The sequence below is a fragment of the Citrobacter sp. EC_71 genome (genome assembly GCF_019584005.1).
GTDB lineage: Bacteria > Pseudomonadota > Gammaproteobacteria > Enterobacterales > Enterobacteriaceae > Citrobacter > Citrobacter werkmanii.
Genome location: NZ_VDAY01000027.1, coordinates 1 through 46,926 on the forward strand (window position 1 = coordinate 1; position 46,926 = coordinate 46,926).

Sequence of the window (46,926 nt, forward strand, 5' to 3'; positions counted from 1 at the left end):
TGATCGGCATCGCTCAGTCCGGTTGGTGATTTTGGTTGGTTTGGCGATTGATCAGATCGCACAATCCGGGCTGAGTTCCCTTTCAGTGATCTACTATTCCGCGCAGCTATTTAATGCACCACAGTAAAGCAAAACAACAGACATGTGTCCTGTTATGGTGCACAAATTGCACCATCATAGTTTGGCGTGTCGCCCGTTAATGCGATTAAAGTAAAAGGCCCAGGCTCTGATGCTGTCCCGGGCCGAAATAACGAATAATTATAGCTGTACAGCGCTTATTTCAACCGACCTAAATATTTACCTTCTTTCATGGCGTTAATTTTTCCATTTTTATAGACGATGACGGAAATCAAACCCGCACTGTAGGATTGTGCATCCGCATTGTTTTCATCGTTTGCCGCAGGGCTGCCATTAATATATGCAATACCATCAGCACCACGTTTAAAGTCCACGCCCAGTTTATTCACATGCACGGGTGTGGTTTTGCTGGCGTGCACCGGGGCATTAGCATCGCTGACCTGAGTTTTGTGTTCATGCTGTAATTGCTGACGGTATGCTTCGCTAATAGCATAAGCAGGCGCAGCAAATGAAGCCACCAGCGCAGCGATAATAATCAATTTCTTCATGAGTTAAACCTTAGTATTTTTCGTGTTTGTGGTGATGGTCGGAATGGGTGCCATCAGAGCTATACAGATTTTGCGCATTTTCCAGGGCCTGTTTTTCAGCCGCGGCATTGGTTGTCGCCTGACGGTTTTGTTCGGCGATGTAGCAGGCATCGCGGCTGATCCCTTTGCTTTCGCATGCACTCATGCGTGAAGCCTCGCTGGTACATCCAGCCAGGATCCCGCCCATCACAGCTATCATGATTAACTTTTTCATTATTTATACCAGGTTTTTACTCAAGATATCCTCGTGGCATATTTAAGGCCTTACCACGAGAGTTGCTATCACTACTTTTAAAGTTTAATGAATATCGGCAATAGGATATTTAATGTCAATTTTAATTTTTTCAGACAAATACCTAAAGGATGTAAAATAAAAACAAATGATTAATTTTTATTTTTTTCACCTGAAAGTTAACATTCAAAACAAGCCAAAATAGTTACCAGTTGTCTTTATACCACTTGAGAATAAATACCCCGCGCATCGCGATACAACAAACCCTGTATTATCAATAAATTATGAAGCCAGAAAACGACAGCCCAGAACAATAAATCATTAAGGCATGGCGATATTACCTCATGCAAAAAACAATAGCTATCAGGCTAATCAAATGAGAGGTTTATTTTTAGTAACGGCAAAAGAAATACCAGGTTAAATAATCGTTGCGGCCAGGCGAAACATAAAACCACTATAAAAATGCAATCTCATGTTTTAGATCAATATTCATCCCCGCAAAACATAAAAAAAGCCTGCATGTCTGCAGGCTTGTGTTTGACACGCAGTAGCATCAGAACTTGTAGGTCACACCTACCGAGAAGATGCCAGACCAGGACTTATCGACCATCGGGCTATCCTTCACTTCATCACTCAAACGCACATAACGGCCAGTGCCGTATACGTTCCAGTTGCCAAGGAAGTTATAGCTCGCGGTCAACTCCAGGTATGGATCCCACCCATCGTCAGCGCTGTAGCTTTTCAGACCACTGCGGCGAGACTCGTGATTGGACACGCCATAATAATAGTCGTTGTAGTTTTCGCTGCTGTACTGCACACCGATACCCGGCGTCAAAGTCAGCGCACCGTTAGTGTAACGGTAGAGCCATGCCAGATCCCAGATAAAGCCGTTGCTGTTATCCAGGGTATCACCCGCCAGAGCGGTACGCAGGAAACCATACTGGGTGTTATGTACATACGAGAGGCCAGCCATCAGGCTGCTTTTACGCTTGTCGAGTTGGCGCAAAGCATGGCTGTCGCTGTCACCCGGCTTGAAGTGGGTCGGATCATAGTATGCCATGATGGAGAGCTTATCTGCCGCGTCATTCCACAGATAGTAGCCGCCACCCAGACCGTGGAACCAGACGTTATCGCCTTCATAGGTGACAACCGGAACGGGATAAACATCGCGGTCATACTGTTTGTACGGGCTGTTAATCACGCCGACACCTGCACCAACAGTCCACTGGCTTTCCGCCTGTGCGGTGCTAACTGCGGTTGCGGCAAGGACGCCAAGTGCCAGAAGTTTGAGTTTGGTCACAATCCATAATTCCTTATTCAAATGTGTAGCGGTCAAAGTGTAATCGCCAATACGCTTCAGCCCAACTATTTTACGTATTAGTCCAGGAATGTAACCCCCTAATTTCTCAACGAGTGATGACATTTTGCTTGCAGGACAGTGAACACCGCATGAAATCTGCCCCATTTCTTTACATAAGGTGTGCTTTTTTTGCTGATGAGTTATTGATATGCCGTTGAAATTCATTTGCGCATCCATGCAAGTTTTGCAAATGCCATCTACGCTTAATTTTAGAAGGTGTATCACCGAATACGTTGATCTCCTGACCATCAAAATGGCATGAGAGTTGCTTATTTCTTCAGCAGCGACGTCGTTCAGTTTACCTCTTCAGGGGCCTCTACTATTCATATGAACGGCTCTTAACATGTGCTAAAAAACGAAAGGACGGCATACCATGAATATATTCGATCACTATCGCCAGCGTTATGAAGCTGCCAAGGACGAAGAGTTCACGCTGCAGGAGTTTCTTACCACTTGTCGGCAAGATCGCAGTGCTTATGCCAACGCGGCAGAGCGGCTATTAATGGCTATTGGTGAACCTGTCATGGTTGACACTGCCCACGAACCTCGTCTTTCTCGACTCTTTTCGAATCGGGTAATTGCACGCTATCCCGCTTTCGAAGAGTTTTACGGCATGGAAGACGCCATTGAGCAGATTGTTTCTTATTTGAAACATGCAGCTCAAGGTCTGGAAGAGAAGAAACAGATTCTGTATCTGTTGGGGCCTGTGGGAGGGGGGAAATCATCTCTCGCTGAACGACTCAAGTCGCTGATGCAGAGAGTTCCGATTTATGTCCTGAGCGCCAATGGCGAACGTAGCCCGGTTAACGATCATCCGTTGTGCTTGTTTAATCCACAGGAAGACGCGCAGATCCTGGAAAAAGAGTATGGGATCCCGCGTCGCTATCTCGGAACGATCATGTCGCCATGGGCGGCGAAACGTCTGCACGAGTTTGGCGGGGACATCACGAAATTCCGCGTCGTCAAAGTCTGGCCGTCTATTCTGGAGCAGATCGCTATCGCCAAAACGGAACCTGGTGATGAAAACAACCAGGATATCTCTGCGCTGGTCGGGAAAGTGGATATTCGTAAACTCGAACACCATGCTCAGAACGATCCTGATGCCTACGGTTACTCGGGTGCGTTGTGCCGCGCTAACCAGGGGATTATGGAGTTCGTAGAGATGTTTAAAGCACCGATTAAAGTGCTGCATCCTCTGCTGACCGCCACCCAGGAAGGAAACTACAACGGGACAGAAGGTATCTCTGCCCTGCCGTTTAACGGAATTATTCTTGCCCACTCGAACGAGTCCGAATGGGTGACGTTCCGCAATAACAAAAACAATGAGGCGTTCCTTGACCGTGTTTACATTGTCAAAGTGCCTTATTGCTTGCGGATCTCCGAAGAGATCAAAATCTACGAGAAATTGCTTAACCACAGTGAGCTGACCCATGCGCCTTGCGCACCTGGCACGCTGGAAACGCTCTCTCGCTTCACCATTCTTTCTCGCCTGAAAGAACCAGAGAACTCGAGCATTTACTCGAAGATGCGCGTTTACGATGGCGAAAGTCTGAAAGATACCGATCCAAAAGCGAAATCCTATCAGGAGTATCGGGATTACGCCGGGGTCGATGAGGGTATGAACGGTCTGTCCACGCGTTTCGCGTTTAAGATCCTCTCTCGCGTCTTTAACTTTGATCATGCCGAAGTCGCGGCAAACCCGGTGCATCTGTTCTACGTCCTGGAACAACAAATCGAGCGTGAGCAGTTCCCGCAGGAAATGGCAGAACGTTATCTTGAGTTCCTGAAAGGCTATCTGATCCCTAAATATGCTGAATTTATTGGCAAAGAGATTCAGACGGCTTATCTCGAATCCTATTCCGAATACGGACAGAACATATTCGACCGTTATGTCACCTACGCGGATTTCTGGATTCAGGATCAGGAGTATCGTGACCCGGATACCGGTCAACTGTTCGATCGCGAGTCGCTGAACGCAGAGCTGGAGAAAATTGAGAAGCCAGCGGGTATCAGTAACCCGAAAGACTTCCGTAACGAGATCGTCAACTTTGTTCTGCGCGCCAGAGCGAATAACAGCGGTCGCAATCCAAATTGGACCAGTTACGAAAAACTGCGCACGGTGATTGAGAAGAAAATGTTCTCTAATACCGAGGAGCTGCTGCCGGTTATTTCGTTCAACGCCAAAACCTCGACTGACGAGCAGAAAAAGCACGACGATTTTGTCGACCGTATGATGGAAAAAGGCTACACGCGTAAGCAGGTACGTTTACTGTGCGAATGGTATTTGCGCGTACGTAAATCGTCTTAACATAAGTGCCCGGTAGCGCATGCGCTTACCGGGCCTACAATACTCATCAGTAGGCCAGATATGCTCTGCGCATCCAGGTTACTGATGTAGCATAAAGTTGGCAAATGCAGTACGGGGGGCTTATGACCTGGTTTATTGACCGGCGTCTTAACGGCAAAAACAAGAGCACGGTAAACCGCCAGCGCTTCTTACGCCGTTATAAATCGCAAATTAAACAGTCGATCTCCGAGGCCATTAACAAGCGTTCGGTGACTGATGTGGATAGCGGCGAATCTGTCTCTATTCCTACCGATGATATTAGCGAACCGATGTTCCATCAGGGGCGCGGTGGTCTGCGCCATCGCGTGCATCCGGGTAACGACCATTTTGTGCAGAATGACCGTATTGAACGTCCACAGGGCGGAGGCGGCGGTTCGGGAAGCGGACAAGGCCAGGCGAGTCAGGATGGCGAGGGTCAGGATGAATTCGTCTTCCAGATTTCTAAAGATGAATATCTCGATCTGCTTTTCGAAGATTTAGCTCTGCCAAATCTTAAACAGAATCAGCAGCGTCAGCTAACGGAGTACAAAACGCACCGGGCTGGTTTTACCTCTAACGGTGTGCCAGCCAACATCAGCGTGGTGCGCTCCCTGCAAAATTCACTGGCGCGCCGCACGGCAATGACGGCAGGTAAGCGTCGCGAACTGCATGCGCTCGAAGCGGATCTGGAGACCATCACAAAAAGTGAACCCGCTCAGTTGTTGGAAGAAGAACGGTTACGCAAAGAAATTGCCGAACTACGGGCAAAAATCGAACGTGTGCCATTTATCGACACCTTTGACTTACGCTACAAGAATTATGAAAAACGGCCCGATCCTTCCAGTCAGGCGGTGATGTTCTGTCTGATGGACGTCTCCGGTTCGATGGATCAGTCGACCAAAGATATGGCAAAGCGTTTTTATATTCTGCTGTATCTGTTCTTAAGCCGCACCTATAAGAACGTGGAAGTGGTTTATATTCGCCACCACACCCAGGCGAAAGAGGTAGATGAGCATGAGTTCTTCTACTCTCAGGAAACCGGGGGAACCATTGTCTCCAGCGCGCTGAAGTTAATGGATGAAGTGGTGAAAGAGCGCTACGACCCTGCCCAGTGGAATATCTATGCCGCACAGGCGTCGGATGGTGATAACTGGGCGGATGACTCACCGTTGTGTCATGAAATTCTGGCGAAAAAACTGCTGCCGGTAGTGCGATATTACAGCTATATCGAAATTACCCGCCGCGCGCACCAGACCTTGTGGCGTGAATACGAACATCTGCAATCAACGTTTGAAAACTTTGCGATGCAGCATATCCGCGATCAGGATGACATTTATCCGGTATTCCGCGAACTGTTTCATAAGCAAAGTACCACCAGCAATAATTAAGCGACCACTTTCGGCCGAGGCTTCGGCTTCGGCTGATTACATTACCCTGTATCATGATCGTGACATTTTGCAATGGTTTATCCCGCCGCTTCGTTAGAGTGAATGTGGAGCATGTGGTAATATCGCATCTCTAACCTATGGGCTGTAATTCATTATGAAGTTGCATCATAAAGCGCTCAGGCTCTTTATCTCAGTCAGCGTTATTGTTTTGACATCTTCTTTTTTGGTTTATGAACTCATTGCCAGCGATAAGGCAATGAATGCCTATATGCGCTATATCAATGAGAAAGCCGACTCCTCCTTTCTCTATGACAAGTACACCAATCAGAGTATTGCAGCCCATCTGATGCGCACCTTTTCATCCCCTAAGGAACCCGCATCGGTCGAACAACAAAAAGCGTTCTGCGATGCTTTCGATAGCGTTAACGGTACACATGGGCTCAATCTCACAGCGCATAATTATCTGCCATTACACGGTACGTTGCAGACCACCTCTACGAAATGTAACGGGCAACTTGAAGACGTATTCCTGTTACCCTCTTTTGACCGGGCGGTGAACGTCAATCGCCTGCAAAAGGATTATGGGCAGGGATTAGGGACGCTGGAGTATAAATTTCGCTACTACGTCGATCTGAAAAATAACTACGTCTATTTCTATGACCTGATCGATTCACGGAAATTTGCGATACACAACTGGACATTTTTGCAAAAAGGCTCGCTGGGAATCGATCAGAATGATATTGACGGTATTTTCACTGGTCGTACGGTGATCTCCAGTATTTATGAGGATAACCTGACCGAGAAAAAGGTGATGAGCTTTTTAACGCCGGTCTACTATGCCGGTAAGCTAAAAGGCGTGGTGATGGTGGATATTAACAAAGAAAATTTAAAAAATATCTTTTATACCAGCGATCGCCCTCTCGTCTGGCGTTTTCTTAACGTGACGCTCTCGGATATCAGCTCAGGAAAAGAGATTATTGTTCACCAAAGTGAGACCCATTTATTCCGCTACGTTCACTACGAGAAGGACATCCCTGGCGGCATACGCGTCACGTTATCTCTTGATTTTATGTACTTTATCGTCTCATCATGGAAAATATTCGCCTTTTATCTTCTGGCAACGATATTGCTGCTGAATATGGTCAGAACTCATTTTCGGTTGTATCACAACGTCACGCGGGAAAATATCAGCGATGCGATGACCGGACTCTATAACCGTAAAATTTTGACGCCGATGCTCGAACAGCGTTTGCAGCAGTTGGTCAACACGGGAACCCTCGTGACCTTTATCGCCATTGATTGCGATAAGCTTAAAGTGATTAATGACACATTGGGGCATAAGGAAGGCGATCGCATTATCACCCTTCTGGCTAAAGCCATTCAAACCTCGATTCGCAAAAGCGACTATGCTATCCGACTCGGCGGGGATGAATTTTGCATTATCCTCATCGATCATCCCAGTGAATTAACGCACCGCGTGTTGGAACGGATTCGCTACAACTTACAAATTATTGCGCAAGATATATCAATCAGCTTCTCTGCCGGGATTTATAATATGCAGCCAAACGACACCATTGATGATGCTTACAAAGCATCGGATGCCCAACTCTATCTGAACAAACAGAAAAAGCGCACCGATGCGTAATCATTTTTCAGCCAGGATTTTCATTGTTGTACCAGGAGCAAGTCATGACGGAAGTGAACAAAGGTAACGCAACGCATCAGCGTTTAATTTCGTTATTATCAGAACAAGGCGCGACGTATCGCGTGGTTAGCCATGAAGCCGTCGGCAAATGTGAAGCGGTCTCTGAAATTCGCGGTACTGCACTGGGCCAGGGCGCAAAAGCGCTGGTCTGTAAAGTAAAGGGTAACGGCGTTAATCAGCATGTTCTGGCGATTCTCTCTGCCGACCAGCAGGCCGACCTGAGCCTGTTGGCCGGCCATATCGGCGGGTTGAGAGCGTCGCTCGCCAGCCCGGCGGAAGTCGATGAACTGACGGGTTGCGTATTTGGCGCCATCCCACCATTTAGTTTCCATCCGAATCTCAAACTGGTCGCCGATCCGCTGTTGTTTGAACGTTTTACTGAAATTGCGTTCAATGCCGGAATGCTGGAAAAATCCGTGATCATGGATACTGCTGATTACCTGCGAATTGCACAACCGGAATTAATTTCGTTCCGCCGCGTTCAATCACAGCCGAGTTAGCAGTAAAAAACGTCACATCGTGCATTAGCTCAAAAAAAATCATTATCATTAAATAAAGCCTGTTCCGTCACGCGTTTACGCGTACAGTAAGCAGGCTTATTTTTTCTTTTGGCAAGGAAACTACGATGTTTGATGTCACTCTGCTGATCCTCCTCGGACTGGCAGCTCTGGGCTTTGTCAGCCACAACACCACTGTCGCTGTTTCAATTCTGGTGCTGATCATCGTCCGTGTAACCCCTCTGAATACGTTCTTTCCGTGGATTGAAAAACAGGGCCTGACCGTCGGGATTATTATTCTGACTATCGGCGTAATGGCCCCGATCGCTAGCGGAACGCTACCGCCCTCCACGCTCATTCACTCCTTTGTAAACTGGAAATCCCTGGTCGCGATTGCCGTCGGCGTGGTTGTCTCCTGGCTTGGCGGGCGCGGCGTCACGTTGATGGGCAGCCAGCCCCAGCTTGTTGCCGGTTTACTGGTCGGTACGGTGCTGGGCGTGGCGCTGTTTCGTGGCGTACCAGTGGGGCCGCTTATTGCGGCAGGTCTGGTCTCATTGATCGTTGGGAAGCAGTAGCAAGTCAGCTCAGATAACGGCCTGGAGTCTGCCCTAGGCCTTTTTTGAACATCGTGATAAATGCGGTGGTTGAATCATAACCGAGCATTTGCGCGACCTGCTGCACGTTATGACCATCGATCAGCGCCTGCAGCGCCAGAATCAACTGCAGCTGATGACGCCAGCGGCGAAAGCTCAATCCCGTTTCTTTGACGACCAGCCGGGCAAGGTTGCGCTCACTCATCGCAAATACGCTGGCCCACTGCCCCAGCGTCTGCCATTGGGCGGGCTCTCGCGCCATCGTCGCGACCATTCTGCGGATTTTCGGATGATCGGAAACCGGCAACTGCAGTTGCTCCTGCGGCTGCTGCGGGAGTTCATCAAACAACACCTGCGTCAGTCGCTGAGTTGACGGTTCCAGCCGCTGGCCGTCCGTTTTCGACGCCAGCGCCAGAATAAGCTCCCGACACAAGGGAGATATCTTTAGCGTACAACAGCGCTCAGGCATCACGACGGCATGAGGTTCAATAAACAAGAAGCACAATTGTGCGCCTACGGTTACATGGTTACTGTGCGGAATTTCACCGGGGATCCACACCGCATATTGGGGAGGCACCATCCACATGGCATTTTCGACCTCGCAGGTAATCGCGCCATGCAAAGCCAGAATCAACTGCCCCTTACGATGCTGATGCAGCGGACTAAAGAGTTCATCTTCCCGGGCCTGAATGCAGAACGCCACCGCGGCATCATGGTGAAGGTCAGGTTCATACCCATCCAATCTTAGTCCCAACATAAGAATGTCCGATTTTAGCGATAAACTGTCATTTTAGCTTGATTCACTCATGGAATAAAAACGCTAAGGTATCGCCTCGCCTGACAATATGAGAAAAAAATGATAAATACGCCTTCCTCCCGCGGTAAAAACGCTGCTTTGCTGATCGCGGGTATCCTGATGATTGCCACCACGCTGCGCGTTACCTTTACCGGCGCGGCCCCACTGTTAGATGCCATTCGCGCCGACTACGGACTGAGTACTGCCCAGACGGGACTGTTGACTACCCTTCCTCTGCTGGCCTTCGCGCTGGTATCACCTCTGGCCGCAGCCGTTGCGCGCCGCTGGGGCATCGAACGCAGCCTGTTTGCTGCTATGCTGCTGATTTGCGCCGGTATTACAATACGCTCGCTGCCCTCACCGGGATTGCTGTTTAGCGGCACCGCCATCATCGGGTGCGGAATCGCCTTGGGTAATGTCCTGTTGCCGGGGCTAATTAAGCGTGATTATGCCCAGCATGTGGCAAAACTGACTGGCGCATACTCGCTGACCATGGGCGCAGCGGCGGCGCTGGGTTCAGCCATGGTTGTTCCGCTGGCGTTAAATGGATTTGGCTGGCGCGGCGCACTGATGGTGTTGATGGTTTTTCCGCTGCTGGCGCTGGTTATCTGGTTACCCCAATGCCGTCAGACGACCAATGCCAGCCTGAGTAACTCACGCGCATTACATTCCCGTGCAATCTGGCGCTCCAGCCTCGCCTGGCAGGTGACCCTGTTTCTGGGAATCAACTCACTTATCTATTACGTGATCATCGGCTGGTTGCCCGCCATTTTAATCAGCCACGGTTACAGCGAGGCGCAGGCCGGTTCATTGCACGGTTTACTGCAACTGGCGACCGCCGCGCCAGGGTTATTGATTCCCCTCGTCCTGAACAGATTCAAGGATCAGCGAGCCATCGCCGCCCTGGTTTCGGTAATGTGTGCCGTTGGCGCGGCGGGATTCGCCATAATGCCCGACCAGGCTTTGCTGTGGACCATTCTGTTTGGCTTTGGCTCAGGTGCGACCATGATCCTCGGCTTGACCTTCATTGGCCTGCGCGCAAGCTCTGCACATCAGGCCGCGGCGTTGTCCGGAATGGCGCAGTCTGTCGGGTATTTACTGGCCGCCTGCGGGCCACCGTTGATGGGTAAAATTCACGACCTCAACGGTAGCTGGCTGATTCCATTAGCGGGTGTCGCCGGGTTAGCGGTGCTGATGGCCGTGTTTGGTCTGTGCGCAGGGCGCGATCGGGAGATCGCGAACGCATAATGTAGCGGGCAGGTTAGCTAACCTCCTGCCCTACATTTTATCCCCGCGCGGCGCGGAGCATCGCCTGGACTAACGGCACGGGTTTACCCGCCAGCGCGCCACGTTCATGCTGAAAGAGTGTGCCAACAAAAAAAGGATGTGTTACCAGTTCAATGGCGCGAATATCTCCGGCATCATCCCAACCGGTCACCCGGAGATCGCCGCTCTCAAGCTCGGCGGCAAAAGCGTCCGACACACCATAGTTGCAGTGATACCCCTCAGAGATAGCATCGCGTCCATAGGCTTTCGCAATCAGCGTATTGGCCCGGAGCTCAATATCATCCGTTTTTTCTACCAACGAGCAGGTCAACGGCGCGATCACCATTCGCCCAGTGGTATCCGTTTCGGCATGCGCGGCATCGCTCCAGCCCAGCACGTTACGGGCATACTCCAGTATGGCGTGTTGGAAACCACCGCAGGTGCCTAAAAATGGAATGCTGTTTTCGCGTGCGTAGCGTATCGCAATCAGCGCACCTTCTGGGTGTCGATAGGGGCTGCCTGGCACGACCCAGATGGCATCGTAGCCAATCAGATCTTCGCTGCTATTGATATCAGAAGTGGTTAGCCAGTCATAATCAGCCACCAACTCCAGCACGGCAGCAGCATCATCAATAGCAAGGGGAATAGCCTGGTGCGCCACAATATCGGGGTTGTAATCGCCCACCAGCGCAATGCGAAGCGTATCTTTGATCGGGGAAATGTCCATTAAAGTTTCCTTATGTCCAGACAATGAGGGACAACATAAGGAGCCTCAGCCTACCGACTTTTCATCGGTATCACAATCCCTTAAATTGGGAGTCCAGGCTGGCAAAATGCTATAATGGTCACGTTTTAGGATCTTATTTAACCGTAATAAAAATGATGCTAAATAGCAAAGCGGCAGCTTAACAGAGCGGATGAAGAGATGAATATTCAGTGTAAACGCGTGTATGACCCGGCAGAAGCAAGCGATGGTTATCGCGTCCTGGTCGACCGGTTGTGGCCACGTGGGATAAAAAAGACTGATCTTGCTTTCAATGAATGGAATAAAGCGCTGACGCCGTCATCAGATTTACGTAAAGCATTTCACGCAGAACTGATTGATTTTGCGCACTTCTCTCAGCAGTACCGTACCGAACTGGCCCAACAGCAGCAGGAAGGAAAGCGTCTCGCAGAGATTGCCCGGCAGCAAACCTTAACGCTACTGTATGCGGCGAAGAATACTCAGCAAAACCACGCGCTGGTACTGGCTGAATGGCTACGTCAATACTAACAGCGGATCACTTCCCCGCTGCCGGATGGTCTCTACGCCAGAGTTCCCATTCATCGATCGTTTCCCCTCCGGGGAGTTTGCAGTCAGACCTTACCCCTTGCGGAGTCTGTATCGCAATCAGCGAGCCGCCCTTTTGTTCGCAATACACCGATGCCGGATTCGCCATGCCAATTTTCGGTGGCATTGGCGCTTCTGGTTGCGGGGTACTACACCCTGCCAGCACCAGAATGCCGGGCAAAACAACAAACGCCAGTTTCATATCTACTCCTGTTAAAAATCTTATTCTGGCAGGTTACCCCGACTTTCCATCTATCTCCATGTTTTCCTGCTAACTATCCATTTTATGTTTACATTCTGAGCTGGATAGCTTGTTTCATCTTACACCTTGATGTTCTATCATGCGGACAACGCCAGCCTTGTCATTACTCAGGAGTATTTACACCTCATGTCGGACATGATCCTCGCCAGAGTCTCACAATCCTTAGCCACGGAGCAGTCTGTTGAGAGTCTGGTTCGGCAACTTCTGGAGATGCTGGAGGTGGTGACAGAGATGGAATCAACCTATTTAACCAAAGTCGATTTAGATGCTCGCCTGCAGCATATTTTGTACGCGCGCAATAGCAAACAAATGCAGATCCCGGAAGGGCTATCCGTCCCGTGGGATGAGACGCTATGCAAACGCGCCATCGAGGATAACTGCCTGTACAGCGACAACGTGCCCGCACGCTGGCCGGAATGCAGCGCAGCCCGCGCGCTGGAAATCACCACGTTTCTGAGCACGCCTGTTCATCTTCCGGATGGAACGTTTTACGGTACGCTCTGCGCCACCAGTCGCCGCCAGCAGGCATTGAGCGAGCGAGGTGAACAGGTGCTGCATCTGTTTGCAGGACTGATCGCCCAGTCTATTCAAAAAGAGTCGCTGGTCGCTCAGTTACGCGAAGCCAACGCCGCGCTGATTGCTCATTCCTACACCGATGCGCTGACCGGGTTACCGAACCGGCGCTCGATTTTTGAAAATGTTGAAACCCTATTTTCGCTTGCCCGACATCTTCGGCAGAAGGTCGTCGTTGCCTATATTGATTTGGATGATTTTAAACTGATTAATGACCGTTTTGGTCATGAGGTTGGCGACCAGTTCCTGATCCAGATAGGACAGCGTCTGCTCCACGAATGCGGCGACAATGATATCCTCGGTCGACTGGGCGGTGACGAATTTTTAGTCGTTAGCCTGTCGCCGGAAAGTGAAAGCGATCGATGCGAGCGCCTGCAAAAGGTGAAAAATCAGCTGCAACAGCGAATTTGTGGCGACTATCACTTGGGCAGCGTCCATCTGTTTTATCCTGGAGCCAGTCTGGGCGTGGTGGAAATTGATCCGCATGAGACCGATGTAAACTGTGCGCTTCACATGGCAGACAGCGCAATGTACAAAGATAAAAAGCGGCAGGATAAAACCACTTTTGTCGTACATTAAGCCCTGCTATGCTGGCTCGTCTTTAAATAACTCTGGCAGATAATCCTATGCGACTCGGTATTATTTTTCCCGTCATCATTTTTATTTCCGCTGTCGTTTTCTTATCCTGGTTTTTTGTTGGCGGTTACGCTGCGCCGGGTGCATAACGATGAAAAAAACAACGCTCATTATGATTTGCGTGGCTATCATCGTGGTTCTGGGTACGGAACTAGGCTGGTGGTAACCAATAAAAAGGCCACACTTCAGTGGCCTTTCATCTCTGTATATATAGTTAGCTTTTGATCTTTCTGTAGATAAACAACACCACGATCGCGCCGATAACCGCTACGACGAAACTACCGAAGTTGAAGCCATCAACTTTACCAAAGCCAAAGAAGGTGCTGATCCAGCCGCCAACCACCGCACCAACAACCCCTAAGATAATGGTCATAAAGAATCCGCCGCCATCTTTACCCGGCATAATCCATTTTGCCAAAATCCCCGCGATAAGACCGAAAATTACCCATGAAAGAATGCCCATTATTTTCCTCACTTATGCTTTTAGGTTAACGATTGACTCGTTGTATAAAAGCATAGCATAGCGCTGAAAAATTAAAATTTGTGATCGGTATCACCTATATTTTTCATCTTTTTCCGATGTTTCATGGAGTTAGCCCAGCGTCAAAACGGTGATATTTTTGACGCTTCTCGTCAATAGTGACGAATCGACAGTCATTCCTCTCTGCTCCTTGGGCAACACCCCTGCCAATGCTGGGTTTTCATCTTTGGCATGCTTTATGCTTTAACAGCCCGTCACTACGACACATCGTAGCCCGTGATATCTATTCACGTGGCTTCGTCTACAATTCGCGCTATTTCAGCATTTAACAGGTCTGTTATTGATGAAAAAAATCACCAGTGTATGCCCATACTGTGGGGCCGGGTGCAAGCTCAAGCTTGTTGTTGAAAATAACAAAATCATCCGCGCCGAAGCCGCTGAGGGTGTAACGAACCAAAATCAGTTATGCCTGAAAGGCTATTATGGTTGGGACTTTCTGAACGACACCCGCCTTCTGACTCCCCGTCTGACTCGCCCGATGATCCGTTATGAAAAAGGGGGAAAATTCACTCCCGTTAGTTGGGATGAAGCCATTCGTTACACCGCTAAACGCTTATCTGAAATAAAAAATACCTATGGTCCTCGCGCCATCATGACGACAGGCTCCTCCCGGGGAACAGGGAATGAAACCAACTACGTGATGCAAAAATTCGCCCGTGGGGTGCTCAATACCAATAATGTCGACTGCTGTGCCCGTGTCTGTCACGGTCCTTCCGTTGCCGGTTTACAGGAAACGCTGGGCAATGGCGCAATGAGCAACTCCATCAGCGAGATTGAAAACTCAAAATGCCTGCTTATCTTTGGTTATAACTGCGCGGACTCACACCCCATTGTGGCCCGTCGGGTGATTAAAGCTCGCCAGAACGGCGCGAAAATCATTGTTTGCGACCCTCGCCGTATTGAAACCGCCCGTATCGCCGATCAGCATTTGCAGTTAAAAAATGGTTGCAACATGGCGTTGGTCAACGCCTTTGGTCATGTGCTTATTGAAGAGCAGCTTTACGATCGCGAGTACGTGCATAAGCATGCCGAAGGTCTGGAAACATACTGGGAAACCGTTAAGGACTACGCCCCCGAAGCCGTAGAACATTTAACCGGCGTCCCTGCACAACAGGTTCGTCAGGCGATGCGTACATTTGCGGCAGCACCATCGGCAACCGTGATGTGGGGGATGGGCGTCACGCAGTTTGGCCAGGCCGTTGATGTTGTCCGTGGGCTGTCGAGCCTGGCCTTACTGACCGGGAATCTGGGACGTCCAAACGTCGGTGTTGGCCCGTTACGCGGGCAAAATAACGTGCAGGGCGCATGTGATATGGGCGTGCTGCCTAACCAGTTTCCGGGGTATCAGGACGTGACCGATTTTGCCGTCAGGGAGAAATTCGCCACCGCCTGGGGGATTGACGTTAATCAGATGGATGACAAGGTCGGAACGCGCATCACCGAAGTACCGCATCTGGCGATTGAGGGCAAAATCAAAGCCTACTACATCATGGGAGAGGATCCGCTGCAAACCGAGGCTGATTTGGGGCTGGTCCGGGAAGGATTTAACGCGCTCGATTTTATCGTCGTGCAGGATATTTTCATGACCAAAACGGCAGAAATGGCCGACGTCCTGTTGCCGGCAACATCATGGGGCGAACACGGTGGTGTCTTTACCTGCGCCGATCGTGGCTTCCAACGTTTCGAGAAAGCGATTGAACCCAGCGGGGATGTAAAACGTGACTGGGAAATTATCAGTCTGTTGGCCAGCGAAATGGGCTACCCGATGCAGTATCAAAATAACCAACAAATCTGGGATGAAATGCGCGAACTGTGCCCGCTGTTCTATGGCGTAACCTATGAGAAAATGGGTGAAATGGGCCATGTTCAGTGGCCTTGTCCTGATCTCGATCACCCAGGAACACCGTATCTTTATGCACACAGCCAGTTTGATACCGCGAATGGCAAAGGCAAACTGTTTGCCGCGCCGTGGCGCGCTCCTGCTGAAGTCCCTGACGAGACCTATCCGCTGGTGTTGTGTACCGTGCGCGAAGTTGGGCACTACTCCTGCCGCTCGATGACCGGCAACTGCGCGGCATTACAGGCGCTGGCAGATGAGCCAGGATATGTTCAAATCAACACCGATGATGCAGAAAAACTGGGCATCCGTCATCGTGACCTGGTGTGGGTAAGCTCGCGCCGAGGCAAGGTCATCAGCCGTGCGGATGTCTCCGAGCGTATTAATGCCGGAACAGTGTATATGACCTATCAATGGTGGATTGGCGCGTGTAACGAGTTAACACAGGATAACCTTGATCCGATCTCGAAAACGCCGGAAACCAAATATTGTGCTGTCAAAATTGAGCACATTACCGATCAAGGATGGGCGGAGAAGTATGCCGCACAAACGTACAGCGAAATGAAATCACGCTTATGTGAGGCCATTGCGTAAAGTATCGCCCTGACCGCCTGAGTCTGGCCATCCAGACTCAGGCTTTATCCAACTACTTCGCCAGTTGCGGTTCACTGAAACGAATAGCGGCAGACTCGTGCTGTTTATCCCGTTGCATAAAACCGAGGTTCATCAGAAACAATCCCGCCATAAACGGCAGTTCGTACAATTCTTCAATCAAATCGCCGTAACTGGCATTATGCAAAAAGACAGGCGCCAGCAGGCGATGATGCTCCACTGTATCGGATATCAAAAATGCGCAGACGGTGATCGCAAGTAGCCACAGCGGTAGCGGTTCATTGCGTAAGCGCCGGGCAATATCCTGGCGTAAGTTCTTCGACAGCAGGACCGGCAGAATAATCATCGCAATTAACACGACTGAGATAGCTCTGAACAGCAGTTTAGGATGTTCCGGGAAGTAGTCACGGCCCCAACTAGTGCTTCGGCCCAGCAATACCAACCACCATACTGCCGCCCAAAGCCAAAATTGCTTCTCGCCTGCAGGACGCGATAAAGGCCGGATGTAGCAGAGAGTAAATACTGCACCAAACAATAACCATAGCGCCTGGCCATTTTCAATCCATGTGACGACCGCGCCATTGAGCAGAGGAAGATGCCAGTTCGCAGTGAACGGGATTGCTACGAGGACAAGTCCAAGAATGAATGCGGATAATGTAAGTCGGGTATTCAATTTCATAAGCGCAAAGTTCTGTATTGTGACTATTTCACGATCATAACCCCTATGAATGATCAACTATTAGCAAACGATGCGAATTTCTTAAGGTATTCTTAAGAAATCTTTTTCCGGACCGCGAACTATTCGACTCAAATAAAAAAACCGCCCTGCGCTATCAAAACGCCGTGCGGTTTTCAATTTAAAAATCAATCAGTTCAAACGGTAGCAGAAGTTAAAGCCCTACCACCCGCAAACTTCATGCTCATTTTCGGTATCATATGAACGGACGGTGTTGACCAGGTCTTTGACCACTTCTGCCGCGACATCCGGAACCAATAATGTCATCGGCGCTTCGGTCTCGTAATCGACAGACACACCATTGCTGTTATTGGTTACTGTGACGGTGTAGGTTGCTTTGCCCATGATTTACTCCTTGCCAGTGCGCACGACTTTTCGTTGATTTGCACTCTCCATCAACACTTCCGGGGAAACGAAAAAATCGATATTAAAGTAAGTGTCGTCGGTCATCACTTCGATGTTATGCCATTTTTCCGGCGGGAAAACGCCAAACTGACCGGCTTCAATAACCATCACCTCTACAGGCTCCAGGCTGTGTTCATCTGCGTAGCCGAGATATTTAACCGCCCCCTGCATAACTGACAGTCGAGGATAAACCCCGGCACGGGTGCCTTTATCAAGGTGGCGTTCGAAAATTCCGGCAGGTGCAGTTTCTTTGTTCCAGAACGGAGTTGAGCGTGTATGGATATGATTCTGTGGAATTTGAAGCATTTTTCTTCCCTTTTCCAGTCGACAACCAGCGAGTCTTATTCAACCGCTGCTGTGCACAGAGTACGCTTCAAAATATACATTTAAAATACCATTTATTGGTTATAACCAGCAGCTGATATGCGTGGGGAAGAAAAGCTAAAAATTGAAGCCCGCCATATTCAGCGGGCCAATGATTACGACTGAAGCGTCGCCAGACGGGCAGCAAAACCAACGAAAATCAGACCGATAAGAGAGTTACCCACCTTAGCCAACTTCTTCTTGGTACGAATGTACTGGGTCACAAACGCGCCGGAAAAAATAAGGAAACTCAGGTAGAAAAAGCTTACTATCTCAAGCGTTATAGCCAGAATAAAGAATGACAGCCCTGAGTGCGGCGCATTGACATCAATGAACTGCACGAAGAACGAAACATAAAACAGGATTGCTTTCGGATTAGTCAGGCTCAGAATTAAGGCGCGCTTAAAAATGGCGCCAAACGGGACTTCCTCAGCCGCGGCGTCGCTCGCCTTCGATTTCAGTGTTGCGTACAGGATCTTCGCACCGAGATACAGCAGATAAAAAGCGCCGAGATAACGAACGATATTAAACAAAACAGGCGTGGTTTTGATCAAGGCGGCAACACCGGCATAGGCCAAAAACATCAACACAGCATCACCGATAAACACACCGCTTGCGGCGAGATAACCGCCCTTCACTCCCCGACCAACGCTATTCTTCAACACAAATATCGTATTTGGCCCCGGAACCAGCACGATAAAAATAGCTCCCACCAGATATGTCCAGTAATTCAGAACTCCATACTCTGCAAACACGTTAACCTCTTCCTGAAAAAACACATGCACTTGCTGCAAGACAATATGCTAACGAATGCGCAGGGGGATGGAAAGAGAAGGTTGTTAATTAAAATACCCGCCACGGACGGCGGGTATGTACAGATAAACTTAGTCCGGATTAATGGTGCAGCATCTCATCCACCACCTCTTCACCTTTCAACTGATAAGGATAGTAGGTAGGCCAGTTCTCCATCTCTTCGAGCAAGGCTGCCTGCGAGGTATTTCCCATAAAAATATGGAAGTGGCTTGACTTGCGCGGAGCAATTATATGATCGCTGAACTGGACGTATTTAGGCGCTTTGCTATCAGCAGTTTTACACTCAAACAAATAACGTACACCTTTCTTGCCTGATTTGTAGTGCAAGATTTTATATCCGGCATAGTCGTATTTGCATGATGTAACCTGATTACCGGTATGAAATTCCATCACACCGTTTTCAATACCGATGGTGTCTACGTTAGTTGCATAGCCTTGACGGTAATAATCTTTAATCTGTTCTGCCGTTTTGCTTTTATCTTTCTCCGCTTTCTTTTTGAATACCGGATCAAGCTCGCCACTGACCAGGTACGGATAGACAGATTGCCACATGCCATCCCAGTCGGTTAGCGCTCTGTTCTGTACCTGATTATCATCAAACACGCCTTCCGACGCCTTTTTTTCTGTTTCACTCATTGGAACACCATGGGAATGGTGACCGTGAGCCAAAACCTGACCACTGGCTAAAAGCATCCCCAGAGCGATTGCCAGTTTTTTAAAATGAATAGCCAAAATTTCACCCTCAAATCATTTGCGAGTGAAATGTTATAATATAACACCACAATTTAATCAATATCGTTACTGACCAGAACGGGTAAAATTACGGCGTAAGCAGCGTCCGCGTGCAGATCTGATCAAGCAGCGCCTGCTGGTGGCTGATAATCAGCATGCCTAATGGTCGACGCTGGCATTCTTCGAGCAGCAGTACCCAGATATCTCTTTGAATGGAAGGATCGAGCTGGGCGGTAATCTCATCGGCAATAAGAAAACGGGTACGTGGGTCCAGCGCACGAAGTATGGCGATTCGCGCCAGTTCACCACCAGAAAGCTGTCCAGGGCGACGGGTTAACCATTCCGGTTTGATATGCAGGCGGGTAAGGATTTCCGCGCCAGGCCGCCAGGCGTCATGAACCGCATCGCCGGTGCTACGCCGTGGGTTAAAGGTTAATTCCGGATGCTGTGGTACCAGTTGCACCGGGCAATATTGATGCATCGGTAGCGGCTGGTCATCGATAAGAATGTCGCCCGAGGTCGGCTTTTGCCAGCCCGCCAGCACACGTCCCAACGTCGTTTTGCCGGTTCCGCTGGGCGCACAAATCCCAATACGTTCACCGGGGTGCAAGGAGAAAGAAAGGTTTTGCCACAGCACCTTCCCTCCCTGACGAATCACGACATCACGACAGCACAGCATCCCGCACTCCAAACAATTGATTTCTCTCAGGCAGAGCCTGCCATTGACGTTGCAGATGCTCGCTAATTTCCCCGCGCAACAGCTGTTCACGACTAACGTTATCCGACACGCTTCCCTGGTGCAGCGCGACGATGCGATCCGCATGGCGGGCCGCCAGCGTGAGATCGTGCGTCACCCATAAAACACCAGCCCCCTGTTCACATAAACCACGCAACTGCTCAAGCAGTTGATTAGCCAATGGCGCATCAAGCCAGGCGGTAATTTCGTCAGCCAGAATATAGCGGGCCTGACTCAGCGACGCGTGACAGGCCAGAACACGTTTCGCCATACCGCCCGAAAGCTGACGCGGGAAAGCATCTAATACGCTGGTTTCCAGTTGACTACGCTGGAGCAATTTTTCTATTTTTCCGGCATTCCAGGTTTGGCCGGAGAGCTGACTTGCTCTACGTAAATGCTTTTCAATTGAGAGCAGCGGATTCAGCGCCTGAACGCCTTGCGGGACATAGCTGAAGGTATTGCCCCGACATTCGCGGATGTCTTGACTGTTCAGCATTTTGCCATCAAGGGTTATTGCACCGTGCAGGCGCAAATTTTCCGGTAAAAGATCGAGCAGACATTGCAGGAGCAAACTTTTCCCTTCACCACTTCCCCCAACTAATGCCACCATCTGACCGGGCGCAACGTCGAAAGAGATATCCTGCAACAGCGGAGACCATTTTCTCGCGCCGAACCAACGATAACGCGCCACGTCCAGCGAGACCTGTTTCAAACTCAACATATGTCACCTCGCAACCACAAACGATGCACTGCCCTCGCGAGCTGATCGAATAACATCACCAGGCTGAATAACATCAGCCCCGGAAACAACACTAACCACCAGTCGCCATGACTGATGAACCGCAGAGCATCCGCCAGCAGTAGACCCAACGAGGGTTCATGCGGCGCCAGTCCAAAGCCAAGGAAACTCAACGCCGCGCTGTGCAGCACCGCATGGGGGAACATCAGCAATGTTCCCGTGAGCCACTGGGGTAACAGCGCCGGTAGATAGTGATGTCGCCAGCAGTAAAAATGACCATGTCCCAGACGCCACGTCAGCGTCAGATAATCGCTATGGGCAACGCGCTCGGCCTCAGCACGCAGAATCAATGCGAGGCGCGGCCAGTGGGTTAGCGCCACCGCCATGATCACCCCACTTTTCCCACCGCCCAGAGTAAAACAAATCAAAATAAGCAGCAGCAGATGCGGCATCGACAGCATGGCATCAGTTATCAGACGCATAAGCACGTCCAGACGAGGATGCAGGCGAGAAACCGCCGCCATCATTAATGCAATGAAGCCGCTGCACAAGGCCGCGCCAATACCAATTTGCAGACTGGTTAATGCCCCCTGAAAGCAACGCACCCACAGATCGCGACCGAGGTTATCGGTACCGAACCAGTACAGTGCATCGGGGGGCAGATGACGGGCAAGTAAATTCACGCTCAACGGGTTGTCCAGCGTGGCTGCGCCATACACCGCAATGAATAGCAGGCAGCTGAAAGAGAGCACCAGACGAATAAGCGTCGGCGTCGGATTATAGAGCATCGGGTCGCTCCAGAGCACGGTTCAACACATGAACAAACCAGGTCGAAAGTGAATTGCCAATGAAAACCAGCACGGTGCTAAATAAAACGATCCCCATGAGTAACGGTAGATCGCCCCGCAATCCGGCATCAATGGTCGCCTGCCCAAGCCCGGGATAAGCAAAAACCTTTTCTGCCAGCAGTGCGCCCCCCAACAGTTCTCCCAGCGAGGCGAACTGCAGGCACAGCGCGGGCGTGATAGCGTGGCGCAGAACCTGATGGCGCAACAGTGACCAACCTTTGTCACCCTGAGAGCGCGCAAAACGGACAAATTCGCTCTTCATGACGCTGGCGATACTTTCCCGCGTATGAAGCGTAATCTGCCCCAGCCCCAGCAAACTTAGCGCACAAACGGGAAGCACCAGATGGCGCAGACGCTCGGTTAGTGTCGCCATATCGCTGTTGTTGCCCGGCTCCCACGCACAGCATACCGGGAATACCGGCCAACGAACGGCAAATAACGCCAGCAGCAGCATGCCAATCCAGAAGGTCGGCAACGAGGACAGCAGATAACTGAGACGACAAATTGCTTTATCCGGCCAGCGATTAAGGTAGCGTCCGGCGACAAATCCCATTGCCGTCCCCACTATACCGGAGAGCAGCCATGCGCCGCTAAGCAGCGCAAACGAGGTAGCAAAGCGCTCCTTGATCACGCTGGCAACCGGCGCATTAAACAACATCGAGTAGCCGAGATCGCCCTGCAATACCCGTATAAACCAGTTACCAAAACGCTCCCACAGTGGCTGGTCCAATCCCCAGCGAGCGGCGATACGCGCATATTGTTCCGGCGGCACGTGCAGGAGATCGTTGCCGATATAGGCGCGAATCGGATCGACCGGAGAAAAGCTGAGCAGCACAAAAGTGCCAGCCGCAACCAGCACTAATAACACTATCAGCCGGAGAAAATGGCCCACTACAGACTTCATCAACGACAGGTCCAGGTCCATTCATCCAGATTATTGAGCAATGACCAGCTCCCGTGAATTTCCGGTGCGCCTTTGCCTAAGTCAATACATGGATTTGCCAGGTAAGTGTGCTGAATATTCAATAACCATGCCCATGCGGCATCGCCCTGTACACCAGCGCCTTGCTTGCCATCCCACTCAACCTGTTGCCAGAAAGGCAGCGCTTTTTGCCAGTCCGGTGCATCAATAGCCTGTTTGAGATGCTCTTCAACGACAGAATTACTGTAGTAACCGGGATTGTAATACTCCACGCCAGCAGCCTGATTGCTGTAATGATGGAACAGTTCCATGGGATCCAGGCTTCCCCAACCAAACAGCGTCGGGTTGGCATGCATATGACGCTCAACGGTTTCCCAGCTTCCGGATTGCAATGATACCTGGATACCCACAGGCTCCAGCATCGCACGGACTGCTTCGGCTAAATCCCGGCGGGTACTGTCACCGCTGGCATACCATAAAGTCAGGCGCGCCTCTTTGCCCTCTTTCACTCGTACACCGTCTTTCCCCACTTTCCAGCCAGCTTCTTCCAGAATCATTCGTGCTTTTTCGCTGTCGCCATCTTTGAACGCGACTGACGGCCCCTGCCACGGCAGGCCCTGAACCGCGCTATAGGCGGGGATCGCATGACCTTCCATAACCTGATCGGCGAGCTGCTTACGATCAATAGCGTAATTGATGGCGCGTCTGATCGCGACATCGGCTGTGATATCGTTACCAATTGGATAACCATTGGCGTCTTTTTTACCTGCAGGAATCATCGGGAACACAATGCCCCGATTCTCCACGCTGTTACGCACCCACAGTTTCAAATTCTGCTGCTGAGGGGCGACCGCCATCGAAGGCGCAATACGTACTAATCCCAATTGCCCACTGCGCGCTGCGGCATAAGCGTTATCTTCATCAAGGAAAACAAACACCAGCTTGCTGAAATCATTTTTCTTACCGGCATACCAGGGGTTAGCCTCCACAATCAGTTGCTGCCCGGGTTGGAAACTCACCAACCGATAAGGACCTGCACCAATCGGATGTTTGGCGAATGTTTTTTCGTTATATAGCTTTGCCGGAACAATGCCTAAAGATCCCAGCACATTCACAAAGGTGCTCTGCGGGTTACTCAGTGTCACTTCTACCGTGCGGTTATCTTTCAAACTGGCATGAGCGAAGTTCCCCATGTCAATTTTCCCACCGCTTTTTGCTGCTTTGTTATAGGTGAACACAACATCTTCAGCGGTTAGCGGCGAACCATCAGAAAATTTAAGGTCAGGTTTTAGCGTCAGCGTCCAGGTTTTGCCATCAGCGCTGGTCACCACCTTCTCCGTCAGCAGGTTTCCCCAGCTCATATCTGCATTTTGTTTTAATAACGGTGCATGCAAAAGCAAATAGCTGCCATGACTCCAGCCCAACATCGGGTCAAACCCTTCCGTTGGCTCTGGTCCAATCGCCAGTTTTAACGTCTGACCTGCGTCCGCATTCTGCGCGGCGAGGAGTGGTGAGGTTAATGCGAGAGTCAATGCACACGTCAGGAGTGCCAGCTTGCCTTTGATCATTATTTTATCCAGATTTGCGTTATGTATATGCCGCTTAACGATGCCTTGTCGTTAAGCAGTCTCCTGGGAAAGGGATTATGGCGAAGAGAATTGGCGAAAAAAATGATGCGGCGCAGAAAAGTATGACGATTTTCTAAAATTATCATACTTTTTTCTGATACTCCGTTATGAGTACGATATGAACCCCAGAAAAAGTTTAAAATTTAGCGATTTATTCATTAACATATTAATTTATATCTAATAATTCCACATAGAGACTATTGTAATCCCTACCATTCCCTTGCGCTAAATTAATGACAATTTATGTATATTTATTCAAGAAAAACACCAGAAGTGACAAGTTATGTAAATTTGTAATGATAATTATTTGTATTATCATTTCCATCAATTATCTTACTGCCTTTGAATTTTAACAAAGGAAGTTTGACTATGCGTTTAAAACCTGTTGCCTCTGTCGTTCTGTCCTGTCTGGGTTTCACCAGCCCCCTGGTTTTTGCTGAAGATGTCATGGTCGTCACCGCCTCCGGTTACGAAAAGAAAATTACCAACGCAGCCGCCAGTGTTTCCGTAATTTCACAGCAAGAGTTACAAACCAATAAATATAATGACTTAGGTGAAGCCCTGCGTTCAGTAGAGGGCGTGGATGTTGAAAGCAGCACCGGTAAAACCGGTGGTCTGGAGATCAGCATCCGTGGTATGCCTGCGAGCTATACCCTGATACTGATTGACGGTATTCGTCAAAACGGCAGCAGCGATGTAACGCCAAACGGCTTCTCTGCCATGAATACCAGCTTTATGCCACCGCTGGCGGCAATCGATCATATCGAAGTGATCCGCGGCCCAATGTCGACGCTGTATGGCTCCGACGCAATCGGTGGCGTGGTGAATATCATTACCAAAAAAAGTACCGATAAATGGAGCACCTCCATCAATACCGGCGTTAACCTGCAAGAAAGTAATAAATGGGGTAACAGCACGGTCGCCAACTTCTGGTCCAGCGGTCCGTTAATCGCAGGCGTGCTGGATATGCAGGTTCGCGGAAGCACAACGCAGCGCCAGGGTTCAAGCGTCACCTCTTTGAGCGATACTGCCTCTACTCGCGTACCCTATCCTACTGAATCTGAGAACTATAATATCGGCACCCGACTGGACTGGAAAGCTAATGAGAACAATACATTGTGGTTAGATCTCGACTCTGCCAGACAGCGCTATGACAATGACGATGGACAGTTGGGCAACCTGACGGGAGGTTATGATAAAACGCTGCGCTATGAGCGTAACAAAGTGACTCTCGGCCACGATACCGCCTTAACGTTCGGCACCTGGAAATCATCCCTCGGCTGGAATGAGACCGAGAACAAAGGCCGACAACTGGTCTCCTCCGCACTCACGCCGGAAAACGCTGGCCGCGCCGGTGATGCGCGTGAACTGAAAAACACTAACGTCATTCTGGACTCAGTGCTGCTGACGCCATTAGGTGACTCACACCTGTTAACCCTTGGTGGGGAATACTGGGATGCGCGAATGAAAGACGGTGTTGTACTGGCCAATACCGGCGAGACGTTCCACCAAAAAACGTGGGCAGCCTACGCGGAAGATGAATGGCATATACTCGACTCATTGGCGTTAACCGCAGGTACCCGTTATGAGCATAATGATGTGTTTGGCGGCCACCTGAGTCCTCGCGCCTATATGGTTTGGGATGTCTCCGATGAGTGGACGCTCAAAGGCGGTGTCACGACAGGTTATAAAGCGCCATCACTCAGCCAGTTGCATAACGGCATTAGCGGCGTAACTGCGCAAGGAACTGTTAATACTGTCGGTAACCCTGACCTCAAGCCGGAAGAAAGTATCAGCTACGAAACCGGGCTATATTATGAAAACGAGGCCGGACTGAACGCCAACGTTACCGGCTTCTATACCGAATATAAAAATAAAATTGTCTCGTATTCTATCGATGATAATACCAACAGCTATACCAACAGCGGTAAGGCAAGGACCGATGGTATTGAATTCGCCAGCACCTTCCCTGTCTGGTCGGACGTACTGAGTTTATCCCTCAACTACACCTACACACAGAGCAAACAAAAAGATGGTGATAATAAAGGCGCGCCGTTGAGCTACACCCCCAAGCATATGGCTAACGCTCGCCTGAACTGGCAGGCTACAGAAGATATGAACGCCTGGTTGAGCGCCCGTTATCGCGGTAAGGCGCCACGCTTTACCGAAAATTACGAGAACCTCAGCGCGGTACAAAAGGCGGTGTATGACGACAAAGGTGCGGATTTAAAAGCCTGGACCGTTCTCGATATGGGAATGTCTTATAAGTTGACCAAAGACCTGACGCTAAATACGGCAGTCAATAACGTACTGGATAAAGACTTCAGCGAAGTTAAACTGTACCAGGTGGGCCGTAATAGCACCTATGCAGGTGATTACTATCAGACTGCGCAATCCACCACTGGATACGTAAATCCAGGCCGTAATTATTGGGTTTCTTTAAACTATCAGTTCTAATTTTAAAATGTTTTATTGGCAGGGCTATCTCTGATAGCTCTGTTCAAATACGTAACTGTTCGAGACCTCACTTATATAGTATTGATGTTTCCGAGAAAAACACATTAACTCCCATATATTTTATCCACTTTAATGCTGACATTGATAAAATGTAAGCTGATATCGCAAGCAATCACTAATGTTCTACAAAGTCGAAACAGAAAATTCATTACTCATTTATCTAACTAAATAATAGATAAACAGTCAGCATAATAGTGCCAGACATAAGTGCTGGTCGGATATGTACCAGCAGCATTAAAGAAGAACATTTGCTCTCTATCCCACACTATAAAATGGTAAAAATAAAAAAGTTAATGATTGCAATTATTGCGGCAACAGCTCTATCCGGTTGCGCTCAGCAAACCTTTAAAATCAACAACGGCATTGCAGAAAAACCCTCTCAGGAAACCAGACAGAATTTTTTCATTAATGGTATTGGCCAGTCACAAACCATCGATGCAGCTTCTGTATGCGGCGGTGCAGACAAAGTTGTTCGTACAGAAGTTCAGGAGTCTGGTATGGATGTTTTCTTGCGCATCATCACGATTGGCATCTATACTCCTCGGGAAGCCAGAGTATATTGTTCTAAATGATATTTTAAGCAGGTGTTTTCAGGAATACCTGCTTAACTTTACTGATGGTTAATAATATTGATCATTACTGAGAAATGGCATTAGCAACACAACAAACACCGTAATAAAACATAAGAACAATTAAACAATTAGTACAGAAATATCCCTTCCAGTATCAGTAAGTACGTTGCCAAAACAATAGCTCCGGCGATACCGCCTACAAACAGAACTGCAGCAATAGCTAATTGATCGCGGTTTGAGTACTGAACTCTAGTGCGCGCAGCCAACTTTTTCTTATGTACTACCGTCACTTCGCGACTTGAAGTGTGTCCCTTAGTAAAGGTTATATCTGTCATACTGTTATCCGTTTGCTGTATGTGAGAACGCAAATAACCGCTACACAACTAAGGATATGCTCTTTGAATAACACAGTCTGAGATTCATCTCACGATAAAGAAAAAACAGGTTTTCTACGACCAATTCCTCCCCATTCTCACTTCTATCAACAAGATACCTTCCATTTTATTCGACAAAAACCTTCACTTTGGGTTTTGAAAGCAGAATAAGAATAAACTCAGTAAAAGTGACCGGTTTATAAAAGTAGTAGCCTTGCAGGAAAACAATGTTGTTTTTGTTGAGATAATCAAGCTGCGCCTTCGTTTCAACACCTTCAGCAACAATGCTTAATGACAGCTTACGTGCCAGGTCGAGGACACAATCTAAAATTCGGGTTGAATCAGGCAGGTCATTTACCCGTCCCACAAAACTCTGATCGATTTTGATATAGTCAATGTGCAGATCATGCAAGTAAGAAAGTCCAGAATAGCCTGTACCAAAATCATCTAACGCAATGACAAAACCATTTTCATGAAGCGTATTGAGCCTCTGCACAAGATCATCATCCACATGCAGCGGTTCTCGTTCAGTCACCTCAATCACCAAATTTAAATCATTACGGCTGAAACTGTCTCTGTAGCGCAGGCACTCCTCCACAAACGTAGGGGAAGTGATATGGGATGCGCTGAAGTTAATTCCGACATGGAAGCCGGATGACAATTTGCTGGCGATGGAGTGCATATTCGCAGCGACCTGCCTCATCAAGCTTTGAGTCAGCGGCACTATCAGACCTGATTTTTCGGCAACTGGAATAAAAGAGGCCGGAGAGATATACCCAACCCTTGGGTGCTTCCATCTGGCCAGCACCTCGACACCGCGTAACGTTCCATCGCGACCATTTACGATTGGTTGATAAAAAGGCACTATCTCCCCTTTATCTATCGCTCTGCGCAACGTTTCTTCAGGGGTATCATCCTTATTCAAATATTTATCGATGGCATAAGCCACAGCGACCGAGATCAGCAGGATGAAAATCAGAATTCCCAGACCATTAGTGACGAGCCTTTTTAAGCTAAATAATGGAGGCTGTTCGAAAATAATGCTGAAGGGATACTTTGCAGAATTCACTTGACCAGACTGCTGCGCACTCGCCTTGAAGACTTTCACTTCCGTCGATGAACCAAGCACTTTGTCGCCTACCCGCAATGAATAGGTCAGTCCTTTTAATGGGACATTCAATGCGCCCCTGATATGCACCCCACTTATCGTGATAATGATACTACTTGTTTGAAAATGAGTTTGATAAAGTAAAACGGGTATCTCATTCACGGTATTTTGTGCAGAGGCCAACAGCAAATTCGTATCAGGTATCACGGGTATCTGTTTCAACAAGATCCGATTACCTGGCAGTGAGGTACACCAAACCTTCCCTTGTCGGATAATAATCAGCGTTCGTAAATGGGGCCGAAGCGCAGCTTCAGTTCCGAGCTGGTATTGGCTCTCCAGGTCGCATTTTTTTTCAGCGATGCGCTTAGCGGTACCCGTTGCCTGAAAAGCTTCATTAAGTATGTTGTCCATATTTTTCGCGGCATATCGTGCCCCACCAAGAGCTTCCATTGATGAGGAATACCAAAGCTGCATATTGAGAATAAAAACACCGATTACGAACAGACATATCGCAGCAAGTATCGGTAACAGTGCTTTGCGCATTCTTATATCCTGTGGCGAAAAATGAACACGTTAAAACGGACGTTGACTGAATCATGTTTGTCTCTACAGAGCATGGTCGACAGCAACATAAATCGCCATGAAGCCAATCACTTTTTCTAAATCTCATCATAACGCATTGATTAATAGTAAATAATCATTGTGCATTTTCAGAGCAATAGCAGTATTGCCCCACATTTAATTTGCTATGATGAGAAGGCATAATCAGGAGGAGAGCAAATGAAAATCTTTATTACTGACAATGACGGAAATCTGATCCCCATTGATGGGAAAAGCGTTGTCATCGAATTGAATAATGGCAAAACGATTGAAATCGCCGAGGAATACGGCAGAGACGACATTCCGGAAGGGATCAATCTCTGGGGAGGAAGGGAACCGTCTCCTTCCCTCCCATTTGAGGAAATCAAGGCCAGAACAGAAAGCCTCGGCGTTTACCCCATTGCAGCCAATGCTCTACATGTTTTCCCGTATAAAATTTCGTCGAAAAATTGAATCCTGACAAACTCGCAATGACCCCTATCAACTATGCGATCGTTTTACCCGAAATAGAAATAACAAAATCCTAATCTCTTAATGAAGATAAGGATTTGTTAAGCTCAATACGATACGGTTGTGGTGGCGCATCATTCGAGGAAAAATAATGAGCAGATTCTCAAGAATTCAGATTCACTTGCACTGGCTAACTCTGGTGTTAATCGCGATAACCTATGCCACAATGGAATTTCGCGGTTGGTTTCCCAAAGGCAGTGCCTCCTATCTGTTGATGAAAGAAACACACTATAATGCAGGTGTATTTGTCTGGTGTTTAATGATAATACGTGTAATTCTCAAACATAAGTATGACGATCCAGCTATCACACCTACGCCCCCCCAGTGGCAGAGGATATCAGCCAAATTAATTCATATCATGCTCTATGTCTCTTTTCTGGCGCTACCGTTATTAGGTGTCTTGACGATGGCTTACGGTGGAAAGAGTTGGTTTTTTTTAGGTTTAAACATCCCCTCTTTCGTTCATAGCAATGATGAAATAAAGGCCGTCGTGAAAGCTATTCATGAAACTCTGGCAAATGTAGGCTATTTCTTGATTGCAGCCCATGCTGGTGCGGCATTATTTCATCACGCCATACAGAAGGACAATACACTTTTAAGAATGATGCCTGAACATAAACATCTGAAATGACAAGATTAGAAACATAGGCACTAAAAAACGTAGAAAGTATTAGTTTATTTATTATTCACTATAATGCTTATATTTCTTTCTACCCCCTCATAACATAATCATCCCCGGGGGACGTCAATTCATATTGACGTCGCCCCTTGTATATCAGATAAACACACAGTATAAGCACTGTGTGTTTATACAGATAAAGGCAAGTAACAATTATGAATTGGTTTGTCAGTGCCAAATAAAAACGCTTAGAAACAATATTGTTGATGATGACCAGGGTATTTTTATAATGTGCTACCATTTTAAACCTCAATTAATCAAACTAAATCATCTCGGTAAGAATCGATGGTTTAATTTTTTTAAACTGTATGGCAGGAATGATTTTGTTTCTTTTTCACGAAGGTTAAAAGTAACACTTATCGGGAAATAATATTAAATTGTAGACATACACAATACCGATAAAGGTAAAACTGACGTCTACTATGAGCGAAGAGCGGTAATTAAAGATTTCGAACACGACATAAATTATCACTCTGCTCGGTTCTGTTTATCAGTCATGATCAATTAACAGTCAGTCGCAATGCTAATTCTTGCGGATAGGGATCAAAGTAATTCTGCGTCAGTAGATAATCGTCCGGGTATTCCGCCAGATAATGTTTCAGCAACGTCATCGGGGCCAGGATGGGTAGTAGTCCTGCGCGGTAATGAAGGATCACCTCGCGCAACTCGCCGCGCTGACGCATTGTTAACTGATTACGGAAGTACCCCTGAATGTGCATAAGCACGTTTGTGTGGTTTTTACGTGAGGCTGGTTTCTTCAGAATTGTCATTAAATTATCCCGGTAGACCGCAAAGAAAGCCTCCAGATCCTCCCATTCATGCAGTGATGCGACAAATGGGCCAATTTGCCTATATCCGGCCTGATGGTGAGCCAGCAATTGCAATTTATAACGGCTATGAAAATCCAGTAGAGCCCGCCGCGTCAGGCCATTTTTGCGCAGCATATTGAGCTCTTGTAGTGCGAAAACCCTTTCGACGAAGTTTTCGCGTAGGACCGGATCGTGCAGTCGCCCGTCTTCTTCTACCGGTAGCCACGGATATTTCTCCATCAGCGCGGCGGTAAACAGTCCCACCCCGTCTTTACGCCCGCGATTGCCTTTATCGTCATATAAGCGCACACGTTCCATTCCACAGCTGGGGGATTTTGCACAGACGATAAAACCGGACAGTGTGTCCAGCCCTGCCAGATACCGCTGGCACAAGTCAGCCATTTCGTCGGTCACGTCTTCGTGAGGTGCGTGACTAAAACGCATGCGAATATCCCCGACAGTCGTTTGCACCAGGCGCAGCGCTGGCCTAGGGACAGGCAAACCTATCGCCATCTCCGGGCAAACAGGCTGGAAAGTCACCCACTGGGCTAGTTTCTCCATCGCAAATTCTGCCCGTTTATGCCCGCCGTCAAAGCGGACGGCAGATCCCGTTAAACAGCCACTGATCCCAACGATGGGTTGCATTTTCATGACCTCTTCCTCACTATCGCGTTTTACGGGAGAAGAAAAGCGTCACCGTACCGACGGTGAGGCCAAATTTCTTCATCTCCGTTTTATTAAACAGATGGTTAGCATCCTGCATGTACATCCAATCGTCAAAATTCAGCAACCAGGTTCTGCCGCTGGCTTTCACATTCATACTGTAATGCCAGTTGAACGCGTTGCCCGCTGCTTGCCCCTTCGCCACGCCTTCAATGTCACCGGCAGTACCTTCGTAACGATCGGCGCTAACTTTACGGATATGCCACACCCGCTGCTGTTTCTCTCCATCGTCGTACACAAAGCGTTCGTTGAGGGTCAATGTGTCTCCCACCACATCGCCGTTAATATCGACATGGAAGCGACGAAGCTGTTTACCGCTGCGGTCCTGAATCATCCCCCATGCTTGCGTTTCTCCCTGAAAATACTGAAAGATATCCAGCGTCGGCTGCTGTTGCCGATAGTCGGCAATTTCAGCGCTACAACCAGCCACCTGCATCAGCAAGGGCAGGCTCAGGGCCAATAAACGTTTCATTTTTCACCTCCAGTAAGCTGCTGACGCAGCTCAGGATATTGCGTGCGGGAACCCAGCCAGACAGAGAGAAAGTTTTCGCTGAACGCCGCCGACTGCGGTGGGCCAAGCGGGATAAAGTGCCTTTGAGCCGCTGAAGCGCGATACCAAAACTTCCCCTGCTTATCTTGCAATACAAAAGCCAGTTGCGTACCTGGCGCGACGTCTGGCCATATCTCACTCAACATGCGAAGCCAGGACTCACTCTGCGCTTCCCGCCCCAGAATACCCTGCGCTCGCCACTGTTCGCGGGTGGCATTAACCAGTTCTTGCCGTTCAATATTGCGCTGATAGGTGATAATCAGTGCTTGATCCTCTTTCAGCCCGCGATAGCGCCCATCCGGCGTGCGCAGTTGTGAGGTATAGATCGTGAATGGTCCCCAGGAGAGCGTCGCATCACCGACTTTCCGCCAGATTAACCAGTCAGTTGCACCGGCAAAAGGCGCCGTCGCCATGACGCCCAGCAGTATCAATAAGGCAGGTTTCATTAGTGTTTCCCCATGAAAATATGAAAAAACAGCATCAACACCAGCCAGCCCGTCGCCATTAAGCCAACAACAATAAATGTTGGTTCCAGAAAAGTAATGGCCCCCAAACGCTCTCCTATCACATAGGCGATCGGCCCACCACCGGTGGCCATTATGGCCAGCAGCCATCCCGGCAAGGTAGTCGAGCAGGTAAGGTGCGTCCACAGGACAGCGAACATGAGCCAAAGCGCAACCATCCATAACGGCAACAATGCTTCGCCGTTAAAATTAATCAACCCCGTCAACGCCCACAGCGCATCCAGACCACTACCCACCGCTGCCAGCATTAACGCGTACAGACGTTGCGCAGACGGCAGCAAGAAGCAGGCCAGAATAGCCAGCCCAAGCCATAACGCCAGGCCGCGCTCACGAAATAACACCACCATGAGCCAGTACATATCGAACCCGACAGCCAGGATAAAGACCTGAAAATGGCGGTTCATGGACGTTCCGCCGTCAGTTGCACCACGCTGATCGTGCGGGCGTTAAAACCGGCTTCGCAGTAGCCGAAGTAGTACAGCCACATACGGCGAAAACGCTCATCAAATCCCAGTTTTTCAATGTCATGCCAGGCGTGAACAAATCCTTGTCGCCAGTGCGCAAGCGTCCGGGCGTAGTCAGGCCCCATATCGAACAGATTACGAACCACAAAGTCAGTATGCTTTGTCATCAGGCCGCTCATCGCGGTGATACTGGGTAAAAAGCCCCCTGGAAAGATATAGCGCTGAATAAAATCAACGCCTTTGCTGTATTCGCGATAGCGCTGATCCTGAATGGTAATGGCCTGAATCGCCAGTTTTCCCCCACGACGCAGTCGCGCCTGGCAGGTACGGAAAAACGTCGGCAGATAACGCTGACCAACCGCTTCGATCATTTCAACCGACACCAGTTTGTCGAATTCCCCGGTCAGGTCGCGGTAATCGCACAGCAGGACGTTGACTCTCTCCTGTAAACCTGCGCGGGCAATCCGCGCTTTCGCCCAGGCAAACTGTTCCTGAGACAGGGTCGTGGTGGTTACACGGCAACCGTAGTGGCGGGCGGCGAATTCCGCCATCGCCCCCCAACCAGTACCAATCTCCAGCAGGTGATCATTCGCGGTCAGTGCCAGTTGCTCGCAAAGCCGCGCCATTTTGGCCTGCTGAGCCTGCGCTAAAGACTGCTCGGGGCAGGTGAATAAGGCGCTGGAATAGAGTAAATCCTCATCAAGAAAGTACGCATAAAATGCATTACCGAGATCGTAATGCGCGGCAATGTTTTCTTTTGCTTGTTGCCGATGGTTGCGACGCTTCCAGTGACGCAAACGCTCGGCGGGTCGGCCAAGCAGGCGAAAACCGCTTTCCAGGCGTCCCAGTAGGGTGCTGTTAAGCGCAAATATTTGCAGTAACGGCGTGAGCTGTTGCGTTTCCCACTCTCCGTCCATCCAGGCCTCAGCCGCCGCAAGACTTCCGCCTTTCAGCACCCGCCAGTACACTGTGGGCGAGAGAATATGTACTTCAGCGCGTAATTCAGCTGAAACATCACCAAAATGTAAGGTCTGCTCCCCTTCCCGCATCGTGACAGAACCCTGGCGAAGGCCGCTCAGCATGCGGAAAATAAGCCAACGCGCCACACGCAGGTTGCGCGGAACATCAGGTTCAAGCGCAAAGACGGGATCGGTCATGATCGTTCACTCCTGCTGACGGGATGGTTGTAGAGAGGGACTCGCTTGAGCCACAGGCGTAGCGCCTGCCAGTAAATCGCGAACACCGTTTTCAGCGTCATCAACGGCAGTCGTAGCAGCAACGCGCGTAAACTCGCCTGCGTCAACGGCTCGCGTTTGAGCATCAGGCTGGCATCAAAAATCTTCTCTGCCTGGTGGTTTTCGATATGCATATGAAGCGTTTTACCCGGCGGGTTAAATCGCCAGTGATAGACCATATCCATCGGGTTAAACGGCGATACATGGAACACTTTTTCCAACGGACGCTTTTCCTGTGCGTCTACAGCGTAGTAATGTCGCTCATTCCATGGCGTATTGCGGACTTCCGCCAGTACCCAGCGCAGACGCTGTGAACGGTCATAGCAGTAGTAAAAATTGACCGGGTTAAAATGAAAACCGAAATAGCGCAGCTGTGTCAGAAGCATTACACGCCCCCCGGGATGTTCGCCCGTCAGGCAGGCAAGCTTATTCAACACGCTCTCTCTTAACGGTGTCCCCAGAGGGTAATCCGCATCATGAAAAGCTGTCGCGGCGAAGCGATTACGTTTCACGCCTACGCCCGAAAGCTGTGCGAGTTCATCTAAATCGAGCCACGCCATAAACACCTGATAACTAAACTGGTGTGTTGCTGGCTGGAGGCGGCGATGGCGCAAAACACCGTGGTACAGGCAGCTGTTCATCTTAGCCCCCCTCTCCTGCGGCAATGCCGTGTACTACATCGAGCGCGCTGCGCACGCCATCCTCATGAAAGCCGTTGTACCAATAAGCCCCGCAGAACCAGGTCCGACGCAGGCCGTTGATCTCAGTGCGGCGCGCCTGCGCGCGCCAGCTGTCGGGATTAAACAATGGGTGCTCGTAGACAAAGCGTCGCCAGACGAATCGCTCGTCAATAGGGGTGTCCGGGTTGAGGGTCACGCAGAATAGCGGGCTTCCTTCGGGTAATCCCTGGAGAATATTCATGTTATAGGTGACACAGGCGCTGGCGCGATCTTGCCCACTCAGGCGGTAATTCCAGCTTGCCCACGCGCGTTCGCGTACCGGTAACCAGCGGCGATCGCTGTGCAAAACGACCTCGTTACGCTGCCAGCTAATTGCGCCCAGCACGTCGAGTTCTGCGGTGGTGGCATCACCAAGCACGACCAGAGCCTGCGAAGAATGACAAGCGAAGATCACCTGATCAAACGTCTGTACTGATCCTGCCAACTGGATTTTGACGCCGCTGTCGTGACGAATGACCTGCTGAACAGGCGCATTGAGGTGCAATGCCAGACGCTCACCCAGCTTCGCCAGCATAACGCGAATGTACTCGCGCGATCCGCCTGGCACCACGTACCACTTCGGACGATGCCAGATATCCAGCAGGCCGTGGTGTTCAAAGAAGCGTAAGAACAACGGCAACGGAAAATGGCGCATTTCCTGTAGCGAAGATGACCAGATAGCTGCGCCCATCGGCAGAATATAATGACGCGCAAAGAACGCGCTGAAATGGTGCTGGTCGAGGAAGGTCTGTAGCGTGGCGTTGGCATCGACATCATTCAATGCCCGTTTAGCCAGACGATTAAAACGGACAATCTCTTTCATCATTCCCCAAAATGCGGGTTTGAGCAGGTTCTGACGTTGGGCGAACAAGGAAGTCAGAGTATGACCGCTGTACTCCATACCGCTTTGCGTATTATGCACCGAAAAACTCATCTGCGTTTTTTGCCCCTGGATACCGAGTTCACTCAGCAAGCCCATAAAACGCGGATAAGTTCGGTCGTTGTAGACGATAAAGCCGCTATCAATCGCGAAATTCCCCTGTGGAGTCGCTATATCTACCGTCGCAGTATGGCCGCCAGGGGTCGACGCCGCTTCAAAAAGCGTCACCTGATGATGTCCGGCCAGACGCCAGGCGCAGGTTAATCCGGCAATACCACTGCCAATGATAGCAATTTTCATGAACGCACCATCCTGCGCAGCAACGTGCGCTGGAGACTCTCAGGCAGCCCGGCCAACAGACGCAGCAACACGCCAAAACCTGTCGGGAAGGCAATACTATTTTTTCCTTTCGCCAGGCCACGACGAATAGCCTTCACCGCCTGCTTTACACTCACCTGCCCGGGCATAGGAAAATCGTTTTTACGGGTAAGCGGGGTATCAACAAATCCTGGCGAAACGACGGTCACGGCAATACCTTTTGGCTCCCAGTCCAGACGCAAACTATTGGCAAACCAGGTTAGCGCGGCTTTAGACGCACCATAGGCTTCCGCCCGTGGGAACGGCAGCCAGTGCGCCATCGAACTGACCAGCACCACACGGTTACCGGAAGTTAACTGCGGCTGAAGCGCTGCCAGGCAGTTGATGGGGCCCTGATAATTCGCCGCCATCACCCGTTCAACCTTCCCTGCATCTATCCAGCCGTGGTCGAGATATTCGCAAGTTCCGGCACAGAGAATAACCAGTTCGGGTTTGCAGTCCGCCAACGCCTGGCGACAGGCGTCCCTGTCTGTCATATCGAACAGGCGTACTGTGATGTTGGCGTGGGATTGGCGCAGTTGTTCCAGCCTTTCGGGATTGCGGCCACAGGCAATCACGTGGCAGCCGTCATCGGCCCATGATTTTGCAAGCCCGGCGCCAATCCCTGAACTTGCGCCAGTAATGAGGACAGTCATCATGCGCGCACCCTCCTTTTAACGTGGCGAACGGCCCAACCCAACAGCGGCAGATGCTCATAGAGCATCTCACCGGCATCGTAATAATCACGCTGGCGAAAAATCTTCTCGCCATGTGTCTCGACCATTGAACATCCCGGCAAAGATCGTATTTCTCCGCCAGCAATACGCGGATGCGACCAGTACATTGTCCACGTCACGGCAAACCTCCCGGTCTCACACAGTGGAGGGTCAATGGCAAAACGGCAGGCGTTCACATTCGCCAGGAGATGCGAGAAATAGCGCTGAATGGCAAACAGCCCGTTATGTTCCCCGAAGGGATCGACAAGTACCGCGTGCACGTCGTACAAACCGGCAAGCGCGGGGACGGGCTGGCGATCCAAACTGGCGTAGTAATCCACAAACCTGTCGATAACGGATGGCGGTGCGCGCATAGCTCTTACCCTTGTGTGAACCACATTACGTAGGCGGTATAATTAAAACTTACACAAACACTTTAATTTGTCCAAGTTTATACTAAAAAATAATTATAAATTCATTTAATTCAATAAATTAAAGTTTAATATTTTTGAGCAAATTTATTCGTAAGCCACTAAGGTAGTGACCAATCAACACACAAGAAAGGTAATGACCAATCAACACACAAGAAAGGTAATGACAGAGAATTAAAGCGGGATCACTTCGAGGGAGTTGACCTGCTGTTGCCAGAGGTCTATCTGTTTTTTGCGCGCTACGGTGAGTTTGCCGGACGTCACCAACAGCCATTTGCGTTCGGGGAAAATTTCAGGCGCAAGCATCGCGGGCGGTACAGGAAGCACATCAATGCGATGTCCCTGTCCAGTGCGACCAAGCGCTTCAAGCCAGATCTCGCAGGGGTCGGTAAGATGCCAGCCTGTAATCAGGTAGTTATCGCCCGGCGCACGCTTATCCCCTTCCAGGCAAAACGAGGTGTAAGAAATAATAATACCATCAAGGATTTCACGCAGCGTCATGATAGCCGGCACGTTAGCTGATACCTGGCTTCGCAGAGGGCGCAGCACCTCGCTCACCAGTTCAGGGCGGGGATATTCGCGACCGGCATCATAAATAAGCTGGCGCAGAGAGTCTATTTTCCCTTCGTTCAAGCGCTGCAGCATACTCTCTTGCAGAGCGAGCCAGTTATTCGTTCGCCGGGCACCAGGGCGGGACAGCAACGGTTTAACCTGGCTTATCGGTACGCCTTTTTTCACCCAATCGAGAATTTTAAGCGCCTGTTGGATATCGTCATCGCTATACAACCGGTGCCCACCATCCGTACGTTGTGGTTTGAGAAGTCCATAACGACGTTGCCAGGCGCGCAGCGTTGTGGCGGTTATTCCACAAAGCCTCGCAAATTCACCGATGGAATAGGACATACAGAGCACCTAATAACCAATAATACTTTCAATATACTACGAACCACGAGCAACAATCACTTTCAGAAAGAAGATATAAAGCACAAGGGATTGATATCCACAAATTATTGGAACATAAATCAAGAAAAATGACAGACAAATATCACGACGACAGGGGTAAGGATTGAACTGTTGTCGAAGTAAAAACGGGGTGAGCACGCCTGGTTTTTGGGGAAGCATTTTGGGGAAACAATGTTGCAGGCACAAAAAAACGGGAACCTCTCGGCTCCCGTTCTCATACAACCCAGAATCTGGATTACATGTTTTCGATGATCGCGTCACCAAACTCTGAACATTTCAGCAGCTTAGCGCCATCCATCAGACGTTCGAAGTCATAGGTTACGGTTTTCGCGTTAATCGCGCCTTCCATACCTTTAACGATCAGGTCAGCCGCTTCGACCCAACCCATGTGGCGCAGCATCATTTCTGCAGACAGAATGATAGAGCCAGGGTTCACTTTATCCTGGCCTGCGTACTTCGGTGCAGTACCATGGGTCGCTTCGAACAGCGCACATTCGTCACCGATGTTCGCGCCTGGCGCGATACCAATCCCCCCCACCTGTGCTGCCAACGCATCAGAGATGTAGTCGCCGTTCAGGTTCATACAAGCAATCACATCGTACTCAGCAGGACGCAGCAGGATCTGTTGCAGGAACGCATCGGCGATAACGTCCTTAACCACGATTTCTTTGCCGGATTTCGGGTTCTTGATTTTCACCCACGGGCCGCCATCGATCAATTCGCCACCGAATTCTTCACGCGCTAACTGGTAACCCCAGTCTTTGAACGCGCCTTCAGTGAACTTCATGATGTTACCTTTATGTACCAGGGTAACAGAATCACGATCGTTCGCGATGGCATATTCGATCGCCGCACGAACCAGACGCTTGGTCCCTTCTTCAGAACACGGTTTGATACCAATACCACAATGTTCCGGGAAGCGAATTTTCTTCACGCCCATTTCTTCACGCAGGAATTTAATCACTTTCTCAGCATCTGCGGAGTCTGCTTTCCACTCGATACCCGCATAGATATCTTCGGAGTTTTCACGGAAGATAACCATGTCGGTCAGTTCAGGGTGTTTTACCGGGCTTGGCGTACCCTGGTAATAACGCACCGGGCGCAGGCAGACATACAGGTCAAGTTCCTGACGCAGAGCAACGTTCAGAGAGCGAATACCGCCGCCAACTGGCGTGGTCAGAGGGCCTTTGATGGCAACACGATATTCACGAATCAGATCAAGGGTTTCAGCAGGCAGCCAGACGTCCTGGCCATAAACCTGAGTGGATTTCTCGCCGGTGTAGATTTCCATCCAGGAGATTTTACGCTCGCCTTTATAGGCTTTCTCGACAGCAGCATCGACAACTTTGATCATCGGTGGGGTTACATCAACGCCGATACCGTCGCCTTCAATGAACGGGATAATCGGATTTTCAGGAACGTTGAGTTTGCCGTTTTGCAGGGTGATCTTCTTACCTTCCGCCGGAACAACTACTTTGCTTTCCATTCACCTCTCCTTCGAGCGCTTCTGGTTTGCTCGTCTGTCATCGCGCTGCATGTGCATTGGCGTCCTGCTGCACGACTGCGTTAGAGCAATTTTTTGTTAATGATTTGTAATGAGCGTGTCAATACTACCCTATTGTTCGTCGCCATGAAAGACACTCGTTCTTAGGCTATAATGCGGCAATTGACATAATCTGAAAATACCATGCAAAAAACTTCTTTTAGAAATCACCAAGTTAAGCGATTCAGCTCACGACAAGTCACTAAGCAGCGTAAAGAAAACCAGCCAAAACGAGTGGTTTTGTTCAATAAACCCTACGATGTTTTGCCACAATTTACTGACGAAGCGGGACGCAAAACGTTAAAAGATTTTATTCCTGTGCCAGGCGTGTATGCTGCGGGTCGTTTGGATCGGGACAGTGAAGGGCTTTTAGTGCTGACCAATGATGGCGCATTACAGGCGCGGTTAACGCAGCCCGGCAAGCGCACGGGGAAAATTTATTATGTTCAGGTTGAGGGAGAACCTACGCCCGAAGCGCTGGAAGCCCTGCGCACTGGCGTAACGCTTAACGATGGCCCCACGCTGCCTGCAGGCATTGAAGTGGTAGAAGAACCCGCCTGGCTGTGGCCGAGAACCCCGCCCATTCGTGAACGGAAGAATATTCCCACCAGTTGGTTAAAAGTCACCTTATATGAAGGCCGCAACCGTCAGGTACGGCGTATGACAGCACATGTTGGGTTTCCTACGCTACGCCTCATCCGTTATGCCATGGGTAATTACACGCTGGATAATCTCGCTAACGGCGAATGGCGGGATGCAACTGTATAAGGAATCGGTATGTTCAAACCACACGTTACGGTCGCCTGCATTGTGCATGCAGAAGATAAATTTTTAGTCGTTGAGGAAACCATAAATGGCAAAGCCTTGTGGAATCAACCTGCCGGGCACCTGGAAGCAGACGAAACCCTGGTACAGGCCGCCGCCCGTGAGCTATGGGAAGAGACAGGCATCAACGCACAGCCGCAGCACTTCATTCGGATGCACCAATGGATTGCGCCGGACAGAACGCCTTTTTTACGTTTTCTGTTTTCTATCGAACTTGCCAATATGTGCGCTACTGAACCCCATGACAGTGATATTGATTGCTGTCGCTGGGTCAGCGCAGAAGAGATTCTCTCAGCGCCAAACCTGCGCTCACCGCTGGTTGCCGAGAGCATTCTCTGTTATCAGAGCGGGCAGCGCTATTCGCTGGCAATGATCGGTGAATTTAACTGGCCGTTTACAGAGGGTGTCAAGTAAAGGGCTGCGTGCTAGAATATGCCGCCTTGAAGTTCAATGTCGTGAGTATTCCTATGTCTGAAAGCCCAAAAAAAGTGATCGTCGGCATGTCCGGCGGTGTCGATTCCTCCGTTTCTGCCTGGCTGTTGCAACAACAGGGCTATCAGGTAGAAGGCCTGTTTATGAAAAACTGGGAAGAGGACGATGGCGAGGAATATTGCACAGCGGCTGCCGACCTTGCGGATGCACAGGCTGTCTGTGACAAACTTGGCATTGAACTGCATACCGTTAACTTTGCCGCAGAATACTGGGACAACGTCTTTGAGCTGTTTCTTGAAGAGTACAAAGCGGGTCGTACGCCGAACCCGGATATTCTGTGCAATAAAGAGATCAAATTTAAAGCCTTCCTCGAATTTGCCGCTGAAGATTTAGGTGCCGATTACATCGCCACCGGTCACTACGTGCGCCGCGCTGATGTCGACGGCAAAAGCCGCCTGCTGCGAGGGCTTGATGGCAATAAAGACCAGAGCTATTTCCTCTATACGCTCGGCCATGAGCAAATCGCGCAAAGTCTGTTCCCGGTCGGCGAACTGGAAAAACCACAGGTGCGTAAAATTGCCGAAGATCTCGGTCTGATTACCGCCAAGAAAAAAGATTCCACGGGTATCTGCTTCATCGGCGAACGTAAGTTCCGCGAATTTCTTGGTCGCTACCTGCCCGCTCAGCCTGGCAAAATCATCACCGTTGACGGCGAAGAGATTGGCCAGCACCAGGGACTGATGTACCACACTCTGGGCCAACGTAAAGGTCTGGGCATTGGCGGTACGAAAGAAGGGACGGAAGATCCATGGTATGTGGTGGATAAAGACGTTGAGAACAACATTCTGGTTGTCGCTCAGGGTCACGAACACCCACGCCTGATGTCCGTTGGCCTGGTGGCACAACAGCTGCATTGGGTCGATCGCGAACCGTTCACCGGCACAATGCGCTGCACGGTGAAAACCCGCTACCGTCAGACTGACATTCCGTGCACCGTTAAAGCGCTGGATGCTGAACGTATTGAAGTCATTTTCGACGAACCGGTTGCGGCGGTAACGCCGGGTCAGTCGGCTGTCTTTTACAATGGCGAAGTCTGCCTCGGCGGCGGAATTATCGAACAACGCCTGCCTTTGCCGGTCTAATTATTTACACATTTGATACAAGGAAGCAGTGAACGTGGCAAAGAATTATTATGACATCACCCTCGCCCTGGCAGGTATATGCCAGTCGGCACGCCTGGTGCAAGAACTGGCGCACCAGGGGCATTGTGATGCCGATGCGTTACACGTTTCACTTAACAGTATCATCGACATGAACCCCAGCTCGACGCTTGGGGTTTTTGGCGGGAGTGAAGCTAACCTGCGACTTGGCCTTGAAACGTTGCTCGGCGTGCTCAACGCCAGCAGTCGTCAGGGGCTGAACGCGGAACTCACCCGCTACACGTTAAGCCTGATGGTACTGGAGCGTAAGCTGTCAGCGGCCAAAGGCGCTATGGACACGCTGGGAGACCGTATCAACGGCTTACAGCGCCAGTTGGACCATTTTGATTTGCAGTCAGAAACGTTGCTGAGCGCGATGGCTGGCATTTATGTTGACGTCATCAGCCCACTCGGCCCGCGTATTCAGGTCACGGGTTCCCCTGCTATCCTCCAGAGCCCACAAGTTCAGGCTAAAGTACGCGCTTCGCTATTGGCTGGCATTCGTGCAGCAGTGCTCTGGCATCAGGTTGGTGGAGGCCGTCTGCAACTCATGTTTTCTCGTAATCGCCTGACGACTCAGGCAAAACAAATTCTTGCTCATTTAACCCCGGAGTTGTGATCTATGGAATTATCCTCACTGACCGCCGTTTCCCCTGTCGATGGACGCTACGGCGATAAAGTCAGCGCGCTGCGCGGGATTTTCAGTGAATACGGTTTGCTGAAATTCCGTGTACAGGTTGAAGTACGCTGGCTGCAAAAACTGGCCGCGCACGCAGCGATCAAGGAAGTTCCTGCTTTTGCTGCCGACGCAATCGGTTTCCTTGATGCGATCGTCGCTAACTTCAATGAAGAAGATGCCGCGCGTATCAAAACCATTGAGCGTACGACTAACCATGATGTGAAGGCAGTTGAGTATTTCCTGAAAGAAAAAGTGGCTGATATCCCGGAACTGCATGCCGTTTCCGAGTTTATCCACTTCGCGTGTACGTCAGAAGACATCAACAACCTGTCTCACGCGCTGATGTTGAAAACCGCTCGCGACGAAGTAGTCCTGCCATACTGGCGTAAGCTTATCGACGCAGTGAAAGATCTGTCCGTACAGTATCGCGATATCCCTCTGCTCTCCCGTACCCACGGTCAACCTGCCACCCCGTCTACGCTGGGCAAAGAAATGGCTAACGTGGCTTACCGTATGGAGCGCCAGTACCGCCAGCTTAACCAGGTCGAAATTCTCGGTAAAATCAACGGTGCCGTGGGTAACTATAACGCCCACATCGCCGCTTACCCGGAAGTAGACTGGCATCAGTTCAGCGAAGAGTTTGTTACGTCGCTGGGCATCCAGTGGAACCCGTACACCACGCAGATTGAACCGCACGACTACATTGCCGAGCTGTTTGATTGCATCGCACGTTTCAACACTATCCTGATCGACTTTGACCGCGATGTCTGGGGTTACGTGGCGCTGAACCATTTCAAACAGAAAACTATCGCTGGCGAAATCGGTTCCTCCACCATGCCGCACAAGGTTAACCCAATCGATTTCGAAAACTCCGAAGGCAACCTGGGTCTGTCTAACGCGGTACTGCAACATCTGGCGAGCAAACTGCCGGTTTCCCGCTGGCAGCGAGACCTGACGGACTCAACCGTTCTGCGCAACCTGGGCGTCGGTATTGGCTATGCGCTGATCGCGTATCAATCCACACTGAAGGGCGTGAGCAAACTGGAAGTGAATCGCGATCATCTGCTGGATGAACTGGACCATAACTGGGAAGTTCTGGCCGAGCCGATCCAGACCGTGATGCGTCGCTATGGTATTGAAAAGCCTTACGAGAAGCTGAAAGAACTGACCCGCGGCAAACGCGTTGACGCTGAAGGTATGAAGCAGTTTATCGACGGTCTGGCCCTGCCGGAAGACGAAAAAACTCGCCTGAAAGCAATGACGCCAGCCAATTACATTGGTCGCGCCGTCACTATGGTTGATGAACTGAAGTAATCTGTATTGCGCCGGAGAGCAATTGCGCCTGTTCCGGCCACCAGTTTATGTCGTATGCAAGCCGGATAAGCGTCAGCGCCTTCTGGCTTTTTTCGCCAGTGATAGCCTCCCTTCCCCCGGTTTATTAAATGTTTATCCCCACAGCCACATAATCACCGCTAAACCTTAAAATTGACTTATAATTTTAGAAGATGTTAATTTCTGGCTGACTACAGATTAAGTACATTAATGTATCATGCTGGAAAAGAACTATCCGTTGCTCACGAAATCATTCCGCACTATATTGCAAGTGCACTAGTCTACCTGGTCTACGACTGTATACAATTACACGATGATTTCCTTCTTCGGTATGGTAAGATAAAAAACTCGAGGAAACTCTCAGCCTCGCAAAAAGTTTAATTTGGATTAAGTTTTGTAACTTAAGGAAACATTTAATGGATACCCCTGTCTTGTTAAGCGTCATAATCCCCTGCTATAACTGCCAGGATTATATTTATCAATGTTTACAATCCGTATGCTGTCAAATAGATGATAGCGTCGAGATCATTGTGATTAATGATGGCTCTACAGATAACTCCATTGAAGAAATAGAATCATTCATAAGTAAAAACAAAAATAAATCCATTAAATTAATCACTCAAGTAAACCAAGGTGTATCTGCTGCCAGAAATGCAGGGATTGATGCTTGTTCAGGGAAGTATTTGGCATTTTTAGATGGTGATGATCTTTGGGATTCATCATTTTGGGATAAAATCAGTCCAACACTAAAGCTTGATGACATTGATTTAATTGAGTTTAATGCAAATAGATTTTATGACGACAACACACAGAAAGTAACCGCTGTATCTATCGTATCCACAAACGAAACATTAACCATAGATTCAATAAGTAATCTACGTGAAACATTTTCTAAAAACGAATGGTTTCCATGGGCAAGAGTTTATAAAAAATTCATATTTAATACGTTGCGCTTTCCAATTGACAGGCATTATGAAGATATAGCTTTAATACCCAAAACATATCTTCTATCAAAAAAAATCAAACGCATGACCGATGTTCTTGTTTTATACCGAGTCAGGAAAAATAGTATAACTAACGCACCTCGAATAAAAGATGTCGATGATATAATATGTGCCATGGCTGTTTTCAATGAATTGCTTAACACAAAAAGCAAGAGCGAGATCGAAACCATAGCACCAGCGGTTCACCAGACATATAGTCTGGCAAAAAGAATAAGCACAAGAATTAATGGTTATTGCCACTTTAACAAAGAGCAAATTCACCATATAAAAAATGCAATCACACCATTCTCCAGCACACAAACATTGAGCAAGAGAATTAACACCATCTTAATTCGAGAATATTGTCTTATAAAGAAGATAAAATATAAACTTAGGTCTAGTCGGACTAAAGTATAAATAACTTGCAGCCTATTTTTGGCAACTTCTCTAATGGGTTTAGTATCCCTAAACCCCTACTACATAACTATATGTTAACTACTTATACGTAGTTACGCAGGTTGTTCGGGCCAGTTAATATCTGGCGCGCCTAAATAGCTGCGCCTAATACCGCTACACTTTTGCCTGGCCATGTTTTCCTCCGGGGAATGGGCTGGCGGTTTCCATAAAATGGCGGACCTTTTTCAGTAACTGCCACATTGAG

At 49.4% G+C, this 46,926-nt stretch carries 53 protein-coding genes and 1 pseudogene; 23 read left to right on the top strand and 31 right to left on the bottom strand.

The window, feature by feature from the left end; all coding sequences use genetic code 11:
• Positions 1–275: 275 nt before the first annotated feature.
• The 3 genes from FHD02_RS21260 to FHD02_RS21270 form a co-directional block, all read right to left on the bottom strand.
• Positions 276–626 carry a hypothetical protein gene (locus FHD02_RS21260; RefSeq protein WP_137359977.1) on the bottom strand — a complete coding sequence of 117 codons (351 nt, stop codon included), beginning with the start codon at positions 624–626 and terminating at the stop codon, positions 276–278.
• Positions 627–636: 10 nt separating this feature from the next.
• Positions 637–879 (bottom strand): hypothetical protein, encoded by a 243-nt coding sequence (locus FHD02_RS21265; protein WP_137359976.1) that lies wholly within the window; start codon positions 877–879, stop codon positions 637–639.
• A 571-nt stretch (positions 880–1,450) separates the two neighbouring features.
• Complete coding sequence (locus FHD02_RS21270) at positions 1,451–2,197, bottom strand: MipA/OmpV family protein (RefSeq protein ID WP_042308904.1); 747 nt, start codon at positions 2,195–2,197, stop codon at positions 1,451–1,453.
• A 433-nt stretch (positions 2,198–2,630) separates the two neighbouring features.
• Between FHD02_RS21270 and yeaG the strand changes: the two genes are divergently transcribed.
• From yeaG to FHD02_RS21295, 5 genes are all read left to right on the top strand, one after another.
• Positions 2,631–4,565, top strand: coding sequence for a protein kinase YeaG (gene yeaG / locus FHD02_RS21275; protein WP_042308906.1), 1,935 nt, complete (start codon positions 2,631–2,633; stop codon positions 4,563–4,565).
• Positions 4,566–4,687: 122 nt separating this feature from the next.
• Positions 4,688–5,971, top strand: coding sequence for a YeaH/YhbH family protein (locus tag FHD02_RS21280; RefSeq protein WP_042308907.1), 1,284 nt, complete (start codon positions 4,688–4,690; stop codon positions 5,969–5,971).
• Positions 5,972–6,125: 154 nt separating this feature from the next.
• Positions 6,126–7,616 (top strand): diguanylate cyclase DgcJ, encoded by a 1,491-nt coding sequence (dgcJ, locus tag FHD02_RS21285; RefSeq protein WP_137359975.1) that lies wholly within the window; start codon positions 6,126–6,128, stop codon positions 7,614–7,616.
• A gap of 44 nt (positions 7,617–7,660) precedes the next feature.
• Positions 7,661–8,176 (top strand): YbaK/prolyl-tRNA synthetase associated domain-containing protein, encoded by a 516-nt coding sequence (locus FHD02_RS21290; protein WP_137359974.1) that lies wholly within the window; start codon positions 7,661–7,663, stop codon positions 8,174–8,176.
• A gap of 125 nt (positions 8,177–8,301) precedes the next feature.
• Positions 8,302–8,748: a DUF441 domain-containing protein gene (locus FHD02_RS21295; RefSeq protein ID WP_042308914.1), complete on the top strand. Its 447-nt coding sequence runs from the start codon at positions 8,302–8,304 to the stop codon at positions 8,746–8,748.
• Between the two features lie 4 nt (positions 8,749–8,752).
• Here the strand turns inward: FHD02_RS21295 and FHD02_RS21300 are convergent, their stop codons facing one another.
• Positions 8,753–9,523 (bottom strand): helix-turn-helix transcriptional regulator, encoded by a 771-nt coding sequence (locus FHD02_RS21300; RefSeq protein WP_042308917.1) that lies wholly within the window; start codon positions 9,521–9,523, stop codon positions 8,753–8,755.
• A 99-nt stretch (positions 9,524–9,622) separates the two neighbouring features.
• Here FHD02_RS21300 and FHD02_RS21305 point away from each other — a divergent pair, with 99 nt between their 5' ends.
• Positions 9,623–10,810 (top strand): CynX/NimT family MFS transporter, encoded by a 1,188-nt coding sequence (locus tag FHD02_RS21305; RefSeq protein ID WP_220394296.1) that lies wholly within the window; start codon positions 9,623–9,625, stop codon positions 10,808–10,810.
• A 37-nt stretch (positions 10,811–10,847) separates the two neighbouring features.
• Here FHD02_RS21305 and FHD02_RS21310 read toward each other — a convergent pair whose 3' ends face one another.
• Positions 10,848–11,555 (bottom strand): CTP synthase, encoded by a 708-nt coding sequence (locus tag FHD02_RS21310; RefSeq protein ID WP_042308921.1) that lies wholly within the window; start codon positions 11,553–11,555, stop codon positions 10,848–10,850.
• Positions 11,556–11,753: 198 nt separating this feature from the next.
• On the opposite strand from FHD02_RS21310, the gene FHD02_RS21315 reads away from it, so the two are divergent.
• On the top strand, positions 11,754–12,101 hold the full coding sequence (locus FHD02_RS21315) for a DUF488 domain-containing protein (RefSeq protein ID WP_042308923.1): 348 nt from the start codon (positions 11,754–11,756) through the stop codon (positions 12,099–12,101).
• A 7-nt stretch (positions 12,102–12,108) separates the two neighbouring features.
• Here FHD02_RS21315 and FHD02_RS21320 read toward each other — a convergent pair whose 3' ends face one another.
• Positions 12,109–12,360: a DUF333 domain-containing protein gene (locus FHD02_RS21320; RefSeq protein ID WP_137359971.1), complete on the bottom strand. Its 252-nt coding sequence runs from the start codon at positions 12,358–12,360 to the stop codon at positions 12,109–12,111.
• Between the two features lie 186 nt (positions 12,361–12,546).
• On the opposite strand from FHD02_RS21320, the gene FHD02_RS21325 reads away from it, so the two are divergent.
• Genes FHD02_RS21325 through yoaJ form a run of 3 tightly spaced genes read left to right on the top strand, consistent with a single transcriptional unit; the run spans position 12,547 to position 13,795 of the window.
• Positions 12,547–13,572: a sensor domain-containing diguanylate cyclase gene (locus FHD02_RS21325; RefSeq protein WP_137359970.1), complete on the top strand. Its 1,026-nt coding sequence runs from the start codon at positions 12,547–12,549 to the stop codon at positions 13,570–13,572.
• Between the two features lie 47 nt (positions 13,573–13,619).
• Entirely contained in the window at positions 13,620–13,718 is a 99-nt protein-coding gene (locus tag FHD02_RS21330; RefSeq protein WP_038640017.1) for a YoaK family small membrane protein, read from the top strand.
• Between the two features lie 2 nt (positions 13,719–13,720).
• Positions 13,721–13,795 carry a protein YoaJ gene (yoaJ, locus tag FHD02_RS21335; RefSeq protein ID WP_137349652.1) on the top strand — a complete coding sequence of 25 codons (75 nt, stop codon included), beginning with the start codon at positions 13,721–13,723 and terminating at the stop codon, positions 13,793–13,795.
• A gap of 48 nt (positions 13,796–13,843) precedes the next feature.
• On the opposite strand, the gene FHD02_RS21340 is transcribed toward yoaJ, so the two are convergent.
• Positions 13,844–14,092, bottom strand: a complete 249-nt coding sequence (locus FHD02_RS21340; RefSeq protein WP_042308928.1) for a GlsB/YeaQ/YmgE family stress response membrane protein — start codon at positions 14,090–14,092, stop codon at positions 13,844–13,846.
• A 361-nt stretch (positions 14,093–14,453) separates the two neighbouring features.
• Between FHD02_RS21340 and fdhF the strand changes: the two genes are divergently transcribed.
• Positions 14,454–16,601 carry a formate dehydrogenase subunit alpha gene (gene fdhF, locus FHD02_RS21345; RefSeq protein WP_220394297.1) on the top strand — a complete coding sequence of 716 codons (2,148 nt, stop codon included), beginning with the start codon at positions 14,454–14,456 and terminating at the stop codon, positions 16,599–16,601.
• Between the two features lie 52 nt (positions 16,602–16,653).
• Here fdhF and FHD02_RS21350 read toward each other — a convergent pair whose 3' ends face one another.
• The 10 genes from FHD02_RS21350 to FHD02_RS21395 form a co-directional block, all read right to left on the bottom strand.
• Positions 16,654–17,298 carry a hypothetical protein gene (locus FHD02_RS21350; protein ID WP_042308932.1) on the bottom strand — a complete coding sequence of 215 codons (645 nt, stop codon included), beginning with the start codon at positions 17,296–17,298 and terminating at the stop codon, positions 16,654–16,656.
• Between the two features lie 219 nt (positions 17,299–17,517).
• Positions 17,518–17,700, bottom strand: coding sequence for a DUF1869 domain-containing protein (locus FHD02_RS21355; RefSeq protein ID WP_003832433.1), 183 nt, complete (start codon positions 17,698–17,700; stop codon positions 17,518–17,520).
• Positions 17,701–17,703: 3 nt separating this feature from the next.
• On the bottom strand, positions 17,704–18,066 hold the full coding sequence (gene yeaR / locus FHD02_RS21360; protein WP_137370773.1) for a DUF1971 domain-containing protein YeaR: 363 nt from the start codon (positions 18,064–18,066) through the stop codon (positions 17,704–17,706).
• 173 nt (positions 18,067–18,239) lie between these two features.
• Positions 18,240–18,878, bottom strand: coding sequence for a leucine efflux protein LeuE (gene leuE / locus FHD02_RS21365; RefSeq protein ID WP_032940118.1), 639 nt, complete (start codon positions 18,876–18,878; stop codon positions 18,240–18,242).
• A gap of 139 nt (positions 18,879–19,017) precedes the next feature.
• Complete coding sequence (zinT, locus tag FHD02_RS21370) at positions 19,018–19,668, bottom strand: metal-binding protein ZinT (RefSeq protein ID WP_042308936.1); 651 nt, start codon at positions 19,666–19,668, stop codon at positions 19,018–19,020.
• A gap of 88 nt (positions 19,669–19,756) precedes the next feature.
• Positions 19,757–20,347 carry an ATP-binding cassette domain-containing protein gene (locus FHD02_RS21375; RefSeq protein WP_220394298.1) on the bottom strand — a complete coding sequence of 197 codons (591 nt, stop codon included), beginning with the start codon at positions 20,345–20,347 and terminating at the stop codon, positions 19,757–19,759.
• Positions 20,331–21,125 (bottom strand): ATP-binding cassette domain-containing protein, encoded by a 795-nt coding sequence (locus FHD02_RS21380; protein ID WP_079224531.1) that lies wholly within the window; start codon positions 21,123–21,125, stop codon positions 20,331–20,333. Before FHD02_RS21380 ends, FHD02_RS21375 begins: the two co-directional genes overlap by 17 nt.
• Positions 21,119–21,931, bottom strand: coding sequence for an ABC transporter permease (locus tag FHD02_RS21385; RefSeq protein WP_137359966.1), 813 nt, complete (start codon positions 21,929–21,931; stop codon positions 21,119–21,121). The genes FHD02_RS21380 and FHD02_RS21385 overlap by 7 nt, the downstream gene beginning before the upstream one ends.
• Positions 21,921–22,895, bottom strand: a complete 975-nt coding sequence (locus FHD02_RS21390) for an ABC transporter permease (RefSeq protein ID WP_042309315.1) — start codon at positions 22,893–22,895, stop codon at positions 21,921–21,923. Before FHD02_RS21390 ends, FHD02_RS21385 begins: the two co-directional genes overlap by 11 nt.
• Positions 22,895–24,481, bottom strand: coding sequence for an ABC transporter substrate-binding protein (locus tag FHD02_RS21395; protein ID WP_137359965.1), 1,587 nt, complete (start codon positions 24,479–24,481; stop codon positions 22,895–22,897). The genes FHD02_RS21390 and FHD02_RS21395 overlap by 1 nt, the downstream gene beginning before the upstream one ends.
• Positions 24,482–24,910: 429 nt before the next feature.
• On the opposite strand from FHD02_RS21395, the gene FHD02_RS21400 reads away from it, so the two are divergent.
• Positions 24,911–26,998 carry a TonB-dependent receptor gene (locus tag FHD02_RS21400; RefSeq protein WP_137359964.1) on the top strand — a complete coding sequence of 696 codons (2,088 nt, stop codon included), beginning with the start codon at positions 24,911–24,913 and terminating at the stop codon, positions 26,996–26,998.
• A 341-nt stretch (positions 26,999–27,339) separates the two neighbouring features.
• Positions 27,340–27,630: a Bor family protein gene (locus tag FHD02_RS21405; RefSeq protein ID WP_042309317.1), complete on the top strand. Its 291-nt coding sequence runs from the start codon at positions 27,340–27,342 to the stop codon at positions 27,628–27,630.
• A 128-nt stretch (positions 27,631–27,758) separates the two neighbouring features.
• Here the strand turns inward: FHD02_RS21405 and FHD02_RS21410 are convergent, their stop codons facing one another.
• Positions 27,759–27,965 carry a hypothetical protein gene (locus tag FHD02_RS21410; protein WP_042308948.1) on the bottom strand — a complete coding sequence of 69 codons (207 nt, stop codon included), beginning with the start codon at positions 27,963–27,965 and terminating at the stop codon, positions 27,759–27,761.
• A 166-nt stretch (positions 27,966–28,131) separates the two neighbouring features.
• Positions 28,132–29,655 (bottom strand): cyclic diguanylate phosphodiesterase, encoded by a 1,524-nt coding sequence (locus FHD02_RS21415; protein ID WP_220394299.1) that lies wholly within the window; start codon positions 29,653–29,655, stop codon positions 28,132–28,134.
• Between the two features lie 237 nt (positions 29,656–29,892).
• Here FHD02_RS21415 and FHD02_RS21420 point away from each other — a divergent pair, with 237 nt between their 5' ends.
• The 3 genes from FHD02_RS21420 (at position 29,893) to FHD02_RS21430 (ending at position 31,271) form a co-directional block, all read left to right on the top strand.
• Positions 29,893–30,165 (top strand): hypothetical protein, encoded by a 273-nt coding sequence (locus FHD02_RS21420; protein ID WP_042308953.1) that lies wholly within the window; start codon positions 29,893–29,895, stop codon positions 30,163–30,165.
• A gap of 148 nt (positions 30,166–30,313) precedes the next feature.
• On the top strand, positions 30,314–30,853 hold the full coding sequence (locus FHD02_RS21425) for a cytochrome b (protein WP_220394300.1): 540 nt from the start codon (positions 30,314–30,316) through the stop codon (positions 30,851–30,853).
• 172 nt (positions 30,854–31,025) lie between these two features.
• Positions 31,026–31,271, top strand: coding sequence for a WlaTC/HtrL family glycosyltransferase (locus tag FHD02_RS21430; RefSeq protein ID WP_249935519.1), 246 nt, complete (start codon positions 31,026–31,028; stop codon positions 31,269–31,271).
• Positions 31,272–31,401: 130 nt separating this feature from the next.
• On the opposite strand, the gene FHD02_RS21435 is transcribed toward FHD02_RS21430, so the two are convergent.
• The 10 genes from FHD02_RS21435 to FHD02_RS21480 all read right to left on the bottom strand — a co-directional run bounded on the left by FHD02_RS21435 (position 31,402) and on the right by FHD02_RS21480 (position 39,212).
• The gene (locus FHD02_RS21435; RefSeq protein ID WP_220394301.1) at positions 31,402–32,361 is read right to left on the bottom strand and encodes a DUF523 and DUF1722 domain-containing protein; all 960 of its coding nucleotides are present in this window, start codon (positions 32,359–32,361) and stop codon (positions 31,402–31,404) included.
• A 13-nt stretch (positions 32,362–32,374) separates the two neighbouring features.
• The gene (locus tag FHD02_RS21440; protein WP_042308962.1) at positions 32,375–32,905 is read right to left on the bottom strand and encodes a DUF3833 domain-containing protein; all 531 of its coding nucleotides are present in this window, start codon (positions 32,903–32,905) and stop codon (positions 32,375–32,377) included.
• The gene (locus FHD02_RS21445; RefSeq protein ID WP_137359959.1) at positions 32,902–33,429 is read right to left on the bottom strand and encodes a hypothetical protein; all 528 of its coding nucleotides are present in this window, start codon (positions 33,427–33,429) and stop codon (positions 32,902–32,904) included. Before FHD02_RS21445 ends, FHD02_RS21440 begins: the two co-directional genes overlap by 4 nt.
• Positions 33,429–33,911: a DUF2878 domain-containing protein gene (locus tag FHD02_RS21450; RefSeq protein ID WP_137359958.1), complete on the bottom strand. Its 483-nt coding sequence runs from the start codon at positions 33,909–33,911 to the stop codon at positions 33,429–33,431. The genes FHD02_RS21445 and FHD02_RS21450 overlap by 1 nt, the downstream gene beginning before the upstream one ends.
• Positions 33,908–35,128 (bottom strand): cyclopropane-fatty-acyl-phospholipid synthase family protein, encoded by a 1,221-nt coding sequence (locus FHD02_RS21455; protein ID WP_137359957.1) that lies wholly within the window; start codon positions 35,126–35,128, stop codon positions 33,908–33,910. Before FHD02_RS21455 ends, FHD02_RS21450 begins: the two co-directional genes overlap by 4 nt.
• On the bottom strand, positions 35,125–35,847 hold the full coding sequence (locus FHD02_RS21460; RefSeq protein WP_137370770.1) for a DUF1365 domain-containing protein: 723 nt from the start codon (positions 35,845–35,847) through the stop codon (positions 35,125–35,127). The genes FHD02_RS21455 and FHD02_RS21460 overlap by 4 nt, the downstream gene beginning before the upstream one ends.
• Position 35,848: 1 nt before the next feature.
• A complete protein-coding gene (locus FHD02_RS21465; protein WP_220394302.1) occupies positions 35,849–37,105 on the bottom strand; it encodes an NAD(P)/FAD-dependent oxidoreductase in 1,257 nt (418 codons plus the stop codon).
• Positions 37,102–37,821 carry an SDR family NAD(P)-dependent oxidoreductase gene (locus FHD02_RS21470; RefSeq protein WP_137359955.1) on the bottom strand — a complete coding sequence of 240 codons (720 nt, stop codon included), beginning with the start codon at positions 37,819–37,821 and terminating at the stop codon, positions 37,102–37,104. Before FHD02_RS21470 ends, FHD02_RS21465 begins: the two co-directional genes overlap by 4 nt.
• A complete protein-coding gene (locus tag FHD02_RS21475) occupies positions 37,818–38,252 on the bottom strand; it encodes a nuclear transport factor 2 family protein (protein WP_038639921.1) in 435 nt (144 codons plus the stop codon). Before FHD02_RS21475 ends, FHD02_RS21470 begins: the two co-directional genes overlap by 4 nt.
• Before the next feature lie 231 nt (positions 38,253–38,483).
• Entirely contained in the window at positions 38,484–39,212 is a 729-nt protein-coding gene (locus tag FHD02_RS21480) for a MerR family transcriptional regulator (protein ID WP_042308973.1), read from the bottom strand.
• A gap of 38 nt (positions 39,213–39,250) precedes the next feature.
• Between FHD02_RS21480 and FHD02_RS24525 the strand changes: the two are divergent.
• Positions 39,251–39,379: pseudogene (locus FHD02_RS24525) on the top strand (integrase); the annotation flags it as partial.
• 128 nt (positions 39,380–39,507) lie between these two features.
• Here the strand turns inward: FHD02_RS24525 and icd are convergent.
• Positions 39,508–40,758 (bottom strand): NADP-dependent isocitrate dehydrogenase, encoded by a 1,251-nt coding sequence (gene icd / locus FHD02_RS21485; protein ID WP_042308974.1) that lies wholly within the window; start codon positions 40,756–40,758, stop codon positions 39,508–39,510.
• Between the two features lie 201 nt (positions 40,759–40,959).
• Here icd and rluE point away from each other — a divergent pair, with 201 nt between their 5' ends.
• From rluE to FHD02_RS21515, 6 genes are all read left to right on the top strand, one after another.
• Positions 40,960–41,583: a 23S rRNA pseudouridine(2457) synthase RluE gene (gene rluE / locus FHD02_RS21490; protein WP_137349607.1), complete on the top strand. Its 624-nt coding sequence runs from the start codon at positions 40,960–40,962 to the stop codon at positions 41,581–41,583.
• Positions 41,584–41,592: 9 nt separating this feature from the next.
• Complete coding sequence (locus FHD02_RS21495) at positions 41,593–42,054, top strand: NUDIX hydrolase (RefSeq protein WP_137359953.1); 462 nt, start codon at positions 41,593–41,595, stop codon at positions 42,052–42,054.
• Positions 42,055–42,107: 53 nt separating this feature from the next.
• On the top strand, positions 42,108–43,214 hold the full coding sequence (mnmA, locus tag FHD02_RS21500; RefSeq protein ID WP_003832402.1) for a tRNA 2-thiouridine(34) synthase MnmA: 1,107 nt from the start codon (positions 42,108–42,110) through the stop codon (positions 43,212–43,214).
• Positions 43,215–43,248: 34 nt separating this feature from the next.
• Positions 43,249–43,890, top strand: coding sequence for a high frequency lysogenization protein HflD (hflD, locus tag FHD02_RS21505; protein WP_042309320.1), 642 nt, complete (start codon positions 43,249–43,251; stop codon positions 43,888–43,890).
• A gap of 3 nt (positions 43,891–43,893) precedes the next feature.
• Positions 43,894–45,264 (top strand): adenylosuccinate lyase, encoded by a 1,371-nt coding sequence (purB, locus tag FHD02_RS21510; protein ID WP_016153410.1) that lies wholly within the window; start codon positions 43,894–43,896, stop codon positions 45,262–45,264.
• Positions 45,265–45,698: 434 nt separating this feature from the next.
• Complete coding sequence (locus tag FHD02_RS21515; RefSeq protein ID WP_220394303.1) at positions 45,699–46,682, top strand: glycosyltransferase; 984 nt, start codon at positions 45,699–45,701, stop codon at positions 46,680–46,682.
• A 153-nt stretch (positions 46,683–46,835) separates the two neighbouring features.
• On the opposite strand, the gene FHD02_RS24530 is transcribed toward FHD02_RS21515, so the two are convergent.
• Positions 46,836–46,926, bottom strand: a 91-nt coding sequence (locus tag FHD02_RS24530; RefSeq protein WP_039391442.1) for a hypothetical protein, incomplete at its 5' end; no start/stop codon positions are given.

Bases quoted from the DNA above. Each gene is read 5' to 3' on its own strand.
- FHD02_RS21450 (WP_137359958.1), bottom strand. From the start codon at position 33,911: ATGAACCGCCATTTTCAGGTCTTTATCCTGGCTGTCGGGTTCGATATG.
- FHD02_RS21495 (WP_137359953.1), top strand. From the start codon at position 41,593: ATGTTCAAACCACACGTTACGGTCGCCTGCATTGTGCATGCAGAAGAT.
- FHD02_RS21310 (WP_042308921.1), bottom strand. From the start codon at position 11,555: ATGGACATTTCCCCGATCAAAGATACGCTTCGCATTGCGCTGGTGGGC.
- FHD02_RS21480 (WP_042308973.1), bottom strand. From the start codon at position 39,212: ATGTCCTATTCCATCGGTGAATTTGCGAGGCTTTGTGGAATAACCGCC.
- FHD02_RS21280 (WP_042308907.1), top strand. From the start codon at position 4,688: ATGACCTGGTTTATTGACCGGCGTCTTAACGGCAAAAACAAGAGCACG.
- FHD02_RS21455 (WP_137359957.1), bottom strand. From the start codon at position 35,128: ATGACCGATCCCGTCTTTGCGCTTGAACCTGATGTTCCGCGCAACCTG.
- FHD02_RS21355 (WP_003832433.1), bottom strand. From the start codon at position 17,700: ATGGGCAAAGCAACCTACACCGTCACAGTAACCAATAACAGCAATGGT.
- FHD02_RS21330 (WP_038640017.1), top strand. From the start codon at position 13,620: ATGCGACTCGGTATTATTTTTCCCGTCATCATTTTTATTTCCGCTGTC.
- FHD02_RS21420 (WP_042308953.1), top strand. From the start codon at position 29,893: ATGAAAATCTTTATTACTGACAATGACGGAAATCTGATCCCCATTGAT.
- FHD02_RS21315 (WP_042308923.1), top strand. From the start codon at position 11,754: ATGAATATTCAGTGTAAACGCGTGTATGACCCGGCAGAAGCAAGCGAT.
- FHD02_RS21290 (WP_137359974.1), top strand. From the start codon at position 7,661: ATGACGGAAGTGAACAAAGGTAACGCAACGCATCAGCGTTTAATTTCG.
- FHD02_RS21260 (WP_137359977.1), bottom strand. From the start codon at position 626: ATGAAGAAATTGATTATTATCGCTGCGCTGGTGGCTTCATTTGCTGCG.
- FHD02_RS21325 (WP_137359970.1), top strand. From the start codon at position 12,547: ATGTCGGACATGATCCTCGCCAGAGTCTCACAATCCTTAGCCACGGAG.
- FHD02_RS21445 (WP_137359959.1), bottom strand. From the start codon at position 33,429: ATGAAACCTGCCTTATTGATACTGCTGGGCGTCATGGCGACGGCGCCT.
- FHD02_RS21375 (WP_220394298.1), bottom strand. From the start codon at position 20,347: ATGCTGTGCTGTCGTGATGTCGTGATTCGTCAGGGAGGGAAGGTGCTG.
- fdhF (WP_220394297.1), top strand. From the start codon at position 14,454: ATGAAAAAAATCACCAGTGTATGCCCATACTGTGGGGCCGGGTGCAAG.
- FHD02_RS21460 (WP_137370770.1), bottom strand. From the start codon at position 35,847: ATGAACAGCTGCCTGTACCACGGTGTTTTGCGCCATCGCCGCCTCCAG.
- icd (WP_042308974.1), bottom strand. From the start codon at position 40,758: ATGGAAAGCAAAGTAGTTGTTCCGGCGGAAGGTAAGAAGATCACCCTG.
- FHD02_RS21475 (WP_038639921.1), bottom strand. From the start codon at position 38,252: ATGCGCGCACCGCCATCCGTTATCGACAGGTTTGTGGATTACTACGCC.
- FHD02_RS21265 (WP_137359976.1), bottom strand. From the start codon at position 879: ATGAAAAAGTTAATCATGATAGCTGTGATGGGCGGGATCCTGGCTGGA.
- FHD02_RS21400 (WP_137359964.1), top strand. From the start codon at position 24,911: ATGCGTTTAAAACCTGTTGCCTCTGTCGTTCTGTCCTGTCTGGGTTTC.
- purB (WP_016153410.1), top strand. From the start codon at position 43,894: ATGGAATTATCCTCACTGACCGCCGTTTCCCCTGTCGATGGACGCTAC.
- FHD02_RS21425 (WP_220394300.1), top strand. From the start codon at position 30,314: ATGAGCAGATTCTCAAGAATTCAGATTCACTTGCACTGGCTAACTCTG.
- FHD02_RS21465 (WP_220394302.1), bottom strand. From the start codon at position 37,105: ATGAAAATTGCTATCATTGGCAGTGGTATTGCCGGATTAACCTGCGCC.
- FHD02_RS21295 (WP_042308914.1), top strand. From the start codon at position 8,302: ATGTTTGATGTCACTCTGCTGATCCTCCTCGGACTGGCAGCTCTGGGC.
- FHD02_RS21380 (WP_079224531.1), bottom strand. From the start codon at position 21,125: ATGTTGAGTTTGAAACAGGTCTCGCTGGACGTGGCGCGTTATCGTTGG.
- dgcJ (WP_137359975.1), top strand. From the start codon at position 6,126: ATGAAGTTGCATCATAAAGCGCTCAGGCTCTTTATCTCAGTCAGCGTT.
- FHD02_RS21320 (WP_137359971.1), bottom strand. From the start codon at position 12,360: ATGAAACTGGCGTTTGTTGTTTTGCCCGGCATTCTGGTGCTGGCAGGG.
- FHD02_RS21385 (WP_137359966.1), bottom strand. From the start codon at position 21,931: ATGCTCTATAATCCGACGCCGACGCTTATTCGTCTGGTGCTCTCTTTC.
- yeaR (WP_137370773.1), bottom strand. From the start codon at position 18,066: ATGCTTCAAATTCCACAGAATCATATCCATACACGCTCAACTCCGTTC.
- FHD02_RS21340 (WP_042308928.1), bottom strand. From the start codon at position 14,092: ATGGGCATTCTTTCATGGGTAATTTTCGGTCTTATCGCGGGGATTTTG.
- FHD02_RS21440 (WP_042308962.1), bottom strand. From the start codon at position 32,905: ATGAAACGTTTATTGGCCCTGAGCCTGCCCTTGCTGATGCAGGTGGCT.
- FHD02_RS21435 (WP_220394301.1), bottom strand. From the start codon at position 32,361: ATGAAAATGCAACCCATCGTTGGGATCAGTGGCTGTTTAACGGGATCT.
- FHD02_RS21350 (WP_042308932.1), bottom strand. From the start codon at position 17,298: ATGAAATTGAATACCCGACTTACATTATCCGCATTCATTCTTGGACTT.
- rluE (WP_137349607.1), top strand. From the start codon at position 40,960: ATGCAAAAAACTTCTTTTAGAAATCACCAAGTTAAGCGATTCAGCTCA.
- FHD02_RS21470 (WP_137359955.1), bottom strand. From the start codon at position 37,821: ATGATGACTGTCCTCATTACTGGCGCAAGTTCAGGGATTGGCGCCGGG.
- FHD02_RS21415 (WP_220394299.1), bottom strand. From the start codon at position 29,655: ATGCGCAAAGCACTGTTACCGATACTTGCTGCGATATGTCTGTTCGTA.
- FHD02_RS21410 (WP_042308948.1), bottom strand. From the start codon at position 27,965: ATGACAGATATAACCTTTACTAAGGGACACACTTCAAGTCGCGAAGTG.
- yeaG (WP_042308906.1), top strand. From the start codon at position 2,631: ATGAATATATTCGATCACTATCGCCAGCGTTATGAAGCTGCCAAGGAC.
- FHD02_RS21390 (WP_042309315.1), bottom strand. From the start codon at position 22,895: ATGAAGTCTGTAGTGGGCCATTTTCTCCGGCTGATAGTGTTATTAGTG.
- FHD02_RS21305 (WP_220394296.1), top strand. From the start codon at position 9,623: ATGATAAATACGCCTTCCTCCCGCGGTAAAAACGCTGCTTTGCTGATC.
- FHD02_RS21300 (WP_042308917.1), bottom strand. From the start codon at position 9,523: ATGTTGGGACTAAGATTGGATGGGTATGAACCTGACCTTCACCATGAT.
- mnmA (WP_003832402.1), top strand. From the start codon at position 42,108: ATGTCTGAAAGCCCAAAAAAAGTGATCGTCGGCATGTCCGGCGGTGTC.
- FHD02_RS21395 (WP_137359965.1), bottom strand. From the start codon at position 24,481: ATGATCAAAGGCAAGCTGGCACTCCTGACGTGTGCATTGACTCTCGCA.
- FHD02_RS21515 (WP_220394303.1), top strand. From the start codon at position 45,699: ATGGATACCCCTGTCTTGTTAAGCGTCATAATCCCCTGCTATAACTGC.